We start from the raw sequence: 57,671 nt of genomic DNA on the forward strand, positions 1-57,671 counted from the left end.
CAGGTTCGCTATGGAAATCAGAAACCTGGCTATTGCCATCGTGGTGGCTCATTGCCAAGGAGACTTGGACAAGCTCTTTAAAACATAAAAAGTGGTCAGAATTTCTTCCGACCACTCCTGCCTTTCGGCCTGCTTTTTATAACACCCACAAATTAACCCGGTTACTCAGGTTGGTTAAACAGGCCGTTATTTACAATCTCCTGAGGTGGAATTTTCCCTAGATGGCGGTAAGCCAGCTCGGTCGCCTCGCGGCCTCGCGCGGTGCGCTTGATGTACCCTTCCTGAATCAGGAAAGGCTCATACACCTCCTCAATGGTTTCTGACTCTTCGCCACAGGCCGTTGCGATGGTGGTTAAGCCAACCGGGCCGCCTTTAAATTTATCAATGATCGTATTTAAAATACGGTTGTCCATATCGTCCAGCCCGTTAAAATCCACGTCCAGGGCATTTAGGGCAAACTTTGCAATGTCTACTGTGATGGTACCATCGCCTTTTACCTGGGCAAAATCGCGGGTGCGGCGCAGCAGGTTGTTGGCAATGCGTGGCGTGCCACGGCTCCTGCGGGCTATCTCAAAGGCGGCATCTTCGTGAATGGGCGCACCGAGCAAGTGCGAGGATCGTTTAACGATGGAAGTCAGCAGGGTTGCATCATAATACTCGAGGCGTGAGTTGATGCTAAAGCGGGCGCGCAACGGCGCAGTAAGCAAGCCGGAGCGTGTTGTGGCGCCGATCAGCGTAAAGGGATTCAGGCTGATCTGCACCGAGCGCGCATTCGGGCCGGAATCAAGCATGATATCGATCTTGTAATCCTCCATGGCCGAATACAGGTACTCCTCCACAATCGGATTCAGGCGGTGAATCTCATCAATGAAAAGCACGTCGTTAGAATCCAGGTTGGTGAGAAGACCTGCCAGGTCGCTTGGCTTATCGAGCACCGGGCCGGAGGTCATTTTAATGCCTGCATCCAGCTCCGAGGCAATAATATGCGACAAAGTGGTTTTACCCAGTCCGGGAGGGCCATGCAGCAGCACATGATCCAGGGCCTCGCCCCTGCGCCTGGCTGCCTGCACAAATATTTTCAGGTTCTCCACAATCTTGGCCTGCCCCGTAAAGTCGCGGAAGCTTAGCGGGCGAAGCGCCTTGTCTATGTCTTGTTCTGCTGGCGTCATGTACGCATCTTCGCCAGTGAGATAGTCTTCTCTCATGCTTTTATTCTTCTTCTGTATAACCTGCTTTCACTCTACATTTTCTGCACCCTAAAAGTAACAGCAATTGCATTTAAATCGCTCCATTTTACCTGACGAATTTACGCACTTTTGCTAATTATTTTATACTTTTCAATCAAAATCTAATTAAATTAGCATTTATCCGTTCAGGGTTTAGAGGGTTAGAGCATGAACAGGAAGGTTGGCTGCCTTAGTCTAACTTTAAAGTAAAACTTGATCGTAGAACAGCCGCTATTGTCGGTCAGTAATTATAAATGCTGTTTGATTAGATTAAATCCTGTCCATACAGACTATCCGGCACGTTCTGATCCAGACAAAAAGGCAGCCACTTGCGCAGCTGCCTTCCTATACTTTTCTCCCTGCCCATTTCTCATGAAGGGCTGGGAGGGGTTTACTTAAATGCCTGTATGCCTGTAATATCAGCACCCGTGATGAGCAGGTGAATGTCGTGGGTTCCCTCGTACGTGATCACGGATTCCAGGTTCATCATGTGGCGCATGATCGGGTACTCGCCTGTAATACCCATGCCCCCGTGTATCTGGCGTGCTTCGCGGGCCACGTGCAGGGCCATATCCACGTTGTTGCGCTTTGCCATTGATATTTGCTGCGTAGTGGCTTTGCCTTCGTTCATCAGCGTTCCCAAGCGCCAGGCAAGTAGCTGGGCTTTGGTGATCTCTGTCAGCATCTCCGCCAGTTTTTTCTGGGTTAGCTGGAAAGCGCCGATGGGCTTGTCGAACTGAATCCGCTCCAGGCTATACTTGCGGGCAGACTCGTAGCAATCGATGGCTGCGCCGATAGCACCCCATGAGATACCGTAGCGGGCCGAATCGAGGCAACCCAGCGGACCGCGCAAGCCCTCAACGTTGGGCAGGATGTTTTCCTTCGGAATCTTAACATTATCAAACACCAGTTCGCCTGTGGTGCTGGCACGCAGGCTCCATTTACTATGGATTTCAGGCGTGGTAAAACCCTCCATCCCTCTTTCTACAATAACGCCCTTAATTCTCCCTTCTTCATTCTTAGCCCATACCACCGCCACCTGGCACTCCGGGGAGTTCGATATCCACATTTTGGAACCGTTGAGCACATAGTGGTCGCCCATGTCCTTTATGTTGGTGGCCATACCACCCGGATTAGAGCCATGATCAGGCTCTGTCAGGCCAAAGCAGCCCAGCCACTCGCCACTGGCAAGCTTTGGCAGGTATTTCTTCCGCTGCTCCTCAGACCCATACTTGTAAATCGGGTACATCACCAGCGAGCCCTGCACCGAAGCCGTGGACCGCATCCCGGAGTCTCCCCGCTCAATCTCTTCCATGATGATACCGTAGCTGATGTAATCCAGGCCACCGCCACCGTATTCCGTTGGGATAGTAGGGCCAAACGCACCCACCTCACCAAACTTCTTTACTATTTCGGAAGGGAAATGCGCGTCCTGTGCCCACTGCTCAATGTTTGGCGAAATCTCCCGCTTCACAAAATCACGCATCGTCTGGCGAATAAGCAGGTGTTCTTCGGTCAGTAGGTCGTCGATGTTAAAGTAGTCAGGTGCTCCTGATGATTCGTAAGCCATGGTTAAGTATTAAGGTTTGAGAAGGGTAATACGCAAAGTTAAAATTTTAAGTATAATCCAAACCAGGATTTTCAGGATTAATGGATTTAAGCAGTTGATTTAAATGCTGCAAGTTTAGCTTTAGTATACGAGTGATGTACAGGTTGCCCGTTTGCAACTGGTTTTCGGCGCGAACATAGAAGGAAACTTTAACAGATTTACACTTTATCGCTTATTGCCGAAGTATAAACTTTAGCTTCGGCTAAACAATGTTGCTTTTGCAAAGCAGTTACAAGCTGCTGCCATACTTAGCCACAAGTTGCGCCAAGGCTAAACTTGCGGCAGAAAATCCGGGACAGAATGTGCCAGCTTTTGAAGCCTGTTTTATAAAACACGCAGGCCGCTGCAGTTTATACTTGCAGCGGCCTCCGTGGTTTGATTTATACTTCAAGTTGCGCTCTATAAGATACTCGGAAGGTAAAAACCCACCCCAGCCCCTCCAGGGAGGGGAATCACGCTGCCATTATACTTTGATAAAGACTAAGCACCAATCATGGATCCATGTGCAGACAAATACACAGAATAGCACCCTAATTTAATGCCCGCTTTGCTACAGCATGATCTCTAAAACCGGGAACCATTCCTTTCCCTGGAGGGTGTAGGGGTGGGTGAATCGCAGCATGGGTTTACACTAGAACTTCAGGCCAACCGATAGCAGGTAGTTGCGTGTGGCCTGCGGATAGTAGAAGTTTTCGGTAGTTTGCTGACCGCCGGCAATGTAGCTGAACGTATAGCCGTTGGCCGCATACTTTTCGCTGAACACATTGTTTACCAACAGGCCCAGCTCCAGTTCCTTCAGCGTGTTTTTAAAGCCGATGCTGTAGCGCAAACGCAGGTCACCCACCTGGTAGGCAGGTATCGTGCGGCTCTCGTTTTCTGTGTTATCCAGGTACTGCTTGCTCACCGCTTTGTAGATGAAAGCGATTTTCAATCCTTTCAACACCCCTACCTCTAACTGGCTAGCCGATACGAAATCAGGGGAGAAAGCAATGGTTGTTTCTTTGTACTGGTTTATAGCCTGGTCCCCATTGTCGTAGTTATCGATGAACTCACTGAAATCGGCGATCTTGTTTTGACTGTAGCTCAGGTTAGTGCTCAGCCTGGCAACAGAACCTAGATTTACACCTGTGGCCAACTCTACACCTTGGCGATAGCTGTCGTTGATGTTGGTTCGGGTATAAGCCCCCACATCATTTATCTGCCCTGTTAACACCAGTTGGTTCTTATAGTTCATGTAAAAGAGGTTAGCCTCTACATTAGCTGTAAGCGCCTTGCCGCCTATCTCCGTTAATCCCAGCAGACCCCGGTAACCCGCTTCTATGTTGCGCAGGGTTTCGTGCTTCGGGCGGCTGTTGGGGGTAGAGTCCGTAAAATCGTTGCGAGCAGGTTCCCGGTTACCTACAGCGTAGGAGGCGTACAGCTGATGCGCTGGCTGTAACTGGTAGGTTATGCCTGCTTTTGGGTTAAAGAAGGTATAATCCACATCCTGCGCCAAGCTTTTCAGGTCGTTATCAAAGCCCACGAAAGTATAGTTTATGGCACGTAACTGAAGATCGCCGAACACGCTCAGTTTATCGGTTAAGCCATAAGAAGCCTTTGCAAATACATTGAAGTCCGTTTTCTGGGCATCGTTGTCATAATATCTGTCGCGGATGTCAGAGGTAGAGGCGAAGCGCGCCCAGATAATCTCTCCGTAGTGGCGGCCTTCATACTTGTTCCAGGCACCACCCAGCGTTGCGTTCAGGCGTGTGTTAGGCCGGTATTGTAAGGCGTAAGTGGCACCGTAAAAGTCGTTGTCGAGCCAGCGGCGGCGGATAATGTCGGAGCGCTTGATCTCCTGCCCTCCTATCACCACATTAGGTAAACCATACTTCGAGAGCTTGTCGTTTGGCTTATACTGCTCGTAGTAGCCCCGGCCATAGGTGTAGTGCAGGGCGCCGGAGAAGGTAAGGCCCGGCATCAGGTCATGTGACAGGTGCAATTGGTAGTGGTCTTGCTGGTAATTATCCGTCTCGTTCTCGTAAGTATAGAAATTATACCTGCGCCCAGCCCTCAGCAGGTTCTCTTTATCAGGGCCATCCACGTAATTGCGGTCAATGTAGTCCTGCAGGTCAGCGGCGTTGCCATACACTAAGGCCTCCGGCGTACCGTACCAGGCCTGGTAGGTTTTCTCCTGGCCCGAAAAAGTCACAAATTTCAGGCTGGTCTTGTCGCCGTAGTATCCGCCCGAAAAGTAGAAGGACTTCAGGTCGGAGGAAGCCCGATCAATATAACCATCCGACTTGATGCGTGACAAACGGCCATCAAAGGCAAATTTCCCCTTGATCAGGCCCGTGCCGAAGCGCACGTTGTTCTTCCAGGTAGCAAAGGAACCGTAGCTGTGATCTGTTTCGGCATAGGCCTGCTGGCGCATCTGCTGTGTCTGGATGTTGATGCTCGCCCCAAAGGCCCCTGCCCCGTTTGTAGATGTACCCACCCCGCGCTGCACCTGTATATCCTGCACCGAAGAGGCAAAGTCGGGCATGTTCACGAAAAATGTGCCGTGACTCTCCGAGTCGTTGATGGGGATGCCGTTTACCGTTACATTAATGCGGGTGATGTCGGAGCCACGGATGCGGATGCCTGTATAGCCCACGCCGGCGCCGGCGTCAGAATTCACAACCACCGAGGGCACCTGCTCCAGCAGGTAAGGCAAGTCCTGCCCAAAATTGCGTGTTTCTATTTCCTGGTGGCTCACGTTGGTATACGTGGTGCCTGTGCGCTCGTCGGCACGTGTGGCCTGCACCACTACCTCACTTGCCTGCAGGGCCTGTGGGCGCAGAGTTAGTTGCACGTACTTGTCCTGTTGCAGACGCACGTTAACGCTTTGTTGCTCATAGCCCAGGTAACTAACTTTTAAGGTATAGCTTCCGGCGGGCATACTGTTAAACAAAAAACTGCCGCTCTGATCAGTGGAAACGCCTGTGCTGGTGCCCTCCAGCACCACACTGGCGCCTGCCAGCGCCGTACCCGTGGCAGCATCCGCCACGCTTCCGCCCAGATTGTACTGAGCGAGCAACTGCAATGGCAATACGAACACTGCCAGTGCTGCTATTAATTTTTTCATGAAAGTGGTAAAATAAGAAAGGTGAAACATACAGGCATGCCAGGGGTCGGCATCCCGTTTATTTTGTTTCCCGCGTTTTCCCTTCGCCGGCATTACCCGGATCAGGTTCAATGGGTATAATCTCAGCCCGTTGTTACTAGGCACCCCTAAACTCCTGCAAAGGTAAGCGCCTTCTAGCATATATCAAAAGGCCACCCGAAATCAAAAAGTAAACGTATACTACTTGCTGGTTAATAGCATGTTATTTTTTATAAAATGCAAAAACCCCTTACTTAAAATGTACGTTGAAAACAGTATATGGCCTGCTTTACCTGCATGCTTTTACACCGTGTTTGCCATGCAGCAGCCAGCTGAAGATTTTAATGAAAAAGTAGATTTGTGATGATGATCAGCATTTTATACACCATGGCACTCCTAACGATTCTGGCATATTATGCTTTCGCCCCACGCAGAAAATTCAATCGTCCGCCTTCTACCGACAGCGACGATGATGGAGGCGAACCGCTGGGAGACGACCTGCCGGATTTAGACCTCCCACCTGGTATTTCTTTGCCTATCAATGATTTTGAGCCCAGATATGATTTCAGAAATATCAAAGTGCCTAAATTCCCTGAGCCATCATTACAGTAAAGATATCCCATAAAAGCAGAGGCCCCACGTAGCAGCAGTTACGTGGGGCCTCTGCTTTTATGAGTGCACTTAGCTGACTGTAATGGAGAAAGTCCGCTCAAAAGCCTGCTTCGGCCCCAGTTGGTTGATGCCTTCCTTCTCTTTTAATTCTCCTGAGTCGCCTGCTCTGCTGGCAATGCCGCACCAGGGCTCAATGCAAACATAGGGTGCCAGCCCGGGCTTCGACCAAATACCCAGGTAGGGAAACCCCTTAAATTCCAGTTCGACCTGCCGTGGGTTTACATGGTTTGCCAGCACCAGTTTGCTAGAGTTCAGGTCTTTGAACACCAGGGCGTCTTTGCTGAAGTAGGTGTGGGTAAGGGGCAATATCCGGCTCTCGTCCAGCACCCGCTCTGTGTCGCCACTTAACAAACCATCGCTGTTCAGCAGAAAACGACTCAGCGTTTCTGCTTCCTCAAACGCAATAAAATAGTCTTCATACTTTTCATCAGGATACAGGGGCACATTAAACCCAGGGTGCCCACCCACAGAGAACCACATGGACGCATCGCCCTCGTTGCGCACCAGGTACGTAACGGAAAGCTTGTTATTTTCCAGTATATAAGCGATCAGCAGGCTGAATTCAAACGGATACTGCCTTCTTGTCTCCTCGTTATCCTTTAGCTCAAACACCAATTTACCAGCATGCTCCTCTACCAGCTCAAATTCCTGGTTACGGGCAAAGCCATGGCGCAGCATCCGATACTTCTTGTCCTCATACGTATACTCCTGGTCCGGCAGCTCACCCACGATCGGGAATAAGTTGGGGGCGTGTTTGTTCCAGACAGCGGGATCTGCCGTCCAGATAAGCTCCAGTTGCTCATCCTTTTTGACGAAATGCTGCAATTCGGCCCCCAGACTCTCCACAGCTACCTTATAAGCATCATTTTCCAGATAATACAGCATCGTTTTACTTTTGAAGTTGATGTTTTAGGAGGATTTTATCCACATAGTCCACGGCCAGTCGAAACCGATCTTCGTGCAGTCCTTTTATTTCTACGAAAGGAACGCTAAGCGCCTGCAGCTCGCGTTTATACCATTCGTAAAAAAACTGTCTTTTTTGCGGATGCTCCCGCAGTGGATCAGGCTCCCAGGGCAAATCAACGCCCATTAACAGGCAAAGGTTGTAGTCTTGCTGCTGTAATTCTTGCAGTATCCAATCGGGGCAAAACCCAAATGCGTGCTCGCTCCATATTTTTAGCACCAGCATGTCGGTATCCGCAAAAAGCACCCGGTTCGCTTCTGCCGCCAGCCTCCTTTCCAGCGCCAGTTGCCCCCTGGCAATCGCTTCAATATCCTGCAAAGTATAAGGCCGGTTCAGGTTGCCCACATAGCTGCGGGCGTATTCCGGCACCCAGGCCGTTTGGTAATGCAGCGCCAGCCGCTCGGCCAGCGTAGACTTACCCGTAGATTCCGGACCTGTGATTGCAACTTTAAGCATCTGGCAAATGTCGTGAAAAAAGGAAAGTTTTTCACTATAAAACAAAGCGGCCCCAATGCCAAGGCACAGGGGCTGCTTTTAAAGGAACAGGGGACTTTAACTTAATGGTGGGTTACCCTAATTGCCTGAGAAGCTATAATCATAAAAATTATACACTTCCAGCTCTCTTTCCACTTTATCGCCGAACTGCCTTAGCAATAGCCTTTTTGGGCTTTCGTCCGGCGACTCGTAACCCCACTTCAAACGGTTGGCATACTTTAATTCATCGGGTAATAGTAACTTCTTTTGCTTCATTTCCAGTCACATTTAAACGTTACACATACTTCCCTCAAAATCAGGGTGCTTAAACTTTTTAAGCTTACCTACATGTACGTAGCGCTCCTGCCACCGGATTATACCTTTGAAGGGTATAAATAGGACTAAATAAACTAAATAGTTATTGGGCCTTCATTACTGCTTTTTCAAGCAATCCGCGCTTCCAGTCCAGGTAGCCCTTTACCGATAGAATCAGAAAAACAAAGAAAAGTCCGCTTGTCAGGTAAAGCTCTTTGTACAGGTACACCCCCACGTAGAGCGTGTCAACCACCAACCAGACAAGCCAGTTCTCCAGGTGCTTTTTGGCCATCATCCAATACCCTATCAGGCTAATGGCCGTGGTGGCCGAATCAGTATAAGACAGATCTGCATCCGTGTAGTTTTCCAGGAAGTAGCCGAGTGCCAGCGTAAAGCCCAAACCCAGCACGATTAAAAGCGCCAGTTCCTTTCGGTTAACCTGGCTCACCTTTCGTTCGGTATGCCCTTTACCACCGTACAGCCACACATACCACCCATAAAAGCTGGTAACTACATAAAAGGCGTTCAGTGCCATGTCGGCATACAGGCGTGCATCGTAAAACACAACCACGTACATGGCAACACTCACCAGGCTGACGGGCCAGGTCCAGATGCTTTGCTTAGCAGCCAGCCATACGCCGGCAATGCCTGTCAGCACGCCAATTAATTCCAAAAGGCTCAGGGCATGCCATGCCTCCAGCACGTTGTTTACAACATTAGATATTTCCATAAAGGTAATAAAGCGCGATGATGCACGAAAATGGTCAAATGATCGCTAATTTTGTAATTCTAAACGTATCGGCCAAAGATACGCTATATACAAGGCATTTTAGCTACGCAAAAGTATGGATGAGATTACGGCAGTTGAACTGAAAGAGCGCCTGGTACACCAGGGTGAGCTACAGCTAGTGGATGTTCGGGAGCTTGCTGAGTTTGAGCTGTGCAATTTAGGAGGCGAGTTGATTCCGCTGGGAGAATTGCCGAAGCAGGCCAGCCGCATCCGCCGCGACATACCCGTGGTGGTGGTGTGCCATCATGGCTTCAGGAGCGCCCAGGCCATTAACTATTTAACGCAGCGCCTGGGCTACGAAAACCTGCTCAACTTAAAGGGAGGCATCCATGCCTGGGCCAAAAACGTAGACCCAACTATGCCAACCTACTAGCAGCCAGAGCCCTTTTATAAATATTCCTGCAACACTTGCAGCATAATCTCAATTATTTTCCGTAGTTTTACGCGGCAAATAACAACCCCTAATTTTATTTGCCATGCTCTCTGAACAGTCAAGCATTTTATTTGAGGCGCTCACCTATGATGACGTGCTTCTCCTCCCGGCATACTCCGAGGTTTTACCCCACCAAACCGACACCTCGTCGCAGCTTACCCGCAACATTCGCATCAATATTCCGCTTGTTTCGGCTGCCATGGACACCGTTACGGAAGCTGATCTGGCGATTGCCATGGCACAGGAAGGCGGCATCGGCATTATCCACAAAAACATGTCGATCAAGAAGCAGGCCATACAGGTCCGGAAGGTGAAGCGCTCTGAGAGCGGCATGATCCTGGACCCGATCACCCTGAACCAGAATGCCACCCTGGGCGACGCCGTGCAAATCATGACAGACAACAAGATCGGGGGCATCCCCATTGTGGACGATGAAGGCAAACTGACCGGCATCATCACCAACCGCGACCTGCGCTTTCAGAAAGACCTTACCCAGAAGATATCCGGTGTTATGACCAGCGACAACCTGATCACCGCCAAGATAGGCACCGACCTGGCAAAGGCAGAGGACATTCTGCAGGAATACAAGATCGAGAAGTTACCGGTGGTGGATGCGGATGGCAAGCTGGCCGGGCTTATTACTTACAAAGACATACTCAAGAAAAAAGACAGGCCCTTTGCCTGCAAAGATGAATTTGGTCGCCTGCGGGTAGGCGCCGCCGTAGGGGTAACGCCCGATGTGCTGGACCGCGTGAAAGCACTGGTGGAGGCAGGTGTAGACGTCATCAGCGTAGACACAGCCCACGGCCACTCGAAAGGGGTATTGGAAGCTGTGAGAAAAATAAAGGACGCTTACCCTGACCTGGACCTGATAGCCGGCAACATTGCCACGGCCGAGGGTGCAAAGGCGCTGGCCGATGCCGGTGCCGATGCCGTAAAAGTAGGGGTTGGCCCAGGCAGCATCTGCACTACCCGTGTGATAGCCGGTATCGGGGTACCCCAACTCTCTGCCGTAATGGAGGCCGCCAGGGGTTTGCTGGGCACCGGTGTGCCTGTTATTGCGGATGGAGGCATCAAGTTTTCCGGCGACATAGTAAAAGCTTTGGCAGGGGGTGCAAGCACTGTGATGGTCGGGTCGATATTGGCTGGCACGGAGGAGGCCCCCGGCGAGATGATCATTTACGAAGGCCGCAAGTTTAAAACATACCGTGGCATGGGGTCTGTTGAGGCCATGGAAGACGGTTCTAAGGACCGCTACTTCCAGAGCAACGAAAAGGATGCTAAAAAACTAGTGCCGGAGGGAATTGTGGGTCGCGTGCCTTACAAAGGCTTCGTGAACGAGGTGATATACCAATTGGTGGGCGGCATCAGAGCCGGCATGGGCTATTGCGGCACGCCGGGAATACGAGAGCTGCAGGGAGCCAAAATGGTGAAAATAACCGGTGCAGGCCTGCGCGAGAGCCATCCGCACGATGTTCAGATCATGCGCGAGGCGCCTAACTACAGTCGCTAAGTTCATGTAACCTCTAAAACGGCACCCCTCTTTAAGGAAGGCGGGGTGCCGTTTCTTCTGCTATGCCCGGTATCGTACCAGGCGATTGATATTAACCAACAGCTATCTTTTTACGTTATGCAGGTTGATTTAATAAACATGTTCTGGCGCGTTGGCTAAAGAGAAAAAAAAATCCTTACCTTTCATAGTTCATAGATTTCAGCACATTCAAACTTTACAACAGCAAAACCCCGGTCCGATTTTCCGTTTTATGCTATACAAAACAAACGCAAAATCATTATTTGTCACCACAGCCATCATTAGCTGGGCTTTGCTATTGCTTAATGTGCTGCTTATGGCAGAGGCAATGCGGCAGCCGAGCATGGCCAAGCTGGCTTTCCCTTTCTTTAACAACCTGCTCGTTGTTATCTTTATCATTTCTGTTTTTCTGTTTCAGCGCATCAGTTCCGAAAGCCTGAAAGGCATTGATTTTATCGGTTATCTCTGGCACCTGTTCTCAAGAGGTGGGGTGGCCGCTTATGTGAGTGTAGCCTTGTTTCTGGGGTACAGACTCATCATCAGCTATTCCGAGGTAGCTTCTCCGCTCTTGCTGCACTTTGTATACCAGGTAAATTTTGGTTTGATGGTGGTGTTCCTGGCCAAAGCGTTTTATATCTGGCGGCAATTGCTGCTGTACCACAAAAACAAATTCCTGCAAATTGCCTGGGACTGGTTTGAGCTGCTTGTGTTTGGCACGTTGCTGCTTACGCTGCTCAACTTTAACTATACCAGCTATATATTCCTGCCTCTGCTGGCCTTACTTAGTTTTTATATTTTGTTTTTATGCACTAACCTGAAGTGGGTTGCTTACCTCACCTTTAATAATAAGAGCAGATCGCTGGTGCTGCTGGGGGCTATTCTGCTCAGCTGCTATATCTTTGCGCGTTTTTTCTACCAAATGGCCGACAGTCAGCTGCTGGCCGTAGATTACACCGATGTCTGCTTCCTGCTGCTGGCCATGCTGTTTGTAGGCCTTTATACCTGTGCCGCCTTCCTTGTATCGTTGTTTAGCTTGCCAACCTCCAGCGTGTTTGAGCAAAAAAGCGAAGACCTGCTCAACTTCCAGCGCCTTAGCCAGTCCATACAGCAGGGGCAGAGCGAGGCCCAGGTGTACGACATGCTTTTTGAAAGCACTATCAAAGCCTCCGATGCCAGCGCCGCCTGGTTTGAGCTGATCCGCAACAGCGAGCCGCAGGTGACGCACCTGCTCAGCATTAACAGCGAGCAGATAGGGCGCATCCGGCATTTGCTGCTGGCTTATAACATCCAGAACATCGACTATATCAACAACAACCTGGATCGCAACCCCGGCTTCCGGGACCTGACGCTCCCCTGGAAATCCCTGATCATCCTTCCCATTAAGTCCAAGCAGCACCTTTTCGGGGTATTATACTTGCTAAAGGACATCGAGCAGGGCTTTGACCGTGAAACCGTGAACGTGTTGCGCACCTTCACCAGCCAGACCATACTTACCATCGAGAACCTGCGCCTGGTGAGTGAGTCGCTCCAGAACGAGCGTTACAAAGAAGAGCTTAAGATCGCGACGCAGGTGCAGGAGAGCCTGATCCCGAAAACTTTCCCCACCGACAGCTGGTTCGAGATAGCCACCCACGCTGTGGCCGCCAAAGAGGTAGGAGGCGATTTCTACGATTTCCTGCAGCTGAGCGAGTCCCGGATCGCCATCATCATCGGCGACGTGTCGGGCAAGGGTATTTCTGCGGCTTTCCACATGGCGCAGATGAAGGGCATCTTCCATGGCCTGATGCAGCAGGACATGCCCCCCAGCGAATTTATGAAGCAGGCCAACAGCGCCCTCAGCCGCTGCCTCGAAAAAACCTCCTTCATCACCTCTGCCCTCTACATCATCGATTATAGGATGAAAGGCTTTATGTTTGCCCGGGCGGGGCACTGCCATACCCTCTATTTCAACTCCATGACCGAGGATGTGTTCTATTTCCAGACCGATGGCCTGGGGCTGGGCATTATCCGCGACAAAAGCTACAATAACCATGTGCGGGAAATGTACTATGATTATAACCCCAGCGACGTGATGGTGATCTACACCGACGGCATTGTAGAAGCCCGCAGCCCGCAGAACGAGGAGTACGGGGAAGACCGTTTAAAATACATGCTTACGCAGACCTATCACCTGGAGGCCGAGGACATCAAATGCGCCATCATCAACGACCTGCAAGATTTTACGGGGCCTGGTAACTTATATGATGACCAGACGTTGCTTGTTATTAAATTCAAGCCACTTCAACCTAACGACAAATAGAGCCGTACATATGCCGATGAAAATTACACACGAAATTAAAGAAAGCACCATCATTATTACCCTGGATGGAGAACTGGACGCCAGTTCCTCTGTGATTTTGGACGAAGAGCTGTCTGATCCGGAGATCATGAAATACGCCAAGATCCTGGTAGACTGCGAAAACCTGCACTACATCTCCTCTGCCGGTTTGGGCGTGTTTATTTCGCACCTGCAACGCTTCGAAGATGCCCAGATTAAGCTCATCTTCTATAACATGCAGGATAAAGTGCGTAATGTTTTTGAAATACTTGGCCTGGATCTGCTCATGACCATCGTGTCGGATTACGACGAAGCCATGACTGTTGCTGATGAATAATTCCATCCGGGTAAATTGTACTAAAAAAAACCTGAAGCTGATTCGAGATTTCGTTTCAGAATACCTGCATGCCCTTTTGCTGACAGATATTCTGATGAACCAGATCGTGTTAGCTGTTGATGAGATATGCGCCAACCTCATCATCCACGCCAATAAGGAAAACCCGGAAAAATTTATCTTGCTGGCCATTCAAAAGCAGCAAGACATGCTTAAATTCGAAATATCTGACACGGGCATTCCCTTTAGCCGTTCAGAGTACCAGGAGCCCAACATTGAGGAACACATCCGGGTAGGGAAAAAGGGCGGCGTCGGAATTGCCCTTGTTAACCGCATCATGGATAGGGTGGAGTTTACCACCCAGGGTAACACAAGCATTTGTGTGCTCTACAAAAAAATTAAATAGGCCGCCTCAACACACTTTTATCCCGCTTTCCCCGTTATCCGGAACAAAACGGCATGCAATAGTATTATAGTAATACTTTTTGATTAACCTGTCAGAAAAATTAATTAAAATTGCATGATCTGACCCTGGTCAGTTAAACTCAGTTTTGTTTAAACTCAACCTATGCGCAGCAACCACTTACTTGTTGCAGCCGTGCTCCTTATGGCCGGATGTACTGCAACCAAGAAGAACGACTCCAGCGAACCAGCTATCGCTACCCTGGGCTCTGAACCCATCTCTACTTCGGAGTTTCGGTATGTGTACGAAAAAAACAATGCCGGAAACGAAGACGCGTACACCCGCGAGAGCATCACGGATTACCTGAACCTGTACACCAACTTTAAACTGAAGGTGAAGGAGGCCGAAAACCGTGGGCTAGACACCACCATGGCCTTCAAGAGCGAACTGGAGGGCTATAAGGAGCAACTGGCTCAGCCTTACCTGACCGAAAAGAGCGTGACCGACCAACTGGTGAAGCAAGCGTACGAGCGCCTGCAGCAGGAAGTGAACGCCTCGCACATACTCATTACCCTGCCCCCCGACGCAGCCCCCGAAGACACACTGGCAGCCTATAACAAAGTGATGGAGCTGCGGCAGCGCGTTCAGCAGGGCGAAGACTTCGGAAAACTGGCGCAGCAGTTCTCACAAGACCCCTCCGCAGCTGAGAACCAGGGCAACTTGGGTTATTTTACGGCCATGCAAATGGTTTATCCCTTCGAGGATGCCGCTTTCAAAACCCCGGCCGGGCAAGTGTCCGCACCGGTGCGCACCCGCTTTGGCTACCACCTGATTAAGGTACACGACAAGCGCCAGGCACGCGGTGAGGTAAAAGTGGCCCACATCATGGTACGCGCCACCCCGGGCATACCCAAGGCCGACTCACTGGCGGCCAAGCAACGGGTAGATGCCATTTACAAACGACTGCAACGCAACGAAAACTGGGATAAACTGGCTACTGAGTTTTCAGAGGACGCCAGTTCCGCGAACAACGGCGGTGAGCTGCCCTGGTTCGGCACGGGTCGCATGATCCCTAATTTCGAGGATGCCGCCTTCGCCCTGCAAAAAGAAGGCGATGTGGCCAAGCCGGTGCTCACCCCCTACGGCTGGCACATCATCAAGCTGATCGACAAGCGCGGGCTGCCCCCTTTCGAGGACATGGAGCAGAACCTGCGCAACAAAATAGCCAAGGATTCCCGCTCTGAACTTAACAAAGCGGCCTTCCTCAAGCGCATCAGAACAGAAAACGCGTTCACAGAAAACGAGGCTGTTAAAACAGCCGCTTTCAGCAAGGCCAATCCAGACCTGGTGCAAGGCAACTGGGACTACGATACCACAGACAAAACCCTGGGGCAAACCCTTTTCACCATACAGGGAAAGGCCTATACCGTTTCAGATTTCTACGCCTTTGCCAAAGAGCAGCAGCGCGCCCGCACCTCCGGCACACCGGCATATGCCATGCGCCAGCTGTACGACGAGTTTACGGAGAAAAGCCTGATCGCGTACGAAAGAGCCAACCTCGAAAACAAGTATGAAGATTACCGCATGCTGGTGCAGGAATACCACGATGGCATCCTGCTCTTCCAGTTGATGGACGAGAAAGTATGGACCAAAGCCGTGGAGGACTCCGTAGGCCTGAAAACATACTTTGAGCAGAACAAGGAAAAGTATAAATGGGGGCCGCGTGCGCAAGCCATCGTTATCAGCGCTGCCAACAAAGACCTGCTCAACAAAGCCAAAGCGCAGCTCGACACGCGCCGCTACCCGGTGAAGTCGGCTAACCTGACCGATGTGCTGTTTGAGCAGAACAAAACGGACCTGAGCAAAGAAGCCACCGTAAAGCTGAACGAGTTTGCGGACATCCTGAAAAACAACCCTGCCCTGACGCTGGAGGTCAACGGCCATGCCGACGCCCGCGAGGCAACAGCCAAAGAAAACGTGGCGGCTGCCCGTGCGCAGCGCATCGTGAAATACCTGCAGGAAGAAGGCGTTCCGGCCACACAGCTAACCACCAACAGCTATGGCAAAACCAGGCAGGCAGGCTCGGATAACACTGAGACCGGGCGCCGCCGCAACCGCCGTGCTTCCTTTACCCTGTACACTTCTGAGGTGGGCGCCCTGGCCGACAACCTGAACACAGGCAACCCGCTGGGCGTGCAGATTACCGAGAAGAAGTTTCAGAAGGGCGAGAACAAAGCGCTGGATTCCGTTACCTGGGCCAAAGGCACCTACACAGTGCAACAGAATGGCCGCGAGTACCTGATCATTATCCAGGAGGTGCTGGAGCCTGCTTACAAGGAGCTGAACGAGACCCGGGGCCTGGCCATTTCTGATTACCAGAATTACCTGGAGCAGCAGTGGGTGCAACAGCTGCGCGAAAAGTACCCGGTAAACGTGAACGCCCAGGAAGTAGAGCGCATCATTAAGCTATAGCCATACTTTGAAGGGTTCTTTTTTGCTACTGCTGGCAGCAGAATCTGAAACTCAGAATAAAGCCGTATCTTGCACGTTGCTATTACAGCGTGTTTTAAAATAAGTAAAATCACATTGAGAAAGACAACCATTTTTGCCCGGCTAGCCTTTGTTGCCGTTTGCTCCCTTGCTACATCCTTTATGGCTGCCGCACAGGCGCCGCTGCAACGTCGGGTAGACGGCATCATCGCCAAAGTAGATAACCATATTGTGCTTAAGTCGGACCTGGAGTTTAATTACCTGCAGTACCTGGCCCAATCGAAGCAGGCGCCCAACGAAGCGCTGAAGTGCGAGATCTTCCGTTCGCTGGTACAGGACAAGCTGTTGCTCGCCCGCGCCGAGATAGACTCTGTGGTAGTGGAAGAAACGATGGTGACAGACCAGCTTAACCGCCGCGTAGAATACCTGACCGCGCAGGTGGGTGGCGTGGAGCGCCTGGAGCAATACTATAACAAAAGCATCCGCCAGCTAAAAGATGAACTGCGCACCACCGTGAAAGAGCAGATGATTGCCGAGAAGATGCAGCAGCAGATTGCCGGCAAAGTAAAAGTTACCCCAAAAGAGATCAAGCGTTATTTTAACACCATCCCAGTCGACAGCCTGCCTTATTTCTCCGCCGAAGTTGAACTGGGCCAGATTGTTAAGTATGCCCAGGTAAGCAAGCAGCAGAAACAGGAAGCGCGCGAGCAGCTGGAGGCCATCCGCAAGCGCATCCTTGCCGGCGAAGACTTTGCCACCCTGGCTAAACAATACTCCCAGGACCCGGGCTCGGCGCAGGCCGGCGGCGAGCTGGGCTTTTTTAAGCGGAAGGAACTGGTGCCCGAGTACGAAGCTGCCGCCCTCCGCCTGGAGCCGGGCCAGATGTCTAACGTGATCGAGTCGCAGTTCGGGTTCCACCTGATCCAGTTGATAGAGCGCAAAGGCCAGGAGTTTAACACCCGCCACATTCTGATCAAGCCGGCAACCGCTTCCGTGGACATTGCAGAGGCCACTGTCGCCCTGGACAGCATCCGCACACTGGTGTTAAATGATAGCCTCACGTTTGCAAAAGCAGCCAAAGAATACTCCGACGACAAAACAACCAAAGACACAGGCGGCATGATGACCAGCCGTGCCACGGGGGGTATGTACATACCCATGGACCAGGTAGATCCTTCTATTTTCTTTGTGATCGACACCATGCAGGTGGGAGACATATCCAAACCCGTTCCTTTCCGTACCGATGATGGGCAGGAGGCCGTTCGGATCATTTACCTGAAGTCGAAGTCTAAGCCCCATCTGGCCAACCTGCGCGACGATTATCAGAAGATAGCCACCGCAGCCCTGAGCCAGAAAAAAGGGAAAGCCATCGACAGCTGGTTCAAAAAGAACATCGACACGGTTTTCATTGAAATTGACCCTGAGTACCAGGACTGTAAGGTACTAGAGCTAACGCAATAACTACTTATGACGCAGTACCCCTCTGACAAAGAAGCAGCCGACGCACTACACGACGCGTACCGGACCCTTACCTCTGAGATCTCAAAGGTGATCGTAGGCCAGGATGACGTGGTGAAACTGGTACTCACAGCTGTTTTTTGCCAGGGGCACTGCCTGCTGGTGGGTGTGCCGGGCCTGGCAAAAACCCTCCTGATCCAAACCATCGCCAACACGCTCGACATGTCGTTTAGCCGGGTGCAGTTTACGCCCGACCTGATGCCCTCTGACATTGTAGGCGCCGAAACCCTGGACAAAGACCGCAACTTTAAGTTTGTGACCGGGCCGGTGTTCGCCAACATTGTGCTGGCCGATGAAATAAACCGAACACCTCCTAAAACACAGGCAGCCCTTTTAGAGGCCATGCAGGAGCATGCCGTAACCGTGGCAGGCCGCCGTTACGACTTACCAAAGCCCTTTTTCGTGCTGGCCACACAAAACCCCATTGAGCAGGAAGGTACTTACCCCCTGCCCGAGGCGCAGCTAGACCGCTTTATGTTCAACATCATGCTGGGCTACCCCAGCTATGAGTCGGAGCTTCAGATCGTGAAAAACACCACCGGAGCCCTGATCACGCACCTGAACAAGATCCTGCATGCCGATGACATCCTTGCCTTTCAGCAACTGGTGCGCCGTGTACCGGTAGTGGACAATGTGGTTGAGTATGCCGTACAGCTGGTACACAAAACGCGCCCCGACACCGCCATGGCCTCGCAGCAGGCCAACCAATACCTGGAGTGGGGCGCAGGCCCCAGGGCATCGCAGCACCTGATTGTGGGCGCCAAGTGCAACGCCATCCTTAACGGCAAGTATAGCCCGGACATTGAAGACGTACAGGCTGTGGCCCTGCCTATTCTCCGCCATCGCATCGTGCGCAACTTTAAAGCAGAGGCCGAGGGTGTAACCGTAGAGCGCATTATTCAGGAGCTGCTGTAGCGTAAAATATGCTTGCATGCTCAATGCCAGCCGGCGCAGAGCCTCCCTCATTCACATATTCAAAATACGACCGTTCGCTCATTCCCATCCGGCACCCGTTGGATGCCAGTCAAAATGGTGTAATTTTGCACCTGCATATTATTCATCAACATTAGCCTAAAACGTATGGAAGCGGCTGCTTTATACTTTCGTTTTAAAGATAACCTGGCCACGATAGCCGGCGCACTTCACAGCAAACTGGAGGTGGGCACCATGCCCTACAACACCTCCATCCCGCTGGAGATCAACCTGCTTTCCGATATCCTGCGCCTGCATGGCCTGGAGTTCTCATCGGATGCTCCGGGAGCTGCCCGCCTTTTCGATTTTCAGCAATGGTACGCGCAGCACGAGGAACAGGTGAACACAGTATTGCACCAGGTGCTCGAGAACACCAGAGCCTACATGAAAACGGCTACCGGCACCGTGCTGCAAAAAGAAATGCTTTACCGCCGCCTGGAGTTCTTCAAAGAAACTGCGCATACCTTAGAGGTGATGATGGCGCAACAGCAGCTGCACAGCCCCAAGCATTTCAGTTATCCTTACCTGAACAGTTAAGTTATACCCTTGTGCCCGGATATGGGTACTAAAGGCAGAGAGCCGCTGCGTTTATAAAAGCAGCGGCTCTCTGCCTTTTTAAGCGCAGGTTACTTTCTGATGGAAGTATGGCCGTCTTTGGAATGCGCTAATTTTAAATCTCCCTTGGGCTGCTCCTTCATGCTTGCATCTGCCTGGTCTCCCACGCCGCCTTTGGCCACCGTAATGCCTCCGTCTACCATATACAGGGCACCGGTAACGTACGATGCCTCGTCAGAGGCCAGGAACAGGTAAACGTTTGCCACTTCCTCGGGTGTGCCCCGGCGGCCCATCGGGGTTGCCTGCTTCATCGTTTTCACCATCTCGCTATCCATGGGTCCCGTGTTGGCATGGGTCCAGGCAGTATCGATCGGCCCTGGCCCCACCAGGTTGCAACGCACACCGAACTGCGCCTGCTCCACGGCCAGGCCGCGCATAAAGGCATGCATAAAGCCTTTGGTGCCGCCATACGGGGTGTTTTGCGCGATCCCGATCATACCCGCCTCCGATCCGGCTGACACAATGTTGCCCTTGGTCTTGTGCAGCTCAGGCAGAGCAGCCTTGCTCATGCAAAAGGCCGAGCGCAGGTTGTTGCGTATCATATAATCAAAGGCCTCTTCGGAGTAATCCTGCAGTAGGTTTACCTCCGGAAAAACACCGGCATTGTTAATTAAAACATTCAGTTGCCCGTACTCCTGGGTAGCTAAATCCACACACGCGCTGGCATTGTCCATAACCGAAAGGTCGCCGGTGAAAGCGATTGCTTTGCCGCCAGCCACCTGTATACTGTTGGCCACATCCTCCACTGGGTCTTCCGGAAAACCCGCCACCACCACGCTTGCCCCCTCGGCTGCGAACTTCTTACAGATAGCCTCTCCAATGCCGGTACCACCACCTGTTACAATGGCCACTTTATTTTTCAGTCTGTTTCCCATTTTCTAAGGTTTAAATTCATGTATCGTTTGCTTTCTTTCAACGGCAAGCGTGCGCATCTGTTCTTAGGAGCGTATTTAATAAATAGAGAAAGCACGTTTTACAGTGGTTAGCGTATGACAGAATCTAGGCACTCTACTGTTACACCCTTTTACCGAACAACCCTTATGAGTATATTATACCAGACGCTCGCCAGCTCCTTCGAGGACCGGTTGGAAACAGAGCACCTGCTGCTCAGGCCCTACCAGGAAGGGGATGAGCGTGATTTTATGCGGCTTGTGCAAGAGAACCCTGCAGAGCTTAACCCAGCCTTCGGCGGTAGGATAGCCCGGGTGCGCGCCCTCGACGATGCCCGCATCCAGGTGAAGCAACTCCGTACCGAATGGGACAACAGAAAGATGTTTGACTTTGGCGTGTGGCTGAAAGAGGGACAGGAATACATTGGAGACATCGCCCTGCAGAGCCTGGATCATCACATTCCGAAGGCAGAGCTCGGGCTATACTTTAACAGTTGGCCCAATACCCGTGAGCTGGCGGTGGAGGCCTTGCAAATGGTGCTGCAGTTCGCCTTCGAAAGCCTTAAGATGAACAAGCTTTACCTGCGGTGCACCAGCCTGAACTTGCATTACGGCGAGCTGGCAGAAAGCTGTGGGTTTATTAAAGAAGGGGTGCTCCGAAACGATTTTAAAGGCGTTGATTCGGAGGAGCTGTATGATCTGGTATACTATGGCATGACGTTCCCTGACTTTGAGCACACACAGCAAAACGCGGCGCAGGATAACCTCTCTGCCATCGCCTGAAACTAGCTGCGCCTTAAACCTGAGCTGCCCCAACTATTATTAAACTATACTTGCCCAAAGCAGCCGCAGCCTAACGCCTGGGTTTGGCTACGAAAAAATCAGTATCGAAGGTCAGGTAGAAAGAGTTGGAGAACTCCAGCTTTGCATTGTCCAGATCCACTACGGGTTCAAAGCGAAAAACGAGGTACAGGTTATCCAGTATCTCCACATCTTTCATGAACCGCAGAATCAGCAACTGGCGCTCCTGCTGCAGGAAGTCCGGATTTTTGGACGTGGAAGAGGCTGACTGGTACAGTTTACCACCCAGATCGGCCAGGTACCCGTCGCCGCGCCAGTAGCTGAGCATCACATCCTGGTACTTGGTGTCTATGCCTGCATTCAGGTAAATCCCATATCCCTGTTTGTAGGGTAACTGGTAAACGTTGGAGAAATCGCGGAAGCCAACCAGGTAATTTTTAGTGTACAACCGATGCAGCACTTTGCGGTTATACTTTTTTTGCAGATCTATTCCCACGGCTATGTTTGTGAGCGTTTGCAAGGGCAGGTCCGATGCGTCGATCTGGCCCCCGGTGTGTTGCGCCGTAAACTGCAAGGGCAGCGTCAGTATCAGGCTGTCTGCCAGGTTGCCCCTTCCCTCCTGCTCTAGTAGTTTAAATGCCATGGCTGCCCCACCGTTAACGCGCTCCTGGTCGTCCTCGCCCCTGTACAGCATGTGTGCCCAGTCTATCCAGGTGTCGAGGGCAAGGGTATGGGTCTGCAGCTTGTATTGCAGCCCGTTCTCCAGCCGGTTTGTGATCACCCGCTCCAGGTCGTAGAGCGGCTCTATGTAGCCATGGCTCAGGCTGCCCTCCAGGGTGCCGAAGGTAAAGCTCCAGTTCTCTCTAGCAATTTTGGCAGATAAAGTTGGGGCAACATCCTGGTAGCCGTTGTTGCCAAAGTCTTTCCACAAGAAAACCCCGGCATCAATGCGCACGAAAGGAGCCGGCTGGTAAATTAACCTGGGGTTGAGTTGGTATCCAAATAAAGTATAGCCGTCCGCAATTTTATTGAAGTACTCGTTATTCTTGGAAAAGCCAAGAGCATACAGTCCAAATCTAATCTCATTAGCATTTTCGGGTTTTACAGGCAAGGTGTGCAACAGGGCCCTGTTGTTTAACTGACCATAGCTTAACCCACTACTAAACAACAGGGTAATTATAAATAAAAGCGTATAAATGCGCATAAATAATGTAGAAAGATGGGACAAAAAGCAGACAGCCTTTGTTGTAATCAGTCGGCAATAATAAACTAATATTCTTAGTAAAATAGTTAATTGCTTTCTTGCAAATAGCTACCGAAAGTAGTAATTTCACCTTCAATAAAAAATAAATTAATTAAATACACATGAGCGTAAGCAACGAAAAACTTAAAGCCTTGCAGCTGACCATGGATAAGCTCGACAAAACATACGGTAAAGGCACCGTAATGAAGTTGAGCGATAACAAGGTAGAAGACATACCTGCTATTTCTACTGGCTCGCTGGGGCTGGATATTGCTTTGGGGATAGGCGGATTACCGCGCGGCCGCGTCGTAGAAATCTACGGCCCGGAATCATCAGGTAAAACCACGCTTACCCTGCACTGCATTGCAGAGGCTCAGAAAAAAGGTGGCCTGGCCGCATTTATAGATGCCGAGCATGCCTTCGACAGAGCCTATGCGCAGAAGCTTGGCATTGACACTGAAAACTTATTGATATCACAGCCCGACAACGGCGAGCAGGCACTGGAGATCGCAGATCACCTGATCCGTTCCGGCGCTATAGACATTATTGTTATTGACTCTGTTGCCGCCCTGGTACCGAAAGGCGAACTGGAAGGCGACATGGGTGACAGCAAAATGGGTTTGCAGGCACGTTTGATGTCGCAGGCACTCCGTAAGCTTACCGGCACGATCAACAAGACTGGCTGTACCTGTATCTTCATCAACCAGCTTCGCGAGAAGATTGGTGTGATGTTCGGTAACCCGGAGACAACTACTGGTGGTAACGCCCTTAAGTTCTACGCTTCCGTTCGTTTGGATATCCGCCGTATCGGCCAGATTAAAGAAAGCGCCGACAACATTACCGGTAACCGCACGCGCGTGAAAGTGGTGAAGAACAAAGTGGCGCCTCCATTTAAAGTGGTTGAGTTCGACATCATGTATGGCGAGGGAATCTCTAAGGTTGGGGAGATCCTGGACCTGGGCGTAGATCTGAACATTGTGCAGAAATCCGGTTCATGGTTCTCTTATGACGGCAACAAATTAGGCCAGGGACGCGACGGCGTGAAGCAGATATTGCTCGACAACCCGGAGCTGATGGATGAGATAGAAGGCAAGATCAGAGCCATTGTAAAAGGTGAGCCTGAGAAAGTAGCCGCAGCGCTGGACGAGGCAGCCGCAGCGAGCGAGTGAACCCTTTTCCCAAACTTTAAGTAAATAAAAAGAGCTACCAGGTGTAGCTCTTTTTATTTACTTAAAGTTTTTATTTACTTCATGTTGAATTGATTAGCTGTAAATATCTGTTTAACTTAGTGCATCAGCTGGCAGTTGGTATAAAACTTGATCTAAGCCCTACCCTACACAACTGAGCTAAGAGCGCGTATGAAAAAGATTTTTCCGATAATTCTTGTAGCCCTGGCAGCCACCTTCGGCTTCGTAACAAAAGATCGCTTGCGTACTATCCCGAACGAAAGCTTTTCGTCTGGCGAGATACTCAAGTATAAAGTGCATTATGGCCCAATCACAGCGGCGGAAGCAGTGATAGATGTCGCACCGGACATACAGTATGTGAATGGCCGCCCCTGTTACCGCGCCACCGTGTATGGCAAAACCAATAGTTCGTTTGATCTTTTTATCCGGATACGCGACACCTGGCAATCCTATATAGATACGGCTGCCATTATGCCCCAGCGATCTTTCAGAAGTATAGAAGAAGGCAACTACCGCAAACATGAAACAGTAGACTACAATCATTTTAACAATACGGCACAGGTAGAGAAAAAGAAGAAAAACAAGTACAAGGAGACAAACAAGCACAAAATACCCGATAATGTGCAGGATATTGTCAGTGGCTTTTATTTCCTGCGCACCTTCAATTACGATGGCATGCGGGTAGGTGATAAGCTAAACGTAAAAGGCTTTTTTGACGAGGAGACTTTTGAGATGGAGGTGACCTATAAAGGAAAAGAAGTGGTTAACACTAAAGCCGGCAGTATCAAAGCCATCAAACTGATCCCCAAAATGCCGAAGAACGAAATGTTCAAAGGCGAGAACGCGATCACCGTGTACCTCTCCGACGACAAGAACAAGATACCGGTGCTTATACAGGCCGAAATGTTTGTAGGGTCGGTAAAAGTAAACCTCTACGATTACAAAAACCTGAAACACAGGATTATACTAGCGCAGAATTAATACTTAAAAAAAACCGGTTTTGCTCCGGTTTTTTTATGCCCTATATGTTAGCGGTTAGGGCTGTATGTTAAGAAAACATTATGATTTTGTAAGCAGAGATTAAATTGTTTCACGAATGGTATCTTTGTTATGGAAATAATGCCTGTTAACGCTAATCATACTCCCGTGCAAACTGCATCAAGCTATAAAGTGTTAGTGGTAGACGACGATCCGGATATCGTGGAACTACTCCAGTATAACCTGAACCGGGAGGGGTATACCGTATCGACAGCCGATAACGGCAAAAGAGCCATTGAGGTGGCCCAGTCGGTAAACCCGGATGTGATACTGATGGATGTGATGATGCCCGTGCTGGATGGAATCGCCGCATGCCGGCAGTTGCGCGAGCTGCCGGACTTCAGGAACACCTACATCATCTTTTTAACAGCCCGGTCAGAAGAGTTCTCGGAAGTAGCTGCTTTTGAAGCCGGCGCCGATGATTTTATCACCAAGCCCATAAAGCCCCGCGCGCTGCTGAGCCGCCTGGCCGCCTTTGCCCGACGCGATGCGCAGCAGGAGGAACAGGATCAGGTGATCGAAATAGGCGACCTGCGCATAGACCGCACCAGCTTTGCCGTTTACAAGCAGGATCAGAAAATAACGCTTCCTAAAAAGGAGTTTGAGCTGCTGGCTTTTTTGGCGGCCACCCCTAACAAGGTGTATACCCGTGAGGAGCTTTTAAACAACGTTTGGGGAAGCGACGTGTATGTAATTGCCCGTACCGTGGATGTGCATATTCGCAAAGTGCGGGAGAAAATCGGAGAAGAGAACATCAAAACCATTAAGGGTGTCGGCTACAAGTTCAACACCGACTGACACATGAACTTCAATTCCCGTACGCTTACATTCCTGATCTCATTGGCGGTGGCACTGGTGCTCACCGCCTTTCTTGCTTTAGCCAGCTATTTTTCATCAGAGGGCTTTAAGGTAGCGCTGGTCATCGTTTTTATAAGCTGCTTCTTACTGGTTTATTTCTCGTACGAGGCACTGGTGCTGCGCGAGGTGAAGAACGTGTACTCCAGCCTGGACAGGGTTAAAAAACAGGATTTCAAGAAGATTGAGACCAAATCCACCTTCAACACAGACCCGCTCACCAAGATAAAAGACGAGATCTACCAGATTGCGGAGCAGAAACAACAGGAGATCGATGAGCTGAAACGCCTGCAAGCCATGCGCCGTGAATTTCTAGCTGATGTATCGCATGAGCTGAAAACACCGATTTTTGCGGCACAAGGCTTTATTCATACTTTGCTTGATGGCGCTATGGACGACCCGAACGTTCGGGAGCGCTTTCTGCAAAAAGCAGCCAAAAGCCTGGACGGGCTCGATGCCCTGGTGCAGGACCTGATCAGCATCTCGCAGTTTGAGAAGGGCGTGGTTAAAATGGCCAAGCGCAACTTTGATGTGGCCCAGCTCGTGCGCGAGGTATTTGAGCAACTGGAGCAGAAAGCTGCCCAGCACCACGTGGCGCTGCACCTGAACGTGAGCCCCGACGAGCCAGTCATCCTTTTTGCGGATCCCAACCGGATGCGACAGGTTTTTATCAACCTGATAGACAATGCCATTAAGTACGGGCGCAAAGGCGGCAACATATGGGTTATTTTTGACGAAGGGAAAAGGAAGTTTACCGTTACCGTGAAAGATGACGGCAAGGGCATCGCCCTGGAGCACATCAACCGGATTTTTGAACGCTTCTACCGCATCGATAAAAGCAGGGCCCGAGACACGAACAGCACCGGCCTTGGCCTGGCTATCTGCAAGCACATTGTGGAGGCGCACCGTTCTTTTATAGCGGTTAAAAGCGAAGTTGGCAAGGGCACCACCCTGCGTTTTAAGCTGCAAAAGGCAAAGCCGGCCTGAGCGGCACTTGCTGCACACAACCAACCTGAATATTCCGTATCTTTGCTGCGCGCGCAGCAAAATGTACCGCTGCGCCCGAACAAAGTATAGCATCGCATGAAGTACCCGGTTTTTAAAGACCTGATCATATTCGAGAACGAGGATTATCTAGTGGTGAACAAACCCCCTTTCCTCGCCACCCTCGAAGACCGCACCCCGAACACAACGAACCTGCTTAAGATTGCCCGCCAGTACAACCCCGACCTGCAGGCCTGCCACCGCCTGGACAAGGACACATCGGGCTGTTTGGTGTTTGCAAAGAACGCGGAGGCTTACCGCCATTTATCCATGCAGTTTGAGCACAGGCAGGTGTACAAAGTATACCATGCCGTGGTTTGGGGCATACACAAGTTTCAGGACCAGTTGGTGAGCAGGGCCATTCAGCCGAATGCGAAGGGCGTGGCGCATTTAAGTCCGAAAGGCAAACCCGCCGACACCTATTTTACTACCCTGGAGAACTACAACCGACACACGCTGGTAGAGTGCGTGCCGGTTACCGGGCGTTTGCACCAGATACGCGTGCATTTGGCCTACCTGGGGGCAAACATTGTAAGCGATACGCTGTACGGAGGCGAAAACCTGTACCTGAGTAATTTGAAACGCGGTTTCAACCTGAAACAAAACACGGAGGAGTTGCCACTGATCAAGCGCTTTGCCCTGCACTCGTTCAACATCGGCTTTACCCTGCTAAATGAGGAGCCTGTTAAAATAGAGGCGCCCTACCCGAAAGACTTTGCCGTGCTGGTAAAGCAACTGCGGGCACAGTAGCAGCTGCAGGACAAATGACTATTTGACAAAGGACAAAAGAGGCTAAAGATTCAGCGGCTTTTGTCCTTTCCTTTTAAAAAGGCCTGTTGCATCTCCTACCGCAAGTTTAGCGCAAGCGCAACTTGTGGCAAAGTATAACAGCAGTTTTTAACTGCTTTGCTTTGCAAAAGCAAGAAGATCAACGGCCTATGCTATACTTTATACTTTCGCCACACACGGCAAAGTCTAAATCTTATAAAGTGTCCTTTTCTACCCACGCCGAAAGCCAGTTGCAAACTGGCATCATATTTAGCCACAAGTTACGCTAAACTTGCGGCAGAAATTACTTCCTTTTTTTTCAAATTATCCTTTGTCAACAAAAGCCCTACCTCACCCGCAGCACGATCTTGCCGATGTTCTTGTTCTGCTCCATGTATCGGTGCGCCTCCGCCACATCCTGCCAGTCGTACACTGAGTCCACAACAGGCTTTATGGCTCCGGTTTTGAAATGCGGCATGGCAAAGCCGATCATATCCTGTGTTAGCCTGATCTGGTAATCTTTTGACCTGGAACGCAGCGTGGAGCCCATTACCTGCAGGCGTTTGATGAGTATCTGGCGCAGGTCGAAGTCCTCTACCTTGCCACCGCCCAGGCTGGCAAGTATAACCAGCCGGCCATCCATCCGCAGGCAAGCAATGTTTTGCTTAAAGTATGGCCCGGAGATAAAATCCACGATCACGTCCACCCCTTCGCCATTGGTAAAGGACAGCACCTCGTCCTCGAAGGGCACCTCCTGGTAGTTAATGGCTTTGTGCGCGCCGAGCTCTTTGCAGGCATGCAGCTTGTATTCAGAGGCGGTTACCAGCACCTCGGCTTCCATTTTTCGGGCCAGCTGTATGGCAGCAGTTCCCACGCCACTTGCCCCGGCATGTATCAGCACCCGCTCACCGGACTTTAGCTTTCCCAGCCACGCCAGGGCCTGGTAGGCTGTAAGGAACACCTCCGGTATGGCGGCTGCCTCTTCCATGGTCAGGTTTTCGGGCACAGGCATGGCCATACGCTCGTCTATCACGGCAAATTCGGCGTAGCCGCCCCCGGGCAGCAACCCAAAAACCTTGTCGCCTTTTTTAAACCGCGTACAGCTTGCGCCGACTTCTACCACCTCACCTGCTATTTCTAAACCCAACAACGGACTGGCGCCTTTTGGGGCGGGGTACTTGCCCTGCCTTTGCAGCGTATCGGCACGGTTGAGGGCTGTGGCATGCACCCGCACCAGTAGCTCGTAAGGCATAGGCAGTGGCTGTTCGTACTCCCCAAGCGTCAGCTGCTCGGGTCCGCCGGGTTGTTTTACAAGTATGGCTTTCATAGTTCAGACAGGTTGGTATAGTTTATTTTAGATACTGAAGTTTGCGGTGGCTTGTTCTACTCCCTCCGGATAGCTTCTACGGGATGTAATCTTGCGGCGCGCATGGCAGGGTACGTTCCAAACACTATACCGATAACGATGGCAACTACCGTTACCACCACAAAAGTATCAAAAGTATAAGCTGCCTGGAAAGGCACATCGGTGATGGCTTTAACAATAGGCACGATGCCCAGCGTAGCCAGCACGCCGAGCAGCAAACCTAAAAAGCTCCCGAACAACGACACCGTAACCGACTCGGCCAGGAATTGCATTAATATGTCGCGCTTTTTAGCCCCCATCGCTTTGCGTACGCCAATTTCTACGGTGCGTTCTGTTACTGATATCAGCAGCACATTCATAACACCAATGCCGCCCACTACAACCGATATGCCCACTATAAGCCCCATGATCACCCTGAACAAAAAAAAGCCTTTTGCAGCCTGCTCTACCCTGCCCTTGTTGGTTATGACTCTAAAGTCTGTTGTGTCGCCTGTGAAGTTTGACTTGAGCCAGTTCTCCGTTTTCGCTTTAAATGCTTGCACCTGCTCTACATCATCTACTTCAAATGCTACGCGTGGCGGGTCTGCTCTGAGTTCATCTGCTGTAAACAGCGTGATAGGCAAGTATATGCCGGGTTTTTCAAGATCTTCGGGCTTTAGCACGCCGATCACTTTTACAGCCTTATCTTTAAAATGAATCATCTGACCAAGTATAGCCTTTGCAGGCTCCTTACCTGTCGCCTGCTTCGCAAAAGCGTGGTTTACAAACGCAACTGGCGTTGCCGCATTCAGTTCTTCGGGCGTGAACATGCGGCCGGCTTGCAAGGCACCCTGCGTGCGGTGCAGCTTATTTAAACCTTGTACTGTTGCCCCTACCCGGCCACTGTCGGCAAGCATCACCTCCCCGTTCTGCATTCGCTCTATATACCCAGTGGCAGGCAACTGCATTGCCCCAGCCAAAGCCCTGAAGCGCTTGTAATCCAAAAAGTTATAGCCCTCTTTCTGCAGGCTTACACCGTTTACCTTTTTGTAGGTAACCGTCTCGATCAATACTGCCTTCAGCGAAGTTGTGTTTGTAATCTGGTCGCGCGCATACTGCTCCATCCCATCTATCAGAGAAAGGACTGTTACCAAAGCACCCACGCCTATCACAATGCCCAATATAGACAGCAAGGTATGGAACAGCCTGGCGCGGATGTTATGCAAGGCCAGGGCGAATGCATTGAGTATTTTCTTGAGCATAAGTTACAGTGGGTACCCGTCAGCTTTAATAACTCTAGTTTAGTTTAGGCACATTACTCAGATAAGGTACATATATTTCTACTAAAAACGCGCTACACTAAGCTAAAATCAACCTGCCAAAAATAATTACGAAACTTTCGTAGCTTTTATTACGAAACATTCGTAACTATACGAAAATATCGTAGAATTATGGAAAAGCTAACCCAACAAGAGGAAGACGCCATGCTAACCATCTGGGAAACCGGCGGCGGCTTCATCAAAGATTTCCTGGAACAAATGTCTGAGCCAAAGCCACCTTATACTACGCTGGCATCTACGGTAAAGAACCTTGAGAAAAAAGGGTTTCTGGAAAGTGAAAAGCTGGGCAACACCTACCGCTACGCACCCCGCATAAAAGCCGAAGACTATAAAAAGCGCTTCATGAATAGCTTTGTAGGCGATTATTTCAAAAACTCTTACAAAGAGCTGGTGGCCTTCTTTGCCAAAGACCAGAAAATCAGCGCCGAAGAGCTGCAAGAGATTATTAATATGATCGAGAACAAAAAAGCCGAATAGCCATGCCTGAACTACTGATATACTTGCTGAAAGTGAATGTGGCACTAGTGCTTTTTTACCTGGCTTACCATATTGTGTTACGTCGGCTCACGTTTTTCCACCTCAACCGCTTGTTCCTGGTTTATGGTATTGTGTTCTCAACGGTTTACCCTTTTATAAACCTGGCCGCACTTTTTTCAGCCCATAAACCCATAGCCGATGCTTACTTGATTAGTATACCAGCCTGGGCACTAGCTGACCAAACTATAGCACAAAATCCCACTTTCAATTACTGGCAGCTACCGGTATACCTGTTCTGGGCCGGGGTTATCGTAATGTCCATTAGGTTTATAGTTCAGCTGGTTTCGCTCTATAAAGTTCATGCAGCATCGGAGCCGACCAACTATAAGAGCATCGGGTTCAGGCAGGTTACAACTATAAGCCAGGCTTTCTCTTTCTGGCAAACGATATACCTGAACCCCGGGCAGCACAAACGCAACGAGCTGGAACAGATACTACACCACGAACTGATACATATTACCGGCTGGCATACGATAGATGTGCTGCTGGCCGAGCTAAGCACCGTGTTTTACTGGTTTAACCCGGGCGCATGGCTCATGAAAAAAGCTGTGAAAGAAAACCTGGAATTTATCGCCGACCAGAACGTAGTGAGCACCGGAGTAGACAAAAAAGAATACCAATACCTTTTACTGAAAGTTGTAGGCGCCACGCAACCTCAGATTGCCAATCAATTCAATTTTCCATCATTAAAAAGAAGAATTGCCATGATGAACAAAATACCTACCAGCAAGGCCGGGAAACTCAGGTTACTGATTGTCCTGCCACTTGCCGCAACGTTGCTATTCGCTTTCCGGAGCGTTGCACCGTTAGCGGAAACTATAACTAAAACAACAAGCGCCGAGACAATGCAACAAAACGGCGACCTTAAGCTGCCTAATGAATTGGTTGAGCACCTGAGGAAAAACGCTGCCATTAAAAACGTGCGCGGCCGGGTGATTGACGGAAGGAATGCGGTTGTTATAAACCTGAAAGGCGGCGGCACCGAAGTGTATTACCTCAACGATGGAGCAAGCATTGCTGCGCTGGAGCGTAAGTATGGCTCGCCAGCGCTTCCAGCTCCGCCTACGCCTGCACGTGCTAACGAAAAGCTGCCTCCGCCACCGCCACCAGCCCCTGAAGCCCCTAAAGTGCAGGCTAAGAGGATTGTAGTTTCAGAAATACAAGCGAATCCTGAACAGGTAAAAGTAAACCTGCCAGATGGCGTTGTTTATTATATGGACGGAAACGAGGACAGGGCAGAATCTTATAAAACACTGGACCCAAAGCAGATACACAGCATCAATGTGTACAAAGGCGAGAACGCTGAAAAGCTATTGGGAAAAAGCGCAGCCAAAGGTGTGGTTTCTATCATAACAAAGCAGAACAAAGACTCCAGACAGGTACAGGAGTTCATACAGAAATTCCCTGCACTTCCGGCTCCCACAATAGAAAAATAATTGAAAGTAAAGCAAACTATAAAACGCCCTTACATGAAAAACTACCTTTTATTCATTTTACTGTTTTCTGTGCATCTCGTGTATGGGCAAGCTACTGTGGCTCCTAAGCCAGCATATGTTATCATCATTAACGATGAAATTGCCACAATGGAAGAACTGGATGCATACGCCAGGCAGGGCTATGTGAAAGCCATGAACAAAGGGGTATCTGATGAGACACACGCCAAGTTAGTAGAGCAGTTGGGCAATCAAGTTGGCGACAAAGAATTCATCATTTTAATAGCCCTGTTTACAGATGAAGAAAAGACAGCGAGAACAACAGGTAATAGCAAAGGTTCTATCATTGATGATAAGCCTGAAAACAAAGAGGAATCAGTAGCAAAGGATAGTGCTAAAGATGTCGCTGTCAGTATGAAAGATGGCAAAACGATAATGCTGTCTGATATGAAAAAAGAGGGGCTGGTTTTAAATGTAAATGATGCTGCGAAAGATTTTACCGTAAACATGCTGGATGGCAAGGCTCTGAAGCTGTCTGAATTAAAAGGAAAAGTTGTGCTCCTCAATTTCTGGGCCACCTGGTGCGCTCCCTGTTTAATGGAGTTCTATGACTTCCCTTCTAAAATTATAGAACCAAACAAAAACAATGAATTTGTGCTGTTACCTATATCCAGAGGAGAAGCAAAGCAGAAAGTATCGAACAAGATGCTGGATCTGAAGAAAAAAGGGATTGATTTTAATGTAGGGATTGATACTGATGAAACTATCTGGGATCAGTATGCAAAAGGTGGGATCCCTCTGAATTTCCTGATAGATAAAAAGGGCGTTATCAGACATGTGTCTATGGGCTATGGAGAAGCTAACATAGAAACACTGGCAAATGAGATCCAGAAACTGCTGAAGGAGTAACTTCGCAACAATAAACCTATAGTTTACCACACAACAGCACTATAACCGTAGTGCTGTTGTGTTTTTATAGTTGTACCTTTACTTATAACTGCCTGACAGGTAAGTATAACCTTTAAGTAGCAACTCTAGTTAGCAGGAGCTATTTCACTGATTTTCGGTAATTTACAAACCATTGTTGCATATAAAGTAAAATGCATTTATCTTTGTGTCCATTTTCAAGAACCGAAAGATCAATAATTAAATAAATAAATCGCTTACAACCACTATTAATGGATCATTTAAGTTATAAGACCCAGTACGTTAACAAAGCTACAGCCAATAAAGGTTGGGTGATTGTTGACGCGGGGCAAGGAAACTTGGGTCGCGTGGCATCTGAGATCGCCAAGATCCTGAAGGGCAAACACAAGCCTTCATACACTCCTAATGCTGACTGCGGTGACAACGTAATCGTTATCAACTCTGACAACGTGCGTTTCACAGGCCGTAAGTGGGACCAGAAGTACTACCTGACACACACGGGATACCCGGGTGGCCAGAAAAGAACGACCCCACGTGAGCTAAAGGCTAAATCGTCTACATTACTTGTAGAGCGTGCTGTACGTGGCATGTTGCCAAAAAACAGGCTGGGTAGCGAGCTATTCAGAAATCTTCATGTTTTTACAGGAAGCGAGCATCCTTTTGCAGCTCAGCAGCCTAAAGAATTAACCTTCAATATCTAATTATTAATGGAAGTTATCAATACATCTGGTAGAAGAAAAACCTCGGTGGCACGTATCTACATGACGTCCGGGCAAGGGAATATCACTATTAACGGTAAAGATATCAAGGCATACTTCCCTAACGAAGTACTGCAAACTATAGTAAATCAGCCGTTTCAAACCTTAGATCTAATTGGCAAGTACGATATTACTGCTAATCTTAAAGGTGGTGGTGTAAGCGGCCAGGCTGAAGCACTAAGACTTGCTATCTCTAAAGCACTGGTAGTTGAGAACGCCGAAGTTAAATCCGCTCTTCGTAAAGAAGGCTTTATCACGCGTGACCCACGTATGGTGGAGCGTAAGAAATTCGGTAAGCGTAAGGCGCGTCGTTCATTCCAGTTCAGTAAACGTTAATATTTTAGGTGTATCAACAACATGGCAAGTACTAATTATAAAGAATTACTTGAGGCAGGTGTTCATTTCGGTCACCTTACCAGAAAGTGGGATCCAAAAATGGCTCCGTATATCTTCATGGAGAAGAACGGCATCCATATCATTGACTTAAACAAGACGCTGGTTGCGCTTGATGAGGCTTCTGCCGCTATCAGGAACATCGCCAAGTCCGGACGTAAGATCTTGTTCGTTGCTACTAAAAAGCAAGCGCAGGAGATCGTTACAGAAGAGGCAAAGCGCCTTAAAATGCCTTACGTTACCGATCGTTGGTTAGGCGGCATGCTGACTAACTTCGCTACGGTGCGCAAGTCTCTTAAGAAAATGTCTACTATCGATAAGATGGTGAAAGACAACACAGCTTATGCAGCCATCGCGAAACGTGAGAAGCTAATGCTTTCTCGTGAGCGTGAGAAACTGGAGCGCGTACTTGGCGGTATTGCCGACCTGTCTCGCCTGCCAGCTGCGCTGTTCATCGTAGACGTGAAGCGCGAGCACATCGCCGTGAAGGAAGCACACAAGTTAAACCTGCCTGTATTCGCGGTTTGCGATACAAACTCTAACCCAGAGCTGGTTGATTTCCCGATTCCTGCAAACGACGATGCTTCTAAGTCAGTAGCCCTGATCGTGTCTATCATTGGTAAGGCTATCGAAGAAGGACTGTCTGAGCGCAAGGTGGACAAAGAGGAAACCGAGCGTAAGCGTTCTGAAGAAGAAGGCATCAAGGCTAAACAAGAAGCAGACGAGCAATAGTCATTTGTTCATATTGCACTAATTACAAACTGAACATTGGGCTTTGCTGCTTCAATGTTCAGTTTGTTTTAGGGCTACTGCAACGGTATGCAAGCTGCCCGGCACCAAGCAAGGCTCTGTTTTCGGAATAACAGCAAAGTTTGCCAGCCTGGGCCAACAGCAGCTGCCCGAAATTAAAATCTTTACTTATTGATTCATCATTCTTAATTATAAAAAAATGGCAATTACAGCACAAGACGTTAACAAACTCCGTCAGGAAACCGGAGCTGGTATGATGGACTGCAAGAAAGCGCTGACAGAAGCAAACGGCGATTTTGAGGCAGCGAAAGATATTCTGCGTAAGCAGGGTCAGAAAATTGCCAGCAAGCGTGCTGACAATGCAACTTCTGAGGGTATCGTTCTTACTCAGGTAAACGCAGAAGGCAACAACGGTAAAGTAGTTGCCCTGGCTTGCGAAACTGAGCCTGTATCTAAAGTACCTGAGTTTAAAAGCCTGGCACAAAAAGTAATGGATACGGCTGTATCTACTAACGCTGCCTCTAAAGAAGAATTACTTGCTGCCGAGCAGGAAGATGGCCGCTCTCTTCAGGATCATATCACAGACCTGATGGGTAAGATCGGTGAGAAAATTGATGTACTGTCTTATCAGACAGTAACGGCTGACCAGGTGGTTGCTTACACGCACTCTACTGGTAAGTTGGGTGTGTTGGTAGGCCTTGTTAACACCAACGGCACTGATGCAACAGAGGTTGGCAAGGACGTAGCCATGCAGATTGCAGCCATGAACCCGGTTGCCCTTGACAAAGACGCGGTGGATGCTGCTACTGTAGAGCGTGAGATCGAGATTGGCAAGGAGCAGGCACGCGCCGAAGGCAAGCCAGAAGCCATGCTTGAGAAAATTGCACAAGGTAAACTGAACAAGTTTTACAAAGAGAACACGTTGCTTAACCAGGAGTTCGTAAAAGACTCTTCGCTAACCATCGCGCAACTGCTTGACAAAACTAGCAAAGGCATGACCGTTAACGAGTTTAAGCGTGTAGCTATCGCTTAAGTAGAAGCACATTGTTTTAGCATAAGAAAAGCCCCTGAGAAATCAGGGGCTTTTCTGTTTTTTAATATATATGAGACGCATTATTTAATAATAGTTTATTTATATATTTACAAACTAAAATCTACTTCACTGCTAACAGATGAAAACAATTCTTACCTATCTTACATTATTTTTATCCCTTTTCTCCCAATACTCATATGCCCAGCAAAAACTCCATATAGGGATAGAGATCGGACCTAAACAGGAGCATTTTACGTACGATGATCCAACAGGATTCAACCGTATTTCTATCATGTACAAAACTTACCCATTCCGCCGCAGCGTGCTCACAAACGCATCGCGCATATCCTGAAAGCGGTTCACCACGGCTTCGATAAACTCCTCGTCTAGCAGGGCTTTAACGCCTTCATCTCCCATCACCTCGGTTTCCTCAATTTTATAGTGTTGCTCCAGGTTAGCTTTCTCCAGCTTTAAAATATACTTGCCGTTGTATGCGTGCAAGGTAATCTTAACGTGTGGGTTTGGTATATCGGCTACTACTCTCATGGTTCTATTCTGTTTAGGGTGTTAAAGTATAAATTTTCGCGCAGATGAATCCACGCCTCCCGAGTGAGGAATTTTATAATAATTTCATTTAGACCGCAAGTGAGAAATCCCGCCCATTTTACATGCATGCAATATTTCAGAGTTCTCTCCCTGCTGGGAATGACAACTAAAATGCGCCCCTGAGGTTCAGTACTTCTTTTTCCTTTGTCAGAAAAGGCTTTTGTCGAATAACTAAACCTTCTCCGCTATCTCGATGCCCATGAGCTGCATGAGCTTGCTGGCGTTGAAACTACGGCAAATACCCCGCTGTAGTTTATAGTCAAACTTAATTTCATCGCCGATAATGTCGCTGTTAAAACTGTAGTTCTCCACACTACCGGGCAACTCCTGCTCCATGGCCCCTAATTCCAGGTCGTGGGTAGAGATCAGGCCGGAGGCGTTGCGCTTGTGCAGCTGCCGGATCAGGGCCATGGCCCCTGCATGACGGTCGCGGGAATTGGTGCCCTTCAGGATCTCGTCGAGCAGGTAAAAAACCGGTTGTCCTTTTTCTGTCAGTTCTAAGAGCATGCGCAAACGCTTTAACTCAGCATAAAAAGAAGAGGTGTTCTCGGAGAGGTTGTCGGCGGTGCGCATGGCGGTGTATACCTGTGCCGGTGCTACTTTAAACTTCTCGGCACAAACCGGAGCACCCATCAAAGCCAACACCATGTTGATACCCGCCGTGCGCAGAAAAGTGGTTTTACCCGACATGTTAGAGCCCGTTACCACCATGGTTTTACCGGCTCCCTGCATTTCAAAATCATTGGCAACGGGCCTTACCGAAAAAATAAGCGGATGCGCCAGCGCAGCAGCCTCGAAGGCCAGCGGCTGCGAACTAATAACCGGCACCGCATACCCGGGGTGAGCATGCTGAAAGGCCGCTATACTTGCCAATGCCTCTATTTCGGCCAGTGTATCCAGCATTTCTTCCAGCTGGGGCAGAAACTTATCCCGCCAGCTTTCCAGGCGGTACATCCACACAAAGTCCCACATCAAAACCGTATTCAGGAAAAAAGCCATCAGGGTGCTCAGGCGCCACGAAAAAAAGTCGATGATGTTGGCCAGCTTATGAATAATGACCGAGCCTTTGGTACCCGACTGCTTCAGTTTTGCCTGCAGTGCCTGTAGTTGCGGGCCACTAAACCCCTTTTGCTCTATGTGCCGAAGCTGTTTGGTGTAGCTGCGCATGGCCTCGTAAATACCGATGCTTTGCTCATAATAGGCATCACGCTCTACCCTGAACTGATAGGACAGTAAAAATTGCAGTACTAAAAAAGCACCAGGCAGGTAGCCACTGGCACCATAGCCCCAGGCAGTGATGGCTGCCAGCGTAAGTACAGGCAGCACAAACACCAAAACCTTTAGCACGGGGTGCCGCTTGTAAAAATAACTGCCAGCGAACCAGCTTATAAATTCTCCTGCGTTAGTTTCTTTGTGGGTATAGTGCATCGGCAGGGCCAGCTGCTCCTGCAGCCAGTCCAGTTGCTGCTCAGCGGCAAGTTCCGCCACCGCTTGCTGCCTGTCGGCTATTACGTGCGCAGGCGCAGCCTTGCGGAGCCATTGCGCCAGCTTATGCCTGCCAATGCTGGTAACAGAGCGGTTCAGGAGCTGGAACAAGGAATTCTGCCCAAAAATATCCAGGTCAGCCGTATAGGGGTGAAGTTCATTCAGGTACGCTTGCCCGCCATCAAAAGCTGTAAGCCTGCCTTGCAAGCGGTCTATTTCCTGCTCATTTATTTGGCGCACCAGCCTCAGCTGCTGGTAGCTAAAGTTCAGTCTGCTATGCCAGCGGAGCACGACAACAAACAAGGCATAGAAAACCAGGATAGCGGTGGCCCCTGCAGTTCTGTTGCCTGTGCTGAAAAAATAATACGCCGTGGCTATGCCGGCTAAAAAAATAACAACCCGTAACCACGACACCCATGTTGCTTTGGCTGAGGCACCTTTCTCCTGCTCCGCAAACGCCTCAATGCGTTGCCTGTATACTTCTTCTCTGCTTTTTATCACGATGTGTAAGGGTTTTTTTCCTACCTGTGGGGCGGTGTTTCGATGGTGGCGATGCATTTTAGCTCAATGGCTATGGGTGTGGGCAGCTTGTTCACCTCCACTGTTGTCCGGCACGGCTGATTGTCTTTAAAATACTCGGCATACAGTTTATTATAAGTAGCAAAATCATCGGCCATGTTGGTCAGGAAAACAGTTACATCCACCAGTTGGTCCCAGCCGGAACCGGCATCTTCCAGAATGTAACGCACATTCTGGAAAACCGAGCGGCACTGCTTCTCAATATCATACGAAACGATGTTTCCCTCCTTGTCCAGTTCCACACCAGGAATTTGTTTTGTGCCCCGCTCCCGAGGGCCTACCCCGGAAAGGAAAAGCAAATTGCCGACACGACGTGCGTGTGGATAGAGTCCCACAGGTTCCGGTGCCTTGCCTGAATTCAAAACATCCTTGTTAGCTGCTGCCATATGTGTGTATTTTATACTTTTGGTAAAGATTAGTTAAGCTCTCTTAAAATTAAGCATTAACTTCAAAACTAAGCCTGCCCCCTGGCAATACTTTATACTTTGAACACGGGCAAACTGCTGCACCAAGTAGGATTTACAGGAACTAACCACTATTTTAGTTTGAATGATCGTTGCCAAACCTAACCAGCAAAGCACCTATTACCTGAAAGGTATAGCGATACTGGTTATCATGCTGCATAATTTTTTTCATATCCTTCCCTTTGCTCCCGGCGAGAATGAGTTCAGCTTTTCTACCCAACCCATATATAATCTTATCCAAAACATAACCGAAGCCCCGCAGGATCTTATCAAACAGTTGTTCTCCTTCTTTGGCCACTATGCGGTTCAGTTCTTTGTTTTTATCAGTGGCTACGGGCTTGCCACCAGGTATGCCGGCAGGCCAGCCACAAGCTATACCCAATATATATCGCATAGACTTAGCAAGCTCTACCCTGCTTTTTTCCTGGCTGTGTTTTTCCTTTTTTGCTATAAAGCCGCAGTCGATGTTTTTATTCCCGGAAAGGAAATCGCACTGGGTCCGTTTGTACAGCAAGCGCTTCTAAAGCTTACGCTTCTGGCTAATTTGATACCCGGAGAGGCCTTGACCATATCCAGCCCCTGGTGGTTCTTTTCCCTGATCTTTCAGCTTTACCTGCTGGCTCCTGCTTTAATCCGCCTGCCTAAAAAGGAGTATTTGCTGCTGATCGTGGTCTTGTCGTGGGTTGCGCAGTTGGCTGTGCTTGCTCTCAATCCGGAGAACATCGCGTATTTGCGCCTTAACTTTGTTGGCCACCTGCCCGAGTTTTGCCTGGGCATATACCTGGCCGGGCAACAGCAAGTCAAAATAAGTAATGCGCTGCTTGTTTTGGCAGGTGCCCTGTTTTTTGCGGGCTCTTTCTTCCCCGGCCTTTGGGTCATTTCCTTTACGCTGGTACCGCTTTTTTTCATGACCTTGCATCGCTTTACGAAAGCCCCTGAAAGTGGCTGTTTCAGTAGCCTGCTACGGTACTTTGGCAAAAACTCGCTTTACTTTTTTGCGGTGCACGGCCTCTGTCGGGCACCATTTCTGGCGCTCGGAAGCCAGTCTGTGCCGGGGTATTTGGCGGGGGCTGTACTTTACCTGTTGGTAGTAACAGCACTCACAATGGTGTTTAAATATATCGTGGAACGGGTCTCCATCACATTGTTAAGGCCTGCCAAGCACTATGAAGTTTAAATCAGTAAAGACTTGCTTCCTGCTCTTCGTGTTTATGTGCCTTTTTACGGTAACCGTGGAAATGCGCCCCGGCCGGGTTTACTACGTGCTGCAGTACCTGCTGTTCAGGGAGAGTGTACTGGAGCTGATGCTGTACCTGGCTGTTTTTGCACTGGCAGTCTGGAGCCAGCAACTCCTGCTCCTGAACCGCAACCGCATTGTGCGTTGGGCCTATTACCTTATCTTGCTCCCGTTTCTTTTTATCAGTTTAAGCTATCGGCTTATTACGGGTTATAACTACGCCTACCACGATGCACAAACAGCCCACAACAATCCGCATTTCTGGCTAACGGCACTCCAGAATTATACCCTCCCGATTCTGCTGGCGCTATTTGCCTCCCTAATCACCGTGTTGCTGCTTTCAAAGCTGCCCATTATTTTTAAGACCAGGTTCTCTTCCCGGCAGGTTCTGGCAGTGGTGCCTGTCCTGCTTTTATGCTGGTGGTATGTCAACAGGTCGGTGGGGGTAATAGACGACCTGCCTGCCTTCTATCGGGTACCGGTCAGCACAGGGCTTGCCATAGCGCACAAGCTGCCGGCAGGGGCAAGGGAGCAGGTACAGGTGCACGCAACTGGTGCAGGCGTAAGGCATCTCTTTTTAATTGTAGACGAAAGTATAACTGGCAGTGCGCTTTCTTTAAACGGCAACCCCTTGCCTACCACCCCTTACTTAACTTCTGTTCAGGATAGCATCCTCAATTTTGGCAAAGCAAGCGCCCTTACCAACTATAGCGCCGGCACTAACATTGCCCTGCTGAGTGGTGTTCAGACAGCGCAGTTACCTGACCTGAAACATGTCGCGCTCACGGGCCCGGGTATCTTTCAGTACGCGAAGCAGGCCGGTTATACCACCTATTATATTGATGCCCAACTTGGTCTGCAAGCGCTGCAGAATTACATGACGCCACACGACCTGAAGTATGTGGACCATTTTATACAGCCCAGCGAGCTGGAAGCCAACCTCCCCTACTACCTGCGTGATTACAGGGTGGCAAATATACTGGTGGACCTTTCCAAATCAGGGCAAAAGGTTTTTGTGTATGTAAATAAGGCAGGTGCGCACTGGCCATATGCCAGAACCTATCCCGAAAGTGCGGCTACGTTTGCCCCGGTGCTCTCTGAGGCCAGCATGCTACAGGATCAAATCCGTTCCACTAACACGTATTACAATGCTATCCGGTGGACCGTGGATGGCTTCTGGAAAAAACTGTTGCCAGGCATTCAACCCGCCGACAGCACCGTGGTCGTGTACACGTCTGATCATGGGCAAAACTTAGCGGGTGATGGAATCAGTATCGCCCATGCCTCTACCCAAAACACGCAGCCTATAGAGGCCAATGTACCGCTCTGGCTCCTGGATAAATCCGGGCTTACGGCCGGCTATACCTTACCCGCCCCTAACCGGCAAGCGCAGGAACAGATTTTCCCTACCCTGCTTTTGTTTCAGGGATATTCCTTACAGTTTATCCACGAAAAGTATGGCCACACCTTATTTGAAACCCCGGATAAAAAGGGCCGGTATTTCCTGACGGGAGATATTTTTGGACGGGGCAAAACAGCTTTGCTCAAGTTCGACGCACCGCAATAAAGCAAAAGAGGCTAACATAGCGCTAGCCTCTTTCACCCTAAACAAACTACAAACGAATTTCTACTTTGTAAACTTCACATCGCCATACTTTGAGCTGATGCTGATCAGGCCTTTAGGCGCTGTGCCCCCGAACTTGCCTTTATAGGCCGCCGAGGTATACCCTTTCTCCAGCGATGTGATGTTTACAAGCGACTTGTCTACTTTAAAATCTGCGAACTGCACGTTTACATCGAAATTGAATGCCGAGTTATCCGCAAAGTTTAGCTGAATCGGGCTAAAACCACTCTCCAATAGAATGCTGCGGATGTCCTTGCTTACCCGATCCACCCTGAACGATCCATACTTCAGGTCCAGGTTTAAGGCCTCCCCCAGGTCCCCGATCTTAAAATCACTGTATTTACAGGATCCTTCCAGGCCATTGGTGCCGCCCACACTCATGCTGGAATAGGATACCTCTACATTGCCCCCGTTTATATAGCCGCAGTTACCAGAGCCATAAGCCAGTTTCACGCTGTTTGTACTGCTGCCAAGCCTTTCTGTTTTAAGGGAGCCATACTTTACAGAGATGTCGGCCTTTCCTTTTAAGGCAGCCAGGTATACATCTCCGAAGGTGTTTTGCACCGCAAGCGCGTTTTCCTCTGGCATGTAGATCGTATAATTGATCTCGAAGCTTTTGTTGCTGTTTCCCGATATCCGCATAGGCTCCATGTTTGTGCGGAAAGAAATCGTGTTGTTCTCCCGCTTCTCCTGCACGCTGATGTTATCCAGAATTTCCTGTGCCTTGGCCTCGGTGCTGGCACGGGCTATCATTTCTACCTTTACCTTTATCTCCTCCTTGTTCCAGGTGTTTACGTGCACTTTCCCGAACTTATTTTCTATCCGGAGCAAATCGCTTTTGTTTACTTTGTAAGTCTTGTCCAGCACCTTGCGCTTTTCCGCATCGTAGGCATTGGCCGCTTCTGTGTTACCGGTCTGGTAAGGACACTCCGCCAGGGCAGCCTGTTGGGCCAGTTGCATTAGTTCGGGCAATTCCGGAAGGGCAGGTAGTTTCGCGCGTGCCGAAAGCGCTGCCAATGGCGCCATCTCGGCCAGGTTAAGCGTTACTTGTGGCTCGGTGGGGCATGGGGTGGGCGATGGTTTCGGTTGAGCCAAGGCCAGACCAGGTGCTGTGCAAACTAGTAACAGCAGGCTGCGTATCAGGTTATGCATGAGTGGTTTCATTTTCTTTCAGTTCTGAATTGATCGTTTTTTCCAGTTTTTCGATATGCTGGAGTACTTCCAGTTGCTTGTTTAGCACCCTGATCCTGAGCTGCAGATTCTGGATCATCGCATCCACAATTTCATCTGTATTAGGAGTAGTGTAAAGTTGCTTCTTCAACTGCAGGTAACTACTGTCGAGCCTTGCCAGCTCCTGGTCTACTGTTTTCTGGTCATCCAGCCCCAGCATTTTCAGGTCATAATCGCTTAACTGGCTTTTCTTCTCCTTTATCTGGGTGACATAGTAGGCTTCTATCTCCACCATTTCAGGGGCGATGTTGCTGATCACCTTCTGCTCCGATGCAACGGCTATTGTGTTTCCTGCAGCCGGCGCGTTTTGCTTTACCAGCACCAGGATTAGGCCGCAGCCAATCAACAACAATATGGCAGCTGCCACACGCATAAACAGCGCATTGGCACTAAAGCTGGCACTATCACCGAAGTTAAACTTAATTACTTTTGTCTCTTTTTTCTCAGCTTTAGGCAGCTCGTGGCAGATCTCCTGCCAGAGGTCTGGCCGCGGTTCGAAGCAGTCGAATGCATCGCGGTGCTCGTTTACAAAATCTTTCAGTTTATCTTTCATGGTAACTTTCTCCTCATTTGCTCACACGGTTTATGAACTCATAAACTGCGGCTCTTTCATGATCTCCAACAGTTTTTTCTTTGCCCTGCTGTACTGCGATTTCGAGGTAGACTCCGAAATGGACAGTACCTCGCTTATCTCGGCATGGTCAAAGCCTTCCAGCAGGTAAAGGCTCAGCACCACCCGGTAGCCATCCGGCAGTTTCTGAATGGCCTTGCGCACTTTTTCCACCTGCCAGTCTGTATCGTCTTCGTAGCATTCGTCGGGTACTTCGGCATCGGCTTTTTCATCCAGGGGCACTAGTTCTGCCCTTCGCTTCCGGACGGCGTTGATGGCAGCGTTCACCACTATCTTTTTGAGCCAGCTGCCAAACGACGCCTCCGCCTTGTAAGTGTGCAACTTTCTGAATGCACTGATGAATGCCTCCTGCAACACATCCTCCGCTTCGTTATAATCGTTCGTAATGCGCATGCTCACGTTAAACATGGCTTTGGCATACAGCTTATATAGCTCGTACTGTGCACGGTTGTCGCCTTCCCTACACTTATCGATCACGTGGCTATTTATATCCTGATAGCTGATAGTTTCCAAATCACCCCGGGTTAACGTTGCGCAATTATTTTTTGCCGGCTTTTATTTTGTATCCATCCCCCCCACTCAATTTCAAACTAAAGACAACACGAAAAAGGCAAGGTTGCATTAAGTTTCCTATTTACACGTTATTTTTTTCCAAAGCGCATGCTATTGCAAGTATACGGAAGGAACGGCATGTATGAATTTGCTCCCCACCCGCTTACACACAAGAAAGCCAGCCCCTTTTAGAGCTGGCTTTCCGGTTTTGTCCGTATCCTGATTTACTGGACCATTATTTTTAGAAAGTAACAGGTGTGCAACCACAGTCTCATAAGCATTTGCCCTGCTCATGCTGTGATCCGGCAATTCCTGCTGCGTCCAATTTTCTAGTCCATGATATCGAACTTGATGCCCTGGGCCAGTGGCAACTCACGTCCGTAGTTAATGGTGTTGGTCTGGCGGCGCATGTATACTTTCCAGGCGTCGGAGCCAGACTCACGCCCTCCGCCAGTTTCCTTTTCGCCACCGAAGGCACCACCGATCTCCGCTCCGGATGTTCCGATGTTCACATTGGCAATGCCGCAATCAGAACCCCAGTGGCCCAGGAAAGCCTCTGTCTCAAGCAGGTTTGTCGAGAATATTGCGGAAGACAAGCCCTGACGAACCCCGTTTTGGATCTCGATGGCATCCTCCACGTCTCCGCTGTACTTGATCAGGTATAAGATAGGGGCAAATGTTTCTTCCTGCACCATTTCGTAATTGTTTTTGGCCTCTACTACGGCTGGTTTTACGTACGTGCCACTCTCATAACCCTCTCCGCTCAATACCTCGCCGCCGGTAAGCAACCTGCCGCCCTCTTGTTTTACCTTCTCCAGGGCACTGCTAAAAGCCTTCACCGCATCTTTGTCGATCAGGGGCCCTACCAGCGTTGTGCTGTCCAGGGGGTGCCCGATAGGCAGGTTCGGATAGATTTTCAGCAACCGCTCTTTTACTTGCTCATACATCTTCTCGTGCACGATCAGTCGGCGGGTAGAGGTGCAGCGCTGGCCACAGGTGCCAACCGCCCCGAATACTATCGCCCGGAAGGCCATTTCCACATCGGCGTTCTCGGTGAGGATGATGGCGTTGTTACCGCCCAGTTCCAGCAACGATTTCCCTAAACGGGCACCCACTGCCTCTCCCACTTTCTTTCCCATGCGCGTAGAGCCCGTTGCCGATACCAGCGGTACCCGCTTGTCGTGGCTCATCAGACTGCCGATCTCAGCGTCGCCAATGATCAGGTTAAAGATACCCTCAGGCAGCGCATTGTCTGTTAAAACATCCCGGATAATATGCTGGCAGGCAATACCGGTAAGCGGCGTTTTCTCAGAAGGCTTCCAAATGATCACGTCTCCACACACAGCAGCCAGCATGGCATTCCAGCTCCAAACGGCAACCGGAAAGTTAAAGGCTGATATCACCCCCACTATGCCCAGTGGGTGGTATTGCTCATACATCCGGTGCTCGGGGCGCTCAGAGTGCATGGTAAGGCCATGTAGCTGCCGCGAAAGCCCAACGGCGAAGTCGCAGATGTCGATCATCTCCTGAACTTCACCCAGCCCCTCCTGGTAAATTTTACCCATTTCGTAGCTCACCAGCTTGCCCAACGCCTCCTTGTGCACACGCAGTTTCTCCCCGATCTGGCGCACGATCTCGCCGCGTTTAGGAGCGGGCACCTTACGCCATACTTTAAAAGCCTCCTGCGCGGTAGTCACGATCTTATCGTAATCTTCGGCAGTAGCCATGTTCACTGTCGCAATCGCGTTGCCATCGGCAGGTGAATAGATACTGCGCGTGTTACCGTTGTCTTGTCCGCCCCAGGCCAGGCCGGTGCTGTAGGCCGGATTCTGATCCTTGATGCCTAACTCCTGCAACACGTCTTTCAGCTCCTTGTTCAAAGGCAATTCATCTATAGCTTGTTTCATTCGTTTTATCAGTTTAGTGGTTCAAGAAAAGGTACTCTTACAAATCTAAAAAATAAAAAAGCTTCTGCAAGGCTGCAGAAGCTTTCTATTCTGGTTCATTTTAAATTATTATCCCTTCCCGATCGGGTAATAGGCTTTAAGACCGTCCGGGTACACACCTTCGATGTACACCACTCCGCCATTAATCCCTTTCAGGTATTTCTCTACGTCGGCTGGTTTGTTAACCGGAAACTTATCTATTCGGGTAATAATAAAGCCATCCTTCATGCCCGTATCGCGGAACTTGCTGCTTTGCACATTGTTGATCTTAGCTCCTCCGTCTATCCCTAGTTTCGTCATTTCCTGCTTGGTGACAGGCACGAAAGTGGCACCTTCGAATCTGGCGGGCTCTGCATTGCTGCGTTTCACTAACTCGGTGCTGTAATTTATGTTTTTAAGGGTAACGGTGGCATTCCGTTCTTTACCGGCGCGCAAGTAATCTACCTTTACTTTGTCACCAGGTCGGTAGCGGGCTATCTGCTCGAGCAACTGCGATGACTTGGCCACGCGAATATCGTTTACCGCCGTGATCACATCGCCCTGCTTCAAGCCGGCATCTTTGGCGCCGCTGTTTTCTTCCACACCGGCAATGTACACCCCGTTCAGCGTTTTAATATTATTCTCCTTGGCAAAGTTGGCATCTATTTCCTGAATGGTGGCACCCAACAAGGCGCGCTGCACCTCACCGAACTTCAAGAGATCATCTACCACTTTACTGACGATAGACGAGGGAATGGCAAACGAATAACCGGCAAAGGAGCCCGTTTGCGACGCGATAGCCGTGTTAATGCCTACCAGGTCGCCGTTCAGGTTAACCAGTGCGCCACCGGAGTTACCCGGATTCACAGCCGCATCCGTCTGAATGAAGGACTCTATGCTGAGGTCGCGGTTCTGGCTGGTACGCAATATGTTAATGTTTCGGCCTTTGGCGCTTACAATACCGGCAGTTACTGTAGAGGTCAGGTTCATGGGGTTACCCACCGCCAGTACCCATTGCCCTACCTGCAGATCATCGGAGTTTCCATAACGCAGGGCTGGCAGCTTCTCGGCGTTGATTTTGATCAGGGCGATGTCGGTGGTAGGGTCTGTGCCTACCAGCGTGGCCTCAAACTTGCGCTTGTCGTCCATCACTACTTCAATTTTATCGGCCTGGTCTATTACGTGGTTGTTGGTAATGATGTAACCGTTGGCCGCAATGATCACACCGGAGCCGGAGCCTAGTTGCGGACCGCGTGGCACACGCTCTCCGAACCCATCACCGAAAAACTCACGCAGAAACGGGTCCATGGGGCTGCCATTCCTCTGCGTGGGACTGGCACTGTACTCCGTCATGACGTGCACTACAGCCGGCGTAGAAACCTGCGCCGCCTTTACAAAATTAAGTCCTTCAGGCACAATGGCCTCGCTGCTGCGCATGTCGCTGGTATAGCGCACCGTTGGGTACACTTCTTCCTTTGCATCCGCTCTCGTTTCGTCTTCGAGCAACTTATAGCTACCCACGGCAACACCACCACCCAAGAGGGCAGAAAGTGTTAAGCCAACGATAAACTGTTTAGTCTTCATGTAGGTGATTTATGTTTTAAATACTAATTATCAGATTGGTAGTTTAGCCTTACCAAACAAACGCTTCTATAGTATACGGTAGTATAGATTACCCTGATACCTTAATTCGCTATAACAAGATGTAAACAAAAAAGAGGCCAAACTACCAGCCTCTTTTTTGTTTGTAATTGTTCGTGCTATTTAGTGTTTCCTTTACCTTTTGTTGCCTTCTCTTCTGTATTCTTCTTCTTGGTGTTGCCCGAATCGGAAATGCTTATTTGTCTTTTCATAGTCTTATGCTCATCCTTGGGTACAGACACCATTAAAACACCATCTTCGAATTGTGCTGAAATTTTGTCAGGGTTTACCTTGTCAGGCAGGTAGAAGGTTCTGCTGAAAGATCCGTATTGTGTCTCCACCATATGGTACTTCCTATTGTCTTCTTTATTCTCAAACTTTCTCTCGCCTGTTATGGTCAACCTGCCTTCCTGAAAATCAATGTTGATATCCTCTTTTTTCACGCCTGGCAGGGCTATTTCCACCTCGTAGCTTTTCTCAGTTTCGCAGGCATCTACATGCGGTGTAAAATCAGCCATATACCTGGAGTTGACAGAATCGTTAAAGAATCTGTCGAGCATAGAACTGAATGTCGTGTTTGGCTGAGCCATTCGCTCCTGCATGCCTTCATATCTTGTTAGTGCCATAGCTATATAGTTTTAGGTTTAAAAATTTGATTCCTACCTATGCACCTGTAAAAACTATACCACTTACAAAATCCTGATTAATCGTGAAATAATGTCATTAAAAAAAATTATTCAACACGTAAACACCTGACACATTAACAGTTACAGTTTTATTAATATGCAATACTGGCAGTTTTTACAGCGCCATGCAGGGCATACTTTATCTCCAGGCCCAGGATTGGTGATACCCGGTTTCGCTTCGTGGTATAGCCCTGTGTTACCAGCTTTCCCTGCTCGTCGTACACCGGCAATACCAACACATAATAATAATCTGTCTGCCGCATGAAGTATGGATTGATACGCAGCTTATCTGTCAGTTCGTAGGTCAGGCTTGCACGTAACTGCGTGCGGGTGAAGAAGCGATTTGAGGCCCCGCCATTCTGCGCTTCGCCAAAATTTATGAGACGTACGGCCTCGTAACCGATGCTGGGGGTAACGAAATCTTGCTTAATTGGGAAACGCTTACCGAGCACTGCCATTATGTTCAGGTGCCCGAAAGGGGCCTGCGCCTCCTGGTTGACATACTCAAAGGTAAGCTGCTTGTTGAAGTATAGACTACTCACGTTCCCGGCATGGCGCAGGAAAGAGGTATAGAACAGCGTTGTAGGAAAGTCTTCGGCGGCATAGCGCAGGGTAGCACCTGCCCGCCAATGGTCGGTGATAGCATGTTCGTAACCCAGGCTCAGTTCTATGCGCTCAAAATTACTCAGTATGCCTTCCGCTTTCAGATCGTTGAAGCGGCTGTCTGTGTTGATGCGGTACTGGGTTTGGATGAAAAGCGTTCCCTCCTCACCCACGCCATAACTTAACTGGAAAGCTGGCCAAACAGCTGCCGGCGCGGTTACTTTACTTTGCCCATGGGCAAAGAGCGGCAAAAGTAGCAGGAATATAAAATAGCGCATTTTCATACTTGCCTTAACAACAATTAAAGTAAAGCACCACTTCTTTCCGTGTAGCCGAATAAGCCAGCCAGCGTCCGTCCTCCTTGCCCAGCAGATAATGGAAACCAATGGCGTTCGGGTCCGTTTTTACTTCCTCCCAGATAGGCCTGGAGCTATAGTTCGCGTCGAAAGCCATGTCGGCTGCAATGGCGGGACGCTTAAAATTGTCGTCACGGAAGAAATGCTCTATTCGGTTAAGTATAAACTCCCGCTTCTGTTCCTCCGTCGCATTTTCCGGCAGATCATAGTTGAGCAGGTAGTTCGCTTCAAAGCTGTTGCTGTACAGTAATTTGCCCGCGCTGCTGATTATTTCCAGCGTGGCGGTGGCAGTTTGCATGGAATCTCCAACCAAAGTGATCTTAAAAGTATCCTGTTTAGCAGGCTCAGAAAAGGCATGCAGCTTCACTTGCCTGGCTAGCAGTTGCGACCGGGCTGGCACAGTCGTAACTGTGTTTGCATCGGGTTGCGAATTGCGCTTGCAACCAAACAGGAGCAAACTAAAAAGGCAAACAGTTACGAAGTGCTTCATCGTGGTTTACTGTTCAGCGCTTAGTTCCTGCAGCGCGATGTATGCCATCAGGCCAATGCCGGTTTCGAGCGCCGCCTCGTCTATGTTAAAAGTGGGGGTATGCACACCCGAAACAATTCCACGTTCCTCGTTGCGTGTGCCCAGCCGGTAAAAGCAGGCGGGTACCTCCTGTGAGTAATAGGCAAAGTCCTCGGCCCCCATCCACAGATCCAGGTCTACCACGTTGTCGCTGCCCAGGTAAGCTTCTGCTGCGGTGCGCGCGCGCTGGGTCAGGTCCGGGTCGTTTTTCAGGAAAGGGTAGCCAAACTTAATGTCGATGTCGCAGCTGCCGCCCATACTCTCGCAAAGGCCTAATGCTAGTTGTTTGATCTTCTGGTGAGCCTCTTTCCGCCACGCCTCGTTCATGGTCCGGAAGGTGCCTTCCAGCTTTACCTCGTCCGGGATAACGTTGGTTGCGCCCCGGGCCTCTACTTTGCCAAACGAAAGCACCGAAGGCACCTTGGGACTGGCATGGCGGCTAATAATCTGCTGCAGGGCCACGATGAGGTGGGAGGCGATCAACACCGGATCGATGTTCATTTCGGGCATGGCAGCATGGCCGCCCTTTCCTTTTACCGTGATGTAGATCTCATCGGCACTGGCCATGTACATGCCCGGACGGAAACCCACTTTACCTGCCGGCAGCATCGGGAACACATGCTGGCCCACGATGCCCGCAGGCGCCGGGTTGCGCAGCACGCCTTCTTTGATCATGATGGAGGCTCCTCCCGGAAACTTCTCTTCGCCGGGTTGAAAGATCAGCTTTACAGTGCCTTCAAAACTTGCTTTAAGATCTTGCAGAATGCGGGCTGTGCCTAACACCGACGCGGTATGCACATCGTGGCCGCAGGCGTGCATCACTCCTGCGTTTCTGGATTTGTAATCTACCTCATTTGCCTCTTTAATAGGCAAGGCATCCAGGTCGGCACGCAGGGCAATCGTCCTTTTCTCGGGGTTGTTGCCTCTGATCAGGGCCACCACACCCGTACCGGCCATACTTTCAGCCGCAATGCCAAAGCTCTCCAGCGTCTGCTTTACAAACGCGGCGGTGTTATGTTCTTCAAACGACAGCTCCGGATTGGCGTGTAGGTGGCGGCGCAGCCGCACCGTGTCCGGGGCATAGGTTTTAGCCAGTTGCTTTATTTTATCGAGTACACTCATGTATAGGCTGATGCGAAAGTATGCTTGTTTATTACCCGGTTTTATTGCCAGGGCAAGTATGAAACAAGGTACTAACTAAATGGAATGGTAACAAGCAAAAAGCGCTGCGGCCCGGTTTGGGCGCAGCGCTTTTTGCTTGTTTATACTCAGGGGAGGCTTCTGTGTGCCGGTTTAGTAGCTTTTGTCGATGTTGATCTGGTCCTGCACGATCTGGGCGTTCGGGATCAGGTCTGACAGTTGGTTCAGCACCTGCTGCGCCTCTATCCGGCTAAAGAAATCACCTACTTTTAAACGGAAGTTCGGCTGCTGGTAAGTCAGGTAATCCTTTACGTCTGGCACTCTGGAAATAATGGAACGGCGCAGGTTCATGACAGTCTGCCGCTCCGAGCCGTTGTAGGCCAGAATCCGGTACCCCTGCGCATACTTGATATTCTTGTTCACACTGGCCACTGTATCCATCAGCACCGCAACGCGCTCATTTACATGGTGCGTGGGTGCCACGGGGGCTGTCGCCTCGGCTTCGGGCACCGTGTAGGTAGGGCGGAACACACTGAGGTCCTCGGCTACCTTCTCTTTGCCGGAGGTGGTTTTGCCGGCATCTGTCTTTCGGGTTCCCTTCCCTACCGAGGAGGCGCAGGCAGTAGAAAACAGCAGCGCAAGCGCGAGCAAGAGGGTGGTAATTCTATTCATAGTTTACAATGTTAACGCTGGCGGAACATCCTATTCTGTCGGCACCGGCTTTAATTAACGCTTCCGCATCCTGCAGTGTTCGTATGCCGCCGGCCGCCTTTATTTTCATGGTGCTTGGCAATGAGCGGCGCATGAGCCTTACATGCTCTACGGTTGCCCCGCCTGAGGCAAAACCTGTGGATGTTTTCACGTAATCCACCTCGGCGCTTGCGCACAGTTGGCAGGCCTTTATAATTTCCTCTTCCGTTAAAAGCGCCGTTTCAATGATCACCTTCAACGTGGCCTCCTTCAGGTGGCAAAACTTGGCCAGGTCGCTGAGCTCATTCGCTACCTCTTCGTATTTACCTGATTTAAACGCGGAGATGTTCATCACCACATCAATCTCATCGGCGCCATCGGCAATGGCCTGGTGGGTTTCCAGAAACTTAACCTTGGGGTGCTGGTAACCGAGCGGAAAGCCGACCACTGTGGCCAGTTTCACCAATGCCCCGGGCCCCAGGCGCTCTTTGGCCTGCTGCACATAGCAGGGCGGGATGCACACGGCTGCAAAACCGTAATTACGGGCCTCATCGCAAAGCTGTAACACTTGCGCAGCCGTTGCCTCCGGCCTCAGCAAGGTATGGTCTATGTAGGAAGCAATTTCTTCTCCGGCCATAATCGTAGTTAAAAGACAAAGGACATAAGACGAAAGGTAATTTCATCCTACATCCTCCGTCGGTATCATACAAATATTGGGCGCCGCCACACGCCGGACCGGGTGTGGCGGCTTGTTTTTATTCTTCTATCAGGATGCAGCGGTTGTGCATCAGATCTGCCTCTACAGTCTTAAACTTGACATCTTTCACCACACGGCCATCCATGTACTGCACACTCACCCTGTCGTTGCGCCCGGCAACTTTCTGTGAATGCGCTGGCATAATGCGCTCCGGCTCTGCTGCCGGGGCCGAGGTGTGGCCCGACTGATTTTCAAGGGACGAATGCACTTCCTGCTTCTGCTCCTTAAGCACCGGCGGCTTTGGCATCTGCTGCGGACGCGGGGCCTGCACCTGCTCCGGCGCCTGTACCGGGATAAACGCATGGAACAGGAACTCGATCGTTTGCTCGTTTACTTTGCCGATCATGCGCTTAAACAGTTCAAATGACTCAAACTTGTAGATCAGGAGCGGGTCTTTCTGCTCGTAAACGGCATTCTGAACCGACTGCTTCAAATCATCCATCTGGCGCAGGTGCTCGGTCCAGGCCTGGTCTATGGTGCCCAGGGTAATGATCTTCTCCATGGAGCGGAGCAGCTCGTTGCCCTTGGACTCATAGGTTTTGGTCAGGTTGGCTACGGCGGCTACCTGGCGCTTGCCGTCTGTGAACGGAACGGCCACGTTCTCGATCATCGGCCCACGGTTCTGGTGGATGTCTGTGATGATCGGGTATGCCTGGGCGGCCGTGTTCTTGTTTTTCTCCAGGTAATGGTTCAGCGCCTCGTTGTATAAGCGCTCCGACAGCTGATTTGCCTGCACAGACTTGAACTCATCTTCTGTGATCGAGGACTCTATTCCGAATACGCGCAGCACGTGCAGCTGGAAGTTCTCGTAATCGCCGATGTTCTTGTAGTTCACGATCACATCATCGCTGATATCATAGATCATGTTCCAGATATCCAGCTCCAGGCGCTCTCCGTACAGGGCGTTCCGGCGGCGCTTGTACACCACCTCCCGCTGTGCGTTCATCACATCATCGTACTCCAGCAGGCGCTTACGCTGCCCGAAGTTGTTTTCCTCCACTTTCTTCTGTGCCCGCTCAATAGAGTTGGTAATCATCGAGTGCTGGATCACCTCTCCTTCCTCAAGGCCCATGCGGTCCATGAGGCGCGCGATACGGTCAGAGCCGAACAAACGCATCAGGTTATCCTCCAGACTCACGAAGAACTGCGAGGAACCCGGGTCGCCCTGGCGGCCGGCACGACCACGCAACTGGCGGTCAACGCGGCGCGACTCGTGGCGCTCTGTGCCCACAATGGCCAAACCGCCTGCCGCCTTCGACTCAGGGGCGAGTTTAATATCGGTACCACGACCCGCCATGTTGGTAGCGATGGTTACCGTACCGGGTTTACCAGCCTCAGCCACAATCTCGGCCTCTTTCTGGTGCATCTTGGCATTGAGTACCTGGTGTTTGATCTTACGGAGGGTAAGCATACGGCTCAGGAGCTCCGAAATTTCAACGGAAGTTGTACCCACCAGCACCGGGCGTCCCTTCTCGGTCAGTTCCACGATCTCGTCGGCCACAGCATTATACTTCTCGCGCACGGTTTTGTATACTTTGTCGTGCTCATCTTTTCTGGCAATCGGGCGGTTGGTCGGAATCACCACCACATCCAGTTTGTAGATATCCCAGAATTCACCCGCTTCGGTTTCGGCCGTACCCGTCATACCGGAAAGCTTGTGGTACATTCGGAAGTAGTTCTGCAGCGTAACGGTGGCGTAGGTCTGCGTAGCATCTTCTACCTTCACGTTCTCCTTTGCCTCGATGGCCTGGTGCAGGCCATCGGAATAACGGCGGCCTTCCATTACACGGCCTGTCTGCTCGTCCACGATCTTTACCTTGTTATCCGGCGTAACGAGATACTCTGTGTCTTTCTCGAACAAAGTATAAGCCTTCAGCAACTGGTTGATGGTGTGGATGCGCTTTGATTTCTCCTGGAAATCGGCGATCAGTTTTTCCTTGGCGTGCAGCAGCTCGTCATGCGACAGGCTCTTGTCCTGCTCCAGATTGGCGATTTCGGTGCCGATGTCCGGCATGATGTAGAAATTTGGATCTTCGCCCTGGCCCGTGATCAGGTCAATTCCTTTTTCGGTTAACTCGATCTGGTTGTGCTTCTCGTCGATGGTAAAGTACAGCGGCTCGTCGGCCTCCGGCATCTGGCGTGAGTTATCCTGCAGGTAATGGTTCTCCACTTTCTGCATGATGGCGCGGTTACCGGTTTCGGACAGGAACTTGATCAGGGGCTTGCTCTTGGGTAGCCCGCGGAAAGCCCTGAACAGGGACAGACCGCCCTCCTGCGTATTGCCCTCTTTAATCAGGCGCTTAGACTCGGTAAGAAAGTTGGATACTACTTTGCGCTGTGCCTCCACCAACATGGCAATGCGTGGCTTGAGCTCATAGAATTCATGCTCATCACCGCGTGGCACAGGGCCGGAAATGATCAGGGGCGTACGGGCATCGTCAATTAAAACGGAGTCCACCTCATCTACCATGGCGTAATGGTGCTTGCGCTGCACCAGGTCCTGTGGCTCGCGCGACATGTTATCGCGCAGGTAATCGAAGCCGAACTCGTTGTTTGTACCGTAGGTGATGTCTGCTTTATAGGCGTTTCGGCGCGCTTCGGAGTTTGGCTGGTGCTTGTCGATACAGTCGATCGTGAGGCCGTGGAACTCGAACAAAGGCGCCATCCACTCTGAGTCGCGACGGGCCAGGTAATCGTTTACCGTAACCACATGCACGCCACGCTTGGCCAGGGCATTCAGGTAGGCAGGCAGGGTAGCCACCAGTGTTTTACCTTCGCCTGTGGCCATCTCGGCAATTTTACCCTGGTGCAACACTATACCACCGATCAGCTGCACATCGTAGTGCAGCATATCCCAGATAATCTCGTTGCCGGCGGCAAGCCATCTATTCGCCCAAACAGCGTTTTCGCCGTCCAGTTGCACGTTTGGTTTGCGGGCAGCCAGGTCGCGGTCCATGTCGGTGGCGGTTACCACCAGCTGGCCATTCTCTTTCCAGCGGCGGGCAGTCTCTTTTACAATGGCAAAACCGGTTGGCAGCACCTCCATCAGCACTACTTCCAGGTCTTTGTTACGTTCTTTCTCCAGTTCGTCTATCTCGGTAAAGATATTCTCCTTCTGTACGATGTTAAGCTCAGGCTCATCGGCAATACGCTTGTGCAAGGCGGCTATCTTATCATCAATAGGCTTCAGGCGCTCATCAATAATGCCTTTGATCTCGGCGGTTTTGTTTCGCAACTGATCATCCGTAAGGCTGCTTAACTTCGCGTATTCTTCATTAACTTTAGATACATAAGGCAGTACCTCCTTTATATCTTTGTCGGATTTGGTTCCGAATAGTTTCGCAACGGTTTTACCGAAAAAATCAAACATAAGTATATGCTGTTCTTAATTGAAATCCTTTGTTTACAATATCGTCAAAAATACCTGTTTTTTCGATATATCTAAGTCTCAGTGCTAAAACAATACCAGAATAATAGCCTGTCTGGTTATCTGCCATAATTACCGAAACAGTATAGTGTTATTACTATCTATCTCATTTCTCCTTAACCGGATGGGGCGTTCATCCCTTTGCCGTGGCATTGTGGCAGGCTACTAACTGAAAATCAGTTGCATTTCCACCACATCCTGCCAGCCCTCGGCAGTTTTCAGCCACTCTCGGCGGGTGCCTGCCTGCACAAACCCGGCTTTGCTGAACAGGCTTATACTTTGCGGGTTGCCGCACGACACGGAGCAGTAAACCTGGTGCAGCTGCAGGGTATGCCTGCAATACTGCAACAGCAAGGAGACGGCCTCGGCGGCATGGCCGTTGTTCCGGTGTGCAGCCGCCACTGCTATGCCTATGCCCGCGCGGCGGTGCAGGGGATCAAAATCGTATAGGTCGATGGCGCCCACGGCCTGTTTCTGTGCATTACAGACCATTAGCCGCAGCTGCTTTACCGTAAAAATATCGAGGGTGGCGTTTTCGAGGTAGGCCTCCAGCACAAATCTGGAGTAGGGCGTTAAGGTGTTGCCAGCCTGCCATACGGTTGCATCGTTCTCCAGGGTATACAGAAATTCCAGATCGGTGGGCTCCAGTGCCCGAAGCGAAGTATGGCCAGTGGTTATAAACACGCGGGCAGCAGCTAGGCCGGAACAAATGAGCAAGAGCCGGTGAACACTTGCTTGGCCGGCCCGATCAGGTAAATATACTTAAACCCCTCCCCCTCCTGCTCAAAGGCTACTTCCAACTCTCCGCCCAGGGTTTTCACTTTAACGGGGCTTTCAAAACCCTTTAGGGCAGCCACCAGTGCGCAGGCTGTTACGCCAGTGCCGCACGAGAGGGTTTCATCTTCTACGCCACGCTCGTAAGTGCGTACAAATATCTCGCTGTCTGAGAGGCGCTGTACAAAGTTCACGTTTGTGCCTTTGCCTGTAAACCGATCGTTATAGCGCACAGCGCGGCCTTGCTCGTTCACGTCGAAATCTTCTACGTCATCCACAAAGCGCACATAGTGCGGCGAGCCGGTGCTCAGGTAATAATCGTTCCCGATCTGCTCTATGCCCTGCACATCGTTCATTTTAAGCTGAATCAGGTCGCGCTCCACGCTGGCCTGGTGCTCGCCATCGGCAGCCAAAAAACAGGCCACATCCTCTATCACACCTAAATTGCGGGCAAAACGGACTGTGCAACGTGCGCCGTTGCCGCACATGGAGCCCAAACGCCCGTCGGCATTGAAGTATACCATTTCGAAATCGTAGTCCGGGTGGTCCTGCAGCAGAATAAGCCCG

General features: G+C 50.2%; 54 protein-coding genes and 1 riboswitch (1 of these 55 running past the window's edge). Of the genes, 25 read left to right on the plus strand and 29 right to left on the minus strand.

All coding sequences use genetic code 11. The features are described from left to right. Positions 1–161: 161 nt before the first annotated feature. The 3 genes from ruvB to AC4BAN_RS11870 all read right to left on the minus strand — a co-directional run bounded on the left by ruvB (position 162) and on the right by AC4BAN_RS11870 (position 5,941). Positions 162–1,205, minus strand: a complete 1,044-nt coding sequence (gene ruvB, locus AC4BAN_RS11860; RefSeq protein ID WP_490564622.1) for a Holliday junction branch migration DNA helicase RuvB — start codon at positions 1,203–1,205, stop codon at positions 162–164. 412 nt (positions 1,206–1,617) lie between these two features. Then, positions 1,618–2,796, minus strand: a complete 1,179-nt coding sequence (locus AC4BAN_RS11865) for an acyl-CoA dehydrogenase family protein (RefSeq protein WP_490564623.1) — start codon at positions 2,794–2,796, stop codon at positions 1,618–1,620. Positions 2,797–3,466: 670 nt separating this feature from the next. Then, positions 3,467–5,941, minus strand: coding sequence for a TonB-dependent receptor (locus AC4BAN_RS11870; protein ID WP_490564624.1), 2,475 nt, complete (start codon positions 5,939–5,941; stop codon positions 3,467–3,469). Between the two features lie 61 nt (positions 5,942–6,002). Continuing rightward, positions 6,003–6,099, minus strand: a riboswitch (TPP riboswitch). A 247-nt stretch (positions 6,100–6,346) separates the two neighbouring features. On the opposite strand from AC4BAN_RS11870, the gene AC4BAN_RS11875 reads away from it, so the two are divergent. After that, positions 6,347–6,571 carry a hypothetical protein gene (locus AC4BAN_RS11875; RefSeq protein ID WP_490564625.1) on the plus strand — a complete coding sequence of 75 codons (225 nt, stop codon included), beginning with the start codon at positions 6,347–6,349 and terminating at the stop codon, positions 6,569–6,571. Between the two features lie 69 nt (positions 6,572–6,640). On the opposite strand, the gene AC4BAN_RS11880 is transcribed toward AC4BAN_RS11875, so the two are convergent. The 4 genes from AC4BAN_RS11880 to pnuC all read right to left on the minus strand — a co-directional run bounded on the left by AC4BAN_RS11880 (position 6,641) and on the right by pnuC (position 9,114). Next, positions 6,641–7,516, minus strand: a complete 876-nt coding sequence (locus tag AC4BAN_RS11880; RefSeq protein ID WP_490564626.1) for an aldose 1-epimerase family protein — start codon at positions 7,514–7,516, stop codon at positions 6,641–6,643. 4 nt (positions 7,517–7,520) lie between these two features. Then, positions 7,521–8,051 carry an AAA family ATPase gene (locus tag AC4BAN_RS11885; RefSeq protein WP_490564627.1) on the minus strand — a complete coding sequence of 177 codons (531 nt, stop codon included), beginning with the start codon at positions 8,049–8,051 and terminating at the stop codon, positions 7,521–7,523. Between the two features lie 117 nt (positions 8,052–8,168). Then, positions 8,169–8,345 (minus strand): hypothetical protein, encoded by a 177-nt coding sequence (locus AC4BAN_RS11890; RefSeq protein ID WP_490564628.1) that lies wholly within the window; start codon positions 8,343–8,345, stop codon positions 8,169–8,171. Positions 8,346–8,487: 142 nt separating this feature from the next. Then, positions 8,488–9,114, minus strand: a complete 627-nt coding sequence (gene pnuC / locus AC4BAN_RS11895; RefSeq protein WP_490564629.1) for a nicotinamide riboside transporter PnuC — start codon at positions 9,112–9,114, stop codon at positions 8,488–8,490. 115 nt (positions 9,115–9,229) lie between these two features. Between pnuC and AC4BAN_RS11900 the strand changes: the two genes are divergently transcribed. The 9 genes from AC4BAN_RS11900 (at position 9,230) to AC4BAN_RS11940 (ending at position 19,709) form a co-directional block, all read left to right on the plus strand. Then, positions 9,230–9,547, plus strand: coding sequence for a rhodanese-like domain-containing protein (locus AC4BAN_RS11900; RefSeq protein WP_490564630.1), 318 nt, complete (start codon positions 9,230–9,232; stop codon positions 9,545–9,547). A 103-nt stretch (positions 9,548–9,650) separates the two neighbouring features. Then, positions 9,651–11,120, plus strand: a complete 1,470-nt coding sequence (gene guaB / locus AC4BAN_RS11905; protein ID WP_490564631.1) for an IMP dehydrogenase — start codon at positions 9,651–9,653, stop codon at positions 11,118–11,120. A 250-nt stretch (positions 11,121–11,370) separates the two neighbouring features. Further along, positions 11,371–13,437, plus strand: coding sequence for a GAF domain-containing SpoIIE family protein phosphatase (locus AC4BAN_RS11910; RefSeq protein WP_490564632.1), 2,067 nt, complete (start codon positions 11,371–11,373; stop codon positions 13,435–13,437). 16 nt (positions 13,438–13,453) lie between these two features. Continuing rightward, positions 13,454–13,792 (plus strand): STAS domain-containing protein, encoded by a 339-nt coding sequence (locus tag AC4BAN_RS11915; protein ID WP_490564633.1) that lies wholly within the window; start codon positions 13,454–13,456, stop codon positions 13,790–13,792. After that, entirely contained in the window at positions 13,785–14,195 is a 411-nt protein-coding gene (locus AC4BAN_RS11920; RefSeq protein ID WP_490564634.1) for an ATP-binding protein, read from the plus strand. The genes AC4BAN_RS11915 and AC4BAN_RS11920 overlap by 8 nt, the downstream gene beginning before the upstream one ends. 162 nt (positions 14,196–14,357) lie before the next feature. Further along, positions 14,358–16,664 (plus strand): peptidylprolyl isomerase, encoded by a 2,307-nt coding sequence (locus AC4BAN_RS11925; protein WP_490564635.1) that lies wholly within the window; start codon positions 14,358–14,360, stop codon positions 16,662–16,664. Positions 16,665–16,778: 114 nt separating this feature from the next. Further along, the gene (locus tag AC4BAN_RS11930; RefSeq protein ID WP_490564636.1) at positions 16,779–18,143 is read left to right on the plus strand and encodes a peptidylprolyl isomerase; all 1,365 of its coding nucleotides are present in this window, start codon (positions 16,779–16,781) and stop codon (positions 18,141–18,143) included. Positions 18,144–18,149: 6 nt separating this feature from the next. Continuing rightward, on the plus strand, positions 18,150–19,115 hold the full coding sequence (locus AC4BAN_RS11935) for an AAA family ATPase (protein WP_490564637.1): 966 nt from the start codon (positions 18,150–18,152) through the stop codon (positions 19,113–19,115). A gap of 165 nt (positions 19,116–19,280) precedes the next feature. Next, complete coding sequence (locus AC4BAN_RS11940; RefSeq protein ID WP_490564638.1) at positions 19,281–19,709, plus strand: hypothetical protein; 429 nt, start codon at positions 19,281–19,283, stop codon at positions 19,707–19,709. 89 nt (positions 19,710–19,798) lie between these two features. Here the strand turns inward: AC4BAN_RS11940 and AC4BAN_RS11945 are convergent, their stop codons facing one another. Continuing rightward, positions 19,799–20,662 carry an SDR family NAD(P)-dependent oxidoreductase gene (locus tag AC4BAN_RS11945; protein ID WP_490564639.1) on the minus strand — a complete coding sequence of 288 codons (864 nt, stop codon included), beginning with the start codon at positions 20,660–20,662 and terminating at the stop codon, positions 19,799–19,801. A 165-nt stretch (positions 20,663–20,827) separates the two neighbouring features. Between AC4BAN_RS11945 and AC4BAN_RS11950 the strand changes: the two genes are divergently transcribed. Further along, the gene (locus tag AC4BAN_RS11950; RefSeq protein WP_490564640.1) at positions 20,828–21,460 is read left to right on the plus strand and encodes a GNAT family N-acetyltransferase; all 633 of its coding nucleotides are present in this window, start codon (positions 20,828–20,830) and stop codon (positions 21,458–21,460) included. 70 nt (positions 21,461–21,530) lie between these two features. On the opposite strand, the gene AC4BAN_RS11955 is transcribed toward AC4BAN_RS11950, so the two are convergent. Next, positions 21,531–22,682: a lipid A deacylase gene (locus tag AC4BAN_RS11955; RefSeq protein WP_490564641.1), complete on the minus strand. Its 1,152-nt coding sequence runs from the start codon at positions 22,680–22,682 to the stop codon at positions 21,531–21,533. A gap of 161 nt (positions 22,683–22,843) precedes the next feature. Between AC4BAN_RS11955 and recA the strand changes: the two genes are divergently transcribed. The 5 genes from recA (at position 22,844) to AC4BAN_RS11980 (ending at position 27,595) form a co-directional block, all read left to right on the plus strand. Beyond that, positions 22,844–23,890, plus strand: coding sequence for a recombinase RecA (gene recA, locus AC4BAN_RS11960; protein WP_490564642.1), 1,047 nt, complete (start codon positions 22,844–22,846; stop codon positions 23,888–23,890). A 189-nt stretch (positions 23,891–24,079) separates the two neighbouring features. Then, positions 24,080–24,889: a DUF3108 domain-containing protein gene (locus AC4BAN_RS11965; protein WP_490564643.1), complete on the plus strand. Its 810-nt coding sequence runs from the start codon at positions 24,080–24,082 to the stop codon at positions 24,887–24,889. Between the two features lie 165 nt (positions 24,890–25,054). Beyond that, positions 25,055–25,744: a response regulator transcription factor gene (locus AC4BAN_RS11970; RefSeq protein WP_490564644.1), complete on the plus strand. Its 690-nt coding sequence runs from the start codon at positions 25,055–25,057 to the stop codon at positions 25,742–25,744. A gap of 3 nt (positions 25,745–25,747) precedes the next feature. Beyond that, entirely contained in the window at positions 25,748–26,788 is a 1,041-nt protein-coding gene (locus AC4BAN_RS11975; protein WP_490564645.1) for a sensor histidine kinase, read from the plus strand. 96 nt (positions 26,789–26,884) lie between these two features. Beyond that, entirely contained in the window at positions 26,885–27,595 is a 711-nt protein-coding gene (locus AC4BAN_RS11980) for an RluA family pseudouridine synthase (RefSeq protein WP_490564646.1), read from the plus strand. Positions 27,596–27,959: 364 nt separating this feature from the next. Here AC4BAN_RS11980 and AC4BAN_RS11985 read toward each other — a convergent pair whose 3' ends face one another. Further along, a complete protein-coding gene (locus AC4BAN_RS11985) occupies positions 27,960–28,940 on the minus strand; it encodes an NAD(P)H-quinone oxidoreductase (protein ID WP_490564647.1) in 981 nt (326 codons plus the stop codon). A 56-nt stretch (positions 28,941–28,996) separates the two neighbouring features. After that, entirely contained in the window at positions 28,997–30,220 is a 1,224-nt protein-coding gene (locus AC4BAN_RS11990; protein WP_490564648.1) for an ABC transporter permease, read from the minus strand. 189 nt (positions 30,221–30,409) lie between these two features. Here AC4BAN_RS11990 and AC4BAN_RS11995 point away from each other — a divergent pair, with 189 nt between their 5' ends. The 7 genes from AC4BAN_RS11995 (at position 30,410) to tsf (ending at position 36,129) form a co-directional block, all read left to right on the plus strand. Beyond that, positions 30,410–30,775, plus strand: a complete 366-nt coding sequence (locus tag AC4BAN_RS11995) for a BlaI/MecI/CopY family transcriptional regulator (protein ID WP_490564649.1) — start codon at positions 30,410–30,412, stop codon at positions 30,773–30,775. Positions 30,776–30,777: 2 nt separating this feature from the next. Then, a complete protein-coding gene (locus AC4BAN_RS12000) occupies positions 30,778–32,271 on the plus strand; it encodes a M56 family metallopeptidase (RefSeq protein ID WP_490564650.1) in 1,494 nt (497 codons plus the stop codon). Positions 32,272–32,304: 33 nt separating this feature from the next. Next, complete coding sequence (locus AC4BAN_RS12005; protein ID WP_490564651.1) at positions 32,305–33,177, plus strand: TlpA family protein disulfide reductase; 873 nt, start codon at positions 32,305–32,307, stop codon at positions 33,175–33,177. A 269-nt stretch (positions 33,178–33,446) separates the two neighbouring features. Next, complete coding sequence (gene rplM / locus AC4BAN_RS12010; RefSeq protein ID WP_490564652.1) at positions 33,447–33,896, plus strand: 50S ribosomal protein L13; 450 nt, start codon at positions 33,447–33,449, stop codon at positions 33,894–33,896. Positions 33,897–33,902: 6 nt separating this feature from the next. Continuing rightward, a complete protein-coding gene (gene rpsI / locus AC4BAN_RS12015) occupies positions 33,903–34,289 on the plus strand; it encodes a 30S ribosomal protein S9 (protein ID WP_490564653.1) in 387 nt (128 codons plus the stop codon). A gap of 21 nt (positions 34,290–34,310) precedes the next feature. Beyond that, positions 34,311–35,078, plus strand: coding sequence for a 30S ribosomal protein S2 (gene rpsB, locus AC4BAN_RS12020; protein WP_490564654.1), 768 nt, complete (start codon positions 34,311–34,313; stop codon positions 35,076–35,078). Between the two features lie 217 nt (positions 35,079–35,295). Further along, a complete protein-coding gene (tsf, locus tag AC4BAN_RS12025; RefSeq protein WP_490564655.1) occupies positions 35,296–36,129 on the plus strand; it encodes a translation elongation factor Ts in 834 nt (277 codons plus the stop codon). Between the two features lie 303 nt (positions 36,130–36,432). On the opposite strand, the gene AC4BAN_RS12030 is transcribed toward tsf, so the two are convergent. The 3 genes from AC4BAN_RS12030 to AC4BAN_RS12040 form a co-directional block, all read right to left on the minus strand. Beyond that, the gene (locus AC4BAN_RS12030) at positions 36,433–36,675 is read right to left on the minus strand and encodes a hypothetical protein (protein ID WP_490564656.1); all 243 of its coding nucleotides are present in this window, start codon (positions 36,673–36,675) and stop codon (positions 36,433–36,435) included. Positions 36,676–36,906: 231 nt separating this feature from the next. Beyond that, positions 36,907–38,721 carry a MutS family DNA mismatch repair protein gene (locus AC4BAN_RS12035; protein WP_490564657.1) on the minus strand — a complete coding sequence of 605 codons (1,815 nt, stop codon included), beginning with the start codon at positions 38,719–38,721 and terminating at the stop codon, positions 36,907–36,909. Between the two features lie 20 nt (positions 38,722–38,741). Further along, complete coding sequence (locus AC4BAN_RS12040) at positions 38,742–39,185, minus strand: RidA family protein (protein WP_490564658.1); 444 nt, start codon at positions 39,183–39,185, stop codon at positions 38,742–38,744. A gap of 163 nt (positions 39,186–39,348) precedes the next feature. Here AC4BAN_RS12040 and AC4BAN_RS12045 point away from each other — a divergent pair, with 163 nt between their 5' ends. Together AC4BAN_RS12045 and AC4BAN_RS12050 are read left to right on the plus strand one after the other, a co-directional pair. After that, a complete protein-coding gene (locus tag AC4BAN_RS12045; protein WP_490564659.1) occupies positions 39,349–40,440 on the plus strand; it encodes an acyltransferase family protein in 1,092 nt (363 codons plus the stop codon). Continuing rightward, the gene (locus AC4BAN_RS12050) at positions 40,430–42,067 is read left to right on the plus strand and encodes a sulfatase-like hydrolase/transferase (RefSeq protein ID WP_490564660.1); all 1,638 of its coding nucleotides are present in this window, start codon (positions 40,430–40,432) and stop codon (positions 42,065–42,067) included. The genes AC4BAN_RS12045 and AC4BAN_RS12050 overlap by 11 nt, the downstream gene beginning before the upstream one ends. A 60-nt stretch (positions 42,068–42,127) precedes the next feature. Here AC4BAN_RS12050 and AC4BAN_RS12055 read toward each other — a convergent pair whose 3' ends face one another. The 15 genes from AC4BAN_RS12055 to dapF form a co-directional block, all read right to left on the minus strand. Further along, complete coding sequence (locus AC4BAN_RS12055) at positions 42,128–43,288, minus strand: DUF4097 family beta strand repeat-containing protein (RefSeq protein ID WP_490564661.1); 1,161 nt, start codon at positions 43,286–43,288, stop codon at positions 42,128–42,130. Next, positions 43,269–43,907 carry a hypothetical protein gene (locus tag AC4BAN_RS12060; RefSeq protein WP_490564662.1) on the minus strand — a complete coding sequence of 213 codons (639 nt, stop codon included), beginning with the start codon at positions 43,905–43,907 and terminating at the stop codon, positions 43,269–43,271. Before AC4BAN_RS12060 ends, AC4BAN_RS12055 begins: the two co-directional genes overlap by 20 nt. 30 nt (positions 43,908–43,937) lie before the next feature. Continuing rightward, positions 43,938–44,498, minus strand: coding sequence for an RNA polymerase sigma factor (locus AC4BAN_RS12065; RefSeq protein WP_490564663.1), 561 nt, complete (start codon positions 44,496–44,498; stop codon positions 43,938–43,940). Positions 44,499–44,866: 368 nt separating this feature from the next. Then, positions 44,867–46,444 (minus strand): L-piperidine-6-carboxylate dehydrogenase, encoded by a 1,578-nt coding sequence (gene amaB / locus AC4BAN_RS12070; protein WP_490564664.1) that lies wholly within the window; start codon positions 46,442–46,444, stop codon positions 44,867–44,869. A 108-nt stretch (positions 46,445–46,552) separates the two neighbouring features. Next, the gene (locus AC4BAN_RS12075; protein ID WP_490564665.1) at positions 46,553–48,046 is read right to left on the minus strand and encodes a Do family serine endopeptidase; all 1,494 of its coding nucleotides are present in this window, start codon (positions 48,044–48,046) and stop codon (positions 46,553–46,555) included. Between the two features lie 176 nt (positions 48,047–48,222). Next, the gene (locus tag AC4BAN_RS12080; RefSeq protein ID WP_490564666.1) at positions 48,223–48,729 is read right to left on the minus strand and encodes an Hsp20/alpha crystallin family protein; all 507 of its coding nucleotides are present in this window, start codon (positions 48,727–48,729) and stop codon (positions 48,223–48,225) included. Between the two features lie 152 nt (positions 48,730–48,881). After that, entirely contained in the window at positions 48,882–49,670 is a 789-nt protein-coding gene (locus AC4BAN_RS12085) for a hypothetical protein (protein WP_490564667.1), read from the minus strand. A gap of 13 nt (positions 49,671–49,683) precedes the next feature. Further along, positions 49,684–50,238: a hypothetical protein gene (locus AC4BAN_RS12090; protein ID WP_490564668.1), complete on the minus strand. Its 555-nt coding sequence runs from the start codon at positions 50,236–50,238 to the stop codon at positions 49,684–49,686. Positions 50,239–50,244: 6 nt separating this feature from the next. Beyond that, positions 50,245–51,438, minus strand: a complete 1,194-nt coding sequence (locus AC4BAN_RS12095) for a M20 metallopeptidase family protein (protein WP_490564669.1) — start codon at positions 51,436–51,438, stop codon at positions 50,245–50,247. Between the two features lie 171 nt (positions 51,439–51,609). Further along, a complete protein-coding gene (locus AC4BAN_RS12100; protein WP_490564670.1) occupies positions 51,610–52,128 on the minus strand; it encodes a sporulation protein in 519 nt (172 codons plus the stop codon). Continuing rightward, positions 52,121–52,783 carry a deoxyribose-phosphate aldolase gene (gene deoC / locus AC4BAN_RS12105; protein WP_490564671.1) on the minus strand — a complete coding sequence of 221 codons (663 nt, stop codon included), beginning with the start codon at positions 52,781–52,783 and terminating at the stop codon, positions 52,121–52,123. Before deoC ends, AC4BAN_RS12100 begins: the two co-directional genes overlap by 8 nt. 118 nt (positions 52,784–52,901) lie before the next feature. Next, a complete protein-coding gene (gene secA, locus AC4BAN_RS12110; RefSeq protein ID WP_490564672.1) occupies positions 52,902–56,273 on the minus strand; it encodes a preprotein translocase subunit SecA in 3,372 nt (1,123 codons plus the stop codon). Continuing rightward, complete coding sequence (locus tag AC4BAN_RS12115; RefSeq protein WP_490564673.1) at positions 56,266–56,400, minus strand: hypothetical protein; 135 nt, start codon at positions 56,398–56,400, stop codon at positions 56,266–56,268. The genes secA and AC4BAN_RS12115 overlap by 8 nt, the downstream gene beginning before the upstream one ends. A gap of 95 nt (positions 56,401–56,495) precedes the next feature. Continuing rightward, entirely contained in the window at positions 56,496–57,014 is a 519-nt protein-coding gene (locus tag AC4BAN_RS12120; RefSeq protein ID WP_490564674.1) for a GNAT family N-acetyltransferase, read from the minus strand. A gap of 11 nt (positions 57,015–57,025) precedes the next feature. Continuing rightward, positions 57,026–57,671, minus strand: the 3' portion of a protein-coding gene (dapF, locus tag AC4BAN_RS12125) for a diaminopimelate epimerase (protein ID WP_490564675.1). The gene runs 137 nt beyond the window's last position; 646 of the gene's 783 nt are visible here — the last part of the coding sequence; its start codon lies off the right edge, out of view; the stop codon is at positions 57,026–57,028.

Source organism: Pontibacter sp. GD13 (assembly GCF_058216355.1).

Excerpts from the sequence above, each read along its gene's own strand:
- ruvB (WP_490564622.1), bottom strand. The coding sequence starts at position 1,205 with ATGAGAGAAGACTATCTCACTGGCGAAGATGCGTACATGACGCCAGCA.
- AC4BAN_RS11865 (WP_490564623.1), bottom strand. The coding sequence starts at position 2,796 with ATGGCTTACGAATCATCAGGAGCACCTGACTACTTTAACATCGACGAC.
- AC4BAN_RS11870 (WP_490564624.1), bottom strand. The coding sequence starts at position 5,941 with ATGAAAAAATTAATAGCAGCACTGGCAGTGTTCGTATTGCCATTGCAG.
- AC4BAN_RS11875 (WP_490564625.1), top strand. The coding sequence starts at position 6,347 with ATGGCACTCCTAACGATTCTGGCATATTATGCTTTCGCCCCACGCAGA.
- AC4BAN_RS11880 (WP_490564626.1), bottom strand. The coding sequence starts at position 7,516 with ATGCTGTATTATCTGGAAAATGATGCTTATAAGGTAGCTGTGGAGAGT.
- AC4BAN_RS11885 (WP_490564627.1), bottom strand. The coding sequence starts at position 8,051 with ATGCTTAAAGTTGCAATCACAGGTCCGGAATCTACGGGTAAGTCTACG.
- AC4BAN_RS11890 (WP_490564628.1), bottom strand. The coding sequence starts at position 8,345 with ATGAAGCAAAAGAAGTTACTATTACCCGATGAATTAAAGTATGCCAAC.
- pnuC (WP_490564629.1), bottom strand. The coding sequence starts at position 9,114 with ATGGAAATATCTAATGTTGTAAACAACGTGCTGGAGGCATGGCATGCC.
- AC4BAN_RS11900 (WP_490564630.1), top strand. The coding sequence starts at position 9,230 with ATGGATGAGATTACGGCAGTTGAACTGAAAGAGCGCCTGGTACACCAG.
- guaB (WP_490564631.1), top strand. The coding sequence starts at position 9,651 with ATGCTCTCTGAACAGTCAAGCATTTTATTTGAGGCGCTCACCTATGAT.
- AC4BAN_RS11910 (WP_490564632.1), top strand. The coding sequence starts at position 11,371 with ATGCTATACAAAACAAACGCAAAATCATTATTTGTCACCACAGCCATC.
- AC4BAN_RS11915 (WP_490564633.1), top strand. The coding sequence starts at position 13,454 with ATGAAAATTACACACGAAATTAAAGAAAGCACCATCATTATTACCCTG.
- AC4BAN_RS11920 (WP_490564634.1), top strand. The coding sequence starts at position 13,785 with ATGAATAATTCCATCCGGGTAAATTGTACTAAAAAAAACCTGAAGCTG.
- AC4BAN_RS11925 (WP_490564635.1), top strand. The coding sequence starts at position 14,358 with ATGCGCAGCAACCACTTACTTGTTGCAGCCGTGCTCCTTATGGCCGGA.
- AC4BAN_RS11935 (WP_490564637.1), top strand. The coding sequence starts at position 18,150 with ATGACGCAGTACCCCTCTGACAAAGAAGCAGCCGACGCACTACACGAC.
- AC4BAN_RS11940 (WP_490564638.1), top strand. The coding sequence starts at position 19,281 with ATGGAAGCGGCTGCTTTATACTTTCGTTTTAAAGATAACCTGGCCACG.
- AC4BAN_RS11945 (WP_490564639.1), bottom strand. The coding sequence starts at position 20,662 with ATGGGAAACAGACTGAAAAATAAAGTGGCCATTGTAACAGGTGGTGGT.
- AC4BAN_RS11950 (WP_490564640.1), top strand. The coding sequence starts at position 20,828 with ATGAGTATATTATACCAGACGCTCGCCAGCTCCTTCGAGGACCGGTTG.
- AC4BAN_RS11955 (WP_490564641.1), bottom strand. The coding sequence starts at position 22,682 with ATGCGCATTTATACGCTTTTATTTATAATTACCCTGTTGTTTAGTAGT.
- recA (WP_490564642.1), top strand. The coding sequence starts at position 22,844 with ATGAGCGTAAGCAACGAAAAACTTAAAGCCTTGCAGCTGACCATGGAT.
- AC4BAN_RS11965 (WP_490564643.1), top strand. The coding sequence starts at position 24,080 with ATGAAAAAGATTTTTCCGATAATTCTTGTAGCCCTGGCAGCCACCTTC.
- AC4BAN_RS11975 (WP_490564645.1), top strand. The coding sequence starts at position 25,748 with ATGAACTTCAATTCCCGTACGCTTACATTCCTGATCTCATTGGCGGTG.
- AC4BAN_RS11980 (WP_490564646.1), top strand. The coding sequence starts at position 26,885 with ATGAAGTACCCGGTTTTTAAAGACCTGATCATATTCGAGAACGAGGAT.
- AC4BAN_RS11985 (WP_490564647.1), bottom strand. The coding sequence starts at position 28,940 with ATGAAAGCCATACTTGTAAAACAACCCGGCGGACCCGAGCAGCTGACG.
- AC4BAN_RS11990 (WP_490564648.1), bottom strand. The coding sequence starts at position 30,220 with ATGCTCAAGAAAATACTCAATGCATTCGCCCTGGCCTTGCATAACATC.
- AC4BAN_RS11995 (WP_490564649.1), top strand. The coding sequence starts at position 30,410 with ATGGAAAAGCTAACCCAACAAGAGGAAGACGCCATGCTAACCATCTGG.
- AC4BAN_RS12000 (WP_490564650.1), top strand. The coding sequence starts at position 30,778 with ATGCCTGAACTACTGATATACTTGCTGAAAGTGAATGTGGCACTAGTG.
- AC4BAN_RS12005 (WP_490564651.1), top strand. The coding sequence starts at position 32,305 with ATGAAAAACTACCTTTTATTCATTTTACTGTTTTCTGTGCATCTCGTG.
- rplM (WP_490564652.1), top strand. The coding sequence starts at position 33,447 with ATGGATCATTTAAGTTATAAGACCCAGTACGTTAACAAAGCTACAGCC.
- rpsI (WP_490564653.1), top strand. The coding sequence starts at position 33,903 with ATGGAAGTTATCAATACATCTGGTAGAAGAAAAACCTCGGTGGCACGT.
- rpsB (WP_490564654.1), top strand. The coding sequence starts at position 34,311 with ATGGCAAGTACTAATTATAAAGAATTACTTGAGGCAGGTGTTCATTTC.
- tsf (WP_490564655.1), top strand. The coding sequence starts at position 35,296 with ATGGCAATTACAGCACAAGACGTTAACAAACTCCGTCAGGAAACCGGA.
- AC4BAN_RS12030 (WP_490564656.1), bottom strand. The coding sequence starts at position 36,675 with ATGAGAGTAGTAGCCGATATACCAAACCCACACGTTAAGATTACCTTG.
- AC4BAN_RS12040 (WP_490564658.1), bottom strand. The coding sequence starts at position 39,185 with ATGGCAGCAGCTAACAAGGATGTTTTGAATTCAGGCAAGGCACCGGAA.
- AC4BAN_RS12045 (WP_490564659.1), top strand. The coding sequence starts at position 39,349 with ATGATCGTTGCCAAACCTAACCAGCAAAGCACCTATTACCTGAAAGGT.
- AC4BAN_RS12050 (WP_490564660.1), top strand. The coding sequence starts at position 40,430 with ATGAAGTTTAAATCAGTAAAGACTTGCTTCCTGCTCTTCGTGTTTATG.
- AC4BAN_RS12055 (WP_490564661.1), bottom strand. The coding sequence starts at position 43,288 with ATGAAACCACTCATGCATAACCTGATACGCAGCCTGCTGTTACTAGTT.
- AC4BAN_RS12060 (WP_490564662.1), bottom strand. The coding sequence starts at position 43,907 with ATGAAAGATAAACTGAAAGATTTTGTAAACGAGCACCGCGATGCATTC.
- amaB (WP_490564664.1), bottom strand. The coding sequence starts at position 46,444 with ATGAAACAAGCTATAGATGAATTGCCTTTGAACAAGGAGCTGAAAGAC.
- AC4BAN_RS12075 (WP_490564665.1), bottom strand. The coding sequence starts at position 48,046 with ATGAAGACTAAACAGTTTATCGTTGGCTTAACACTTTCTGCCCTCTTG.
- AC4BAN_RS12080 (WP_490564666.1), bottom strand. The coding sequence starts at position 48,729 with ATGGCACTAACAAGATATGAAGGCATGCAGGAGCGAATGGCTCAGCCA.
- AC4BAN_RS12085 (WP_490564667.1), bottom strand. The coding sequence starts at position 49,670 with ATGCGCTATTTTATATTCCTGCTACTTTTGCCGCTCTTTGCCCATGGG.
- AC4BAN_RS12090 (WP_490564668.1), bottom strand. The coding sequence starts at position 50,238 with ATGAAGCACTTCGTAACTGTTTGCCTTTTTAGTTTGCTCCTGTTTGGT.
- AC4BAN_RS12095 (WP_490564669.1), bottom strand. The coding sequence starts at position 51,438 with ATGAGTGTACTCGATAAAATAAAGCAACTGGCTAAAACCTATGCCCCG.
- AC4BAN_RS12100 (WP_490564670.1), bottom strand. The coding sequence starts at position 52,128 with ATGAATAGAATTACCACCCTCTTGCTCGCGCTTGCGCTGCTGTTTTCT.
- deoC (WP_490564671.1), bottom strand. The coding sequence starts at position 52,783 with ATGGCCGGAGAAGAAATTGCTTCCTACATAGACCATACCTTGCTGAGG.
- secA (WP_490564672.1), bottom strand. The coding sequence starts at position 56,273 with ATGTTTGATTTTTTCGGTAAAACCGTTGCGAAACTATTCGGAACCAAA.
- AC4BAN_RS12115 (WP_490564673.1), bottom strand. The coding sequence starts at position 56,400 with ATGGCAGATAACCAGACAGGCTATTATTCTGGTATTGTTTTAGCACTG.